The sequence below is a fragment of the Companilactobacillus allii genome (assembly GCF_001971585.1).
GTDB lineage: Bacteria > Bacillota > Bacilli > Lactobacillales > Lactobacillaceae > Companilactobacillus > Companilactobacillus allii.
Map to the genome: position 1 here is coordinate 1,901,207 of NZ_CP019323.1, position 57,671 is coordinate 1,958,877.

Annotated in this window: 57 protein-coding genes (2 of these 57 running past the window's edge); 47 read left to right on the top strand and 10 right to left on the bottom strand. The window is 33.7% G+C overall.

What is annotated here, in order from left to right:
• The 9 genes from BTM29_RS09410 to BTM29_RS09450 all read left to right on the top strand — a co-directional run.
• A protein-coding gene (locus tag BTM29_RS09410; protein ID WP_076616608.1) for a glycoside hydrolase family 13 protein crosses the window boundary here: on the top strand, positions 1 to 770 show its end. Its footprint begins 991 nt before the window's first position; the window shows 770 of its 1,761 coding nt (coding positions 992-1,761); its start codon lies beyond the left edge, outside the window; the stop codon is at positions 768 to 770.
• 27 nt (positions 771 to 797) lie between these two features.
• The gene (locus BTM29_RS09415) at positions 798 to 2,426 is read left to right on the top strand and encodes a glycoside hydrolase family 13 protein (RefSeq protein ID WP_076616612.1); all 1,629 of its coding nucleotides are present in this window, start codon (positions 798 to 800) and stop codon (positions 2,424 to 2,426) included.
• Positions 2,427 to 4,058, top strand: a complete 1,632-nt coding sequence (locus BTM29_RS09420; protein WP_076616616.1) for a glycoside hydrolase family 13 protein — start codon at positions 2,427 to 2,429, stop codon at positions 4,056 to 4,058.
• A gap of 325 nt (positions 4,059 to 4,383) precedes the next feature.
• Entirely contained in the window at positions 4,384 to 5,487 is a 1,104-nt protein-coding gene (locus tag BTM29_RS09425; protein ID WP_076616618.1) for an ABC transporter ATP-binding protein, read from the top strand.
• 33 nt (positions 5,488 to 5,520) lie between these two features.
• A complete protein-coding gene (locus BTM29_RS09430) occupies positions 5,521 to 7,767 on the top strand; it encodes a glycoside hydrolase family 65 protein (protein ID WP_076616621.1) in 2,247 nt (748 codons plus the stop codon).
• A 124-nt stretch (positions 7,768 to 7,891) separates the two neighbouring features.
• Positions 7,892 to 8,563 carry a beta-phosphoglucomutase gene (pgmB, locus tag BTM29_RS09435; RefSeq protein ID WP_076616624.1) on the top strand — a complete coding sequence of 224 codons (672 nt, stop codon included), beginning with the start codon at positions 7,892 to 7,894 and terminating at the stop codon, positions 8,561 to 8,563.
• Positions 8,564 to 8,579: 16 nt separating this feature from the next.
• Positions 8,580 to 9,578 (top strand): aldose epimerase family protein, encoded by a 999-nt coding sequence (locus BTM29_RS09440; RefSeq protein ID WP_076616627.1) that lies wholly within the window; start codon positions 8,580 to 8,582, stop codon positions 9,576 to 9,578.
• Between the two features lie 8 nt (positions 9,579 to 9,586).
• Positions 9,587 to 9,970, top strand: a complete 384-nt coding sequence (locus BTM29_RS09445; RefSeq protein ID WP_076616630.1) for a VOC family protein — start codon at positions 9,587 to 9,589, stop codon at positions 9,968 to 9,970.
• Positions 9,971 to 10,077: 107 nt separating this feature from the next.
• A complete protein-coding gene (locus tag BTM29_RS09450; protein WP_083685975.1) occupies positions 10,078 to 10,725 on the top strand; it encodes a hypothetical protein in 648 nt (215 codons plus the stop codon).
• A 119-nt stretch (positions 10,726 to 10,844) separates the two neighbouring features.
• Here the strand turns inward: BTM29_RS09450 and BTM29_RS09455 are convergent, their stop codons facing one another.
• Complete coding sequence (locus BTM29_RS09455) at positions 10,845 to 12,074, bottom strand: M20/M25/M40 family metallo-hydrolase (protein ID WP_076616633.1); 1,230 nt, start codon at positions 12,072 to 12,074, stop codon at positions 10,845 to 10,847.
• Positions 12,075 to 12,354: 280 nt separating this feature from the next.
• Here BTM29_RS09455 and BTM29_RS09460 point away from each other — a divergent pair, with 280 nt between their 5' ends.
• Positions 12,355 to 13,065 carry a hypothetical protein gene (locus BTM29_RS09460; RefSeq protein ID WP_076616637.1) on the top strand — a complete coding sequence of 237 codons (711 nt, stop codon included), beginning with the start codon at positions 12,355 to 12,357 and terminating at the stop codon, positions 13,063 to 13,065.
• Positions 13,066 to 13,236: 171 nt separating this feature from the next.
• Here BTM29_RS09460 and BTM29_RS09465 read toward each other — a convergent pair whose 3' ends face one another.
• Positions 13,237 to 13,419 carry a hypothetical protein gene (locus BTM29_RS09465; RefSeq protein WP_076616641.1) on the bottom strand — a complete coding sequence of 61 codons (183 nt, stop codon included), beginning with the start codon at positions 13,417 to 13,419 and terminating at the stop codon, positions 13,237 to 13,239.
• A 152-nt stretch (positions 13,420 to 13,571) separates the two neighbouring features.
• Here BTM29_RS09465 and BTM29_RS13090 point away from each other — a divergent pair, with 152 nt between their 5' ends.
• On the top strand, positions 13,572 to 13,700 hold the full coding sequence (locus BTM29_RS13090; RefSeq protein ID WP_257787688.1) for a hypothetical protein: 129 nt from the start codon (positions 13,572 to 13,574) through the stop codon (positions 13,698 to 13,700).
• 53 nt (positions 13,701 to 13,753) lie between these two features.
• On the opposite strand, the gene BTM29_RS09470 is transcribed toward BTM29_RS13090, so the two are convergent.
• Positions 13,754 to 14,266 (bottom strand): YbaK/EbsC family protein, encoded by a 513-nt coding sequence (locus BTM29_RS09470; RefSeq protein WP_076616644.1) that lies wholly within the window; start codon positions 14,264 to 14,266, stop codon positions 13,754 to 13,756.
• 145 nt (positions 14,267 to 14,411) lie between these two features.
• Here BTM29_RS09470 and BTM29_RS09475 point away from each other — a divergent pair, with 145 nt between their 5' ends.
• From BTM29_RS09475 to BTM29_RS09510, 8 genes are all read left to right on the top strand, one after another.
• A complete protein-coding gene (locus tag BTM29_RS09475; protein ID WP_076616647.1) occupies positions 14,412 to 14,591 on the top strand; it encodes a hypothetical protein in 180 nt (59 codons plus the stop codon).
• A gap of 115 nt (positions 14,592 to 14,706) precedes the next feature.
• Positions 14,707 to 15,111 carry a hypothetical protein gene (locus tag BTM29_RS09480; protein WP_076616650.1) on the top strand — a complete coding sequence of 135 codons (405 nt, stop codon included), beginning with the start codon at positions 14,707 to 14,709 and terminating at the stop codon, positions 15,109 to 15,111.
• 70 nt (positions 15,112 to 15,181) lie between these two features.
• A complete protein-coding gene (gene prmA / locus BTM29_RS09485; protein ID WP_076616654.1) occupies positions 15,182 to 16,099 on the top strand; it encodes a 50S ribosomal protein L11 methyltransferase in 918 nt (305 codons plus the stop codon).
• Positions 16,080 to 16,829 (top strand): RsmE family RNA methyltransferase, encoded by a 750-nt coding sequence (locus BTM29_RS09490; protein ID WP_076616658.1) that lies wholly within the window; start codon positions 16,080 to 16,082, stop codon positions 16,827 to 16,829. Before prmA ends, BTM29_RS09490 begins: the two co-directional genes overlap by 20 nt.
• Positions 16,830 to 16,838: 9 nt before the next feature.
• Positions 16,839 to 17,177 (top strand): hypothetical protein, encoded by a 339-nt coding sequence (locus BTM29_RS09495; protein ID WP_076616662.1) that lies wholly within the window; start codon positions 16,839 to 16,841, stop codon positions 17,175 to 17,177.
• A gap of 90 nt (positions 17,178 to 17,267) precedes the next feature.
• Entirely contained in the window at positions 17,268 to 19,496 is a 2,229-nt protein-coding gene (locus BTM29_RS09500) for a RelA/SpoT family protein (protein ID WP_076616665.1), read from the top strand.
• Position 19,497: 1 nt separating this feature from the next.
• Positions 19,498 to 19,935: a D-aminoacyl-tRNA deacylase gene (gene dtd, locus BTM29_RS09505; protein ID WP_076616668.1), complete on the top strand. Its 438-nt coding sequence runs from the start codon at positions 19,498 to 19,500 to the stop codon at positions 19,933 to 19,935.
• Between the two features lie 3 nt (positions 19,936 to 19,938).
• Positions 19,939 to 20,553, top strand: coding sequence for an HAD-IA family hydrolase (locus BTM29_RS09510; RefSeq protein WP_076616671.1), 615 nt, complete (start codon positions 19,939 to 19,941; stop codon positions 20,551 to 20,553).
• A 62-nt stretch (positions 20,554 to 20,615) separates the two neighbouring features.
• On the opposite strand, the gene BTM29_RS09515 is transcribed toward BTM29_RS09510, so the two are convergent.
• Entirely contained in the window at positions 20,616 to 21,917 is a 1,302-nt protein-coding gene (locus BTM29_RS09515) for an N-acetylmuramoyl-L-alanine amidase (protein ID WP_083685976.1), read from the bottom strand.
• A gap of 535 nt (positions 21,918 to 22,452) precedes the next feature.
• Here BTM29_RS09515 and hisS point away from each other — a divergent pair.
• The 6 genes from hisS to BTM29_RS09545 all read left to right on the top strand — a co-directional run bounded on the left by hisS (position 22,453) and on the right by BTM29_RS09545 (position 28,824).
• Entirely contained in the window at positions 22,453 to 23,724 is a 1,272-nt protein-coding gene (gene hisS / locus BTM29_RS09520; protein WP_076616674.1) for a histidine--tRNA ligase, read from the top strand.
• 2 nt (positions 23,725 to 23,726) lie between these two features.
• Entirely contained in the window at positions 23,727 to 25,490 is a 1,764-nt protein-coding gene (gene aspS / locus BTM29_RS09525; RefSeq protein ID WP_076616677.1) for an aspartate--tRNA ligase, read from the top strand.
• Positions 25,491 to 25,698: 208 nt separating this feature from the next.
• The gene (gene msrB / locus BTM29_RS09530) at positions 25,699 to 26,139 is read left to right on the top strand and encodes a peptide-methionine (R)-S-oxide reductase MsrB (RefSeq protein WP_076616680.1); all 441 of its coding nucleotides are present in this window, start codon (positions 25,699 to 25,701) and stop codon (positions 26,137 to 26,139) included.
• Positions 26,139 to 26,657 carry a peptide-methionine (S)-S-oxide reductase MsrA gene (msrA, locus tag BTM29_RS09535; RefSeq protein WP_076616683.1) on the top strand — a complete coding sequence of 173 codons (519 nt, stop codon included), beginning with the start codon at positions 26,139 to 26,141 and terminating at the stop codon, positions 26,655 to 26,657. Before msrB ends, msrA begins: the two co-directional genes overlap by 1 nt.
• 109 nt (positions 26,658 to 26,766) lie before the next feature.
• The gene (locus BTM29_RS09540; RefSeq protein ID WP_076616687.1) at positions 26,767 to 27,645 is read left to right on the top strand and encodes a YitT family protein; all 879 of its coding nucleotides are present in this window, start codon (positions 26,767 to 26,769) and stop codon (positions 27,643 to 27,645) included.
• Positions 27,646 to 27,924: 279 nt separating this feature from the next.
• Positions 27,925 to 28,824 (top strand): deoxyribonuclease IV, encoded by a 900-nt coding sequence (locus BTM29_RS09545; protein WP_076616692.1) that lies wholly within the window; start codon positions 27,925 to 27,927, stop codon positions 28,822 to 28,824.
• Between the two features lie 16 nt (positions 28,825 to 28,840).
• On the opposite strand, the gene BTM29_RS09550 is transcribed toward BTM29_RS09545, so the two are convergent.
• On the bottom strand, positions 28,841 to 29,662 hold the full coding sequence (locus tag BTM29_RS09550; RefSeq protein ID WP_076616695.1) for a pyruvate, water dikinase regulatory protein: 822 nt from the start codon (positions 29,660 to 29,662) through the stop codon (positions 28,841 to 28,843).
• 122 nt (positions 29,663 to 29,784) lie between these two features.
• Here BTM29_RS09550 and rpsU point away from each other — a divergent pair, with 122 nt between their 5' ends.
• From rpsU to BTM29_RS09645, 19 genes are all read left to right on the top strand, one after another.
• Complete coding sequence (gene rpsU, locus BTM29_RS09555) at positions 29,785 to 29,967, top strand: 30S ribosomal protein S21 (protein WP_025024478.1); 183 nt, start codon at positions 29,785 to 29,787, stop codon at positions 29,965 to 29,967.
• Between the two features lie 102 nt (positions 29,968 to 30,069).
• Complete coding sequence (locus tag BTM29_RS09560; protein ID WP_076616698.1) at positions 30,070 to 31,047, top strand: PhoH family protein; 978 nt, start codon at positions 30,070 to 30,072, stop codon at positions 31,045 to 31,047.
• An 11-nt stretch (positions 31,048 to 31,058) separates the two neighbouring features.
• Positions 31,059 to 31,529 carry an rRNA maturation RNase YbeY gene (ybeY, locus tag BTM29_RS09565; RefSeq protein WP_076616701.1) on the top strand — a complete coding sequence of 157 codons (471 nt, stop codon included), beginning with the start codon at positions 31,059 to 31,061 and terminating at the stop codon, positions 31,527 to 31,529.
• Positions 31,530 to 31,552: 23 nt separating this feature from the next.
• Positions 31,553 to 31,954 (top strand): cytidine deaminase, encoded by a 402-nt coding sequence (locus BTM29_RS09570; protein ID WP_211333760.1) that lies wholly within the window; start codon positions 31,553 to 31,555, stop codon positions 31,952 to 31,954.
• A 2-nt stretch (positions 31,955 to 31,956) separates the two neighbouring features.
• On the top strand, positions 31,957 to 32,868 hold the full coding sequence (gene era / locus BTM29_RS09575; protein WP_076616705.1) for a GTPase Era: 912 nt from the start codon (positions 31,957 to 31,959) through the stop codon (positions 32,866 to 32,868).
• Entirely contained in the window at positions 32,868 to 33,626 is a 759-nt protein-coding gene (gene recO / locus BTM29_RS09580) for a DNA repair protein RecO (RefSeq protein WP_076616708.1), read from the top strand. The genes era and recO overlap by 1 nt, the downstream gene beginning before the upstream one ends.
• Before the next feature lie 235 nt (positions 33,627 to 33,861).
• On the top strand, positions 33,862 to 34,773 hold the full coding sequence (gene glyQ / locus BTM29_RS09585) for a glycine--tRNA ligase subunit alpha (protein ID WP_076616711.1): 912 nt from the start codon (positions 33,862 to 33,864) through the stop codon (positions 34,771 to 34,773).
• Positions 34,766 to 36,835, top strand: a complete 2,070-nt coding sequence (gene glyS, locus BTM29_RS09590) for a glycine--tRNA ligase subunit beta (protein ID WP_076616714.1) — start codon at positions 34,766 to 34,768, stop codon at positions 36,833 to 36,835. The genes glyQ and glyS overlap by 8 nt, the downstream gene beginning before the upstream one ends.
• An 80-nt stretch (positions 36,836 to 36,915) precedes the next feature.
• A complete protein-coding gene (dnaG, locus tag BTM29_RS09595; protein ID WP_076616717.1) occupies positions 36,916 to 38,736 on the top strand; it encodes a DNA primase in 1,821 nt (606 codons plus the stop codon).
• Between the two features lie 20 nt (positions 38,737 to 38,756).
• Positions 38,757 to 39,878 (top strand): RNA polymerase sigma factor RpoD, encoded by a 1,122-nt coding sequence (gene rpoD, locus BTM29_RS09600; protein ID WP_076616721.1) that lies wholly within the window; start codon positions 38,757 to 38,759, stop codon positions 39,876 to 39,878.
• A gap of 150 nt (positions 39,879 to 40,028) precedes the next feature.
• On the top strand, positions 40,029 to 41,225 hold the full coding sequence (locus tag BTM29_RS09605; RefSeq protein ID WP_076616724.1) for an SAM-dependent methyltransferase: 1,197 nt from the start codon (positions 40,029 to 40,031) through the stop codon (positions 41,223 to 41,225).
• A gap of 8 nt (positions 41,226 to 41,233) precedes the next feature.
• A complete protein-coding gene (locus tag BTM29_RS09610; RefSeq protein WP_076616728.1) occupies positions 41,234 to 41,923 on the top strand; it encodes a tRNA (adenine(22)-N(1))-methyltransferase in 690 nt (229 codons plus the stop codon).
• On the top strand, positions 41,923 to 42,714 hold the full coding sequence (locus tag BTM29_RS09615) for a Nif3-like dinuclear metal center hexameric protein (protein ID WP_076616731.1): 792 nt from the start codon (positions 41,923 to 41,925) through the stop codon (positions 42,712 to 42,714). The genes BTM29_RS09610 and BTM29_RS09615 overlap by 1 nt, the downstream gene beginning before the upstream one ends.
• 13 nt (positions 42,715 to 42,727) lie before the next feature.
• On the top strand, positions 42,728 to 43,975 hold the full coding sequence (gene pepT, locus BTM29_RS09620; protein ID WP_076616735.1) for a peptidase T: 1,248 nt from the start codon (positions 42,728 to 42,730) through the stop codon (positions 43,973 to 43,975).
• A 288-nt stretch (positions 43,976 to 44,263) separates the two neighbouring features.
• Complete coding sequence (locus tag BTM29_RS09625) at positions 44,264 to 45,460, top strand: C39 family peptidase (RefSeq protein WP_076616738.1); 1,197 nt, start codon at positions 44,264 to 44,266, stop codon at positions 45,458 to 45,460.
• A 15-nt stretch (positions 45,461 to 45,475) separates the two neighbouring features.
• Positions 45,476 to 46,936, top strand: coding sequence for a C40 family peptidase (locus BTM29_RS09630; protein ID WP_076616742.1), 1,461 nt, complete (start codon positions 45,476 to 45,478; stop codon positions 46,934 to 46,936).
• 146 nt (positions 46,937 to 47,082) lie between these two features.
• Positions 47,083 to 47,268, top strand: coding sequence for a 2-hydroxymuconate tautomerase (locus BTM29_RS09635; RefSeq protein WP_076616746.1), 186 nt, complete (start codon positions 47,083 to 47,085; stop codon positions 47,266 to 47,268).
• A gap of 71 nt (positions 47,269 to 47,339) precedes the next feature.
• Positions 47,340 to 48,536, top strand: a complete 1,197-nt coding sequence (locus BTM29_RS09640; protein ID WP_076616750.1) for a DUF2075 domain-containing protein — start codon at positions 47,340 to 47,342, stop codon at positions 48,534 to 48,536.
• Positions 48,537 to 49,458: 922 nt separating this feature from the next.
• Positions 49,459 to 50,079, top strand: a complete 621-nt coding sequence (locus tag BTM29_RS09645; RefSeq protein ID WP_076616754.1) for a TetR/AcrR family transcriptional regulator — start codon at positions 49,459 to 49,461, stop codon at positions 50,077 to 50,079.
• Here the strand turns inward: BTM29_RS09645 and BTM29_RS09650 are convergent.
• From BTM29_RS09650 to lepB, 3 genes are all read right to left on the bottom strand, one after another.
• Complete coding sequence (locus BTM29_RS09650; RefSeq protein ID WP_076616758.1) at positions 50,069 to 50,953, bottom strand: helix-turn-helix domain-containing protein; 885 nt, start codon at positions 50,951 to 50,953, stop codon at positions 50,069 to 50,071. The genes BTM29_RS09645 and BTM29_RS09650 overlap by 11 nt on opposite strands.
• Before the next feature lie 300 nt (positions 50,954 to 51,253).
• Positions 51,254 to 51,439, bottom strand: coding sequence for an LBP_cg2779 family protein (locus BTM29_RS09655; RefSeq protein WP_076616762.1), 186 nt, complete (start codon positions 51,437 to 51,439; stop codon positions 51,254 to 51,256).
• 59 nt (positions 51,440 to 51,498) lie between these two features.
• Positions 51,499 to 52,161 carry a signal peptidase I gene (lepB, locus tag BTM29_RS09660; protein WP_076616765.1) on the bottom strand — a complete coding sequence of 221 codons (663 nt, stop codon included), beginning with the start codon at positions 52,159 to 52,161 and terminating at the stop codon, positions 51,499 to 51,501.
• A 229-nt stretch (positions 52,162 to 52,390) separates the two neighbouring features.
• On the opposite strand from lepB, the gene BTM29_RS09665 reads away from it, so the two are divergent.
• The 3 genes from BTM29_RS09665 (at position 52,391) to BTM29_RS09675 (ending at position 55,584) form a co-directional block, all read left to right on the top strand.
• Complete coding sequence (locus tag BTM29_RS09665) at positions 52,391 to 53,152, top strand: hypothetical protein (protein ID WP_076616769.1); 762 nt, start codon at positions 52,391 to 52,393, stop codon at positions 53,150 to 53,152.
• Between the two features lie 106 nt (positions 53,153 to 53,258).
• The gene (locus tag BTM29_RS09670; protein ID WP_076616773.1) at positions 53,259 to 54,230 is read left to right on the top strand and encodes a hypothetical protein; all 972 of its coding nucleotides are present in this window, start codon (positions 53,259 to 53,261) and stop codon (positions 54,228 to 54,230) included.
• A gap of 7 nt (positions 54,231 to 54,237) precedes the next feature.
• A complete protein-coding gene (locus BTM29_RS09675; RefSeq protein WP_076616777.1) occupies positions 54,238 to 55,584 on the top strand; it encodes an RsmF rRNA methyltransferase first C-terminal domain-containing protein in 1,347 nt (448 codons plus the stop codon).
• On the opposite strand, the gene fni is transcribed toward BTM29_RS09675, so the two are convergent.
• Together fni and BTM29_RS09685 are read right to left on the bottom strand one after the other, a co-directional pair.
• The gene (fni, locus tag BTM29_RS09680; protein WP_076616780.1) at positions 55,573 to 56,622 is read right to left on the bottom strand and encodes a type 2 isopentenyl-diphosphate Delta-isomerase; all 1,050 of its coding nucleotides are present in this window, start codon (positions 56,620 to 56,622) and stop codon (positions 55,573 to 55,575) included. The two genes, BTM29_RS09675 and fni, sit on opposite strands and share 12 nt — an antisense overlap.
• Positions 56,615 to 57,671 carry the 3' portion of a phosphomevalonate kinase gene (locus tag BTM29_RS09685; protein WP_076616783.1) on the bottom strand. 23 nt of this gene lie beyond the right edge of the window, so 1,057 of the gene's 1,080 nt are visible here — the last part of the coding sequence; the start codon falls outside the window, past its right edge; its stop codon occupies positions 56,615 to 56,617. Before BTM29_RS09685 ends, fni begins: the two co-directional genes overlap by 8 nt.

The window sequence follows — 57,671 nt, forward strand, 5'->3', positions numbered from 1 at the left end:
TTGATATTGATGCTTGGAGATTGGATGTAGCCAATGAGATCGATCATGAATTTTGGAAGGATTTTCGCCGAGTTTGTGATTCAACTAAGAAAGACTTTTATATATTAGGTGAAGTTTGGCACTCTTCACAAAGTTGGTTAAATGGTGATGAGTTCAGTGCTGTAATGAATTATGCCTATACTGATTTAATAAAGGACTTTTTCATTAAAAAAGAAATGGCTATTCCAAAGGTTGTCTCAGAAATTAATAATCAATTAATGTTGTATCGTAAACAAACTAATCAGATTCAATTTAACGTTTTGGATTCTCATGATACAGCTCGTTTATTGACAGTTGCAAATAATGATAAGGACTTGGAAAAACAAGTTCTAGGATTCACTTATTTACAGCCTGGTGTTCCATGCGTTTATTACGGTGATGAATACGGCATGACAGGTGGAGATGATCCAGATTGTCGTAAATGTATGGTTTGGGATCAAAAAGATCAAGATCATAAGATGTATGATTTCTTTAAAGATCTTATTTCATTCCGTAAAAATAATCATCAAGTAATGTCAGAAGGATCAATGGATTGGAACGTATCACAAACTGATAAAGGAATTTTGGAATTAACAAGAAATCTAGATGGTAAGACTATTACTGGTATTTTTAATACTGGAGAAAAGGCTCAAGTTGTTCTTGTTGATGGTGAATTATTATTAAGCAATTTGGCAGAGAACTTTGGTGATAATTTCACACTACAACCTAAAGGCTTCGTAATTTTGAAATAGTTATTAAGTATTCTTGGAGGATTTAAGATGGAAAAAAGACACTGGTGGCAAGAGATTGTCGTGTATCAAGTTTATCCACGTAGTTTTAAAGATTCAAATGGTGATGGTATCGGTGATTTAAAGGGAATTATTAGTAAGTTAGATTATTTACAAAAATTAGGTATCGGTGCTGTTTGGCTCTCTCCAGTATATAAGTCACCAAATGATGATAATGGATACGATATTGCTGATTATCGAGCAATAATGGATGAATTTGGAACTATGGCAGATATGGATGATCTTATTCGTGAAGCCAACAAGCGCAATATTAAAATAGTAATGGATTTGGTTGTAAATCATACATCAGATGAGAATAAATGGTTCATTGAAGCTAAGAAGGGTAAGGATAATCCTTATCGCGATTACTATATTTGGGCAGATCCAGTTAATGGTGGTGTTCCTAACGACTTGGAGTCGACATTTTCAGGTTCAGCATGGCAGTTTGATGAAGCAAGCAATCAATATTACTTACATCTATTCAGCAAGAAACAGCCAGATTTGAATTGGCAAAACAAAAAAGTTCGTCAAGAAGTTTATGACATGATGAATTATTGGATCGACAAGGGAATCGGCGGTTTCAGAATGGACGTTATTGACTTAATTGGTAAGATACCTGAGAAGAAGATCACTGGAAATGGACCACAGCTACATGAATTCCTTCAAGAGATGAATAAGAATACTTTTGGAGGCAAGGATTTATTGACGGTTGGTGAAACTTGGGGCGCAACTCCTGAAATCGCTAAATTGTATTCAAATCCAAAGCGCCATGAGTTAGGAATGGTCTTCCAATTTGAACATATTGGATTGGATGAGCAAGCTGGCAAATCAAAATGGGATTTAAAGGCACTGAATGTGGGAGATTTAAAGCGTGTCTTTTCTAAATGGCAAAATGAATTAGACAATGATGGTTGGAATTCATTATTTTGGAATAATCATGATTTGCCAAGAATTGTGTCTCGTTTTGGAAATGATAAGAAATATCGTGTTGAGAGCGCTAAAATGTTGGCAATTTTATTACATATGCTTAAAGGAACACCATATATCTTTCAAGGAGAAGAAATTGGAATGACCAATAGGACTATTTCCGATATCTCTGAAGTGTCCGATATTGAAAGTAGAAATATGTATAATGAGCGCATTAAAGATGGTTATAAAAAAGAAGATATTATCCATTCGATCAACGTCAAAGGGCGTGACAACGCTAGAACTCCGATGCAATGGAGTGAATCTATCAATGGTGGATTTACCACAGGTAAGCCTTGGATCAAAGTAAATCCAAATTATAAAGAAATTAACGTTGATGATGCATTAGCCGATAAAGATTCTATTTTTTATACATATCAAAAACTTATTCAGTTGAGAAAAGATAACCCTATTATTGTTTGGGGAGATTTTGAATTACTTAATACTGATAATGATATATTTGCATATAAACGTCTATATAAGGGTGAATCATGGTTAATCGTCAACAACTTTTCAAATGTTGAACATACATTGAATTTGCCTAATATCAAACCTGGTGAAGTTATTATTCAAAATTACAATGAAGAGATTAAATCTCTTAATGATTTGAAATTAAAACCATGGCAATCATTTGTCATTAAGGTGGTGGAATAGATGCAAGAACCTTGGTGGAAAAACGCAATTGGTTATCAGGTATACCCTCGTAGTTTCAAAGATTCAAATGGTGATGGTATTGGTGATATTAAAGGAATTATTGAAAAATTACCTTATTTGAAAAGTTTGGGAATTGATTTCATTTGGTTAAATCCAATATATAAATCACCAAATGTCGATAATGGATATGATATTTCTGACTATGAAGGTATTCAACCAGAATTTGGAACGATGAGTGATTTTGATGAGTTATTGAAGCAAGCTCATAGTAATGGTATTAAAATAATCCTTGATTTGGTTGTTAATCACACTAGTGATCAGCATCCTTGGTTTATTCAAAGTAAGAAATCTAAGGATAACCCATATCGAGATTATTATATGTGGGCAGATGCTACACCAGATAAAATGCCTAATGATTGGACTAGTTTCTCAGGTAATTCTACTTGGACTTATGATGAAACTACGAAACAAGCCTTTTTCCATGTTTTTGCCCCACAACAGCCAGATTTGAACTGGCGAAATCCCAAGATGCGCAAGGAAATTTACAAAATGATTCGTTGGTGGCTGGATTTGGGGATTGATGGTTTTAGAATGGATGCTATTAGCCATATTCAAAAAGAACCTTGGGATTATGATCCAAAGGATGATCCTTGGTCAGCTTTTATGAATGTTAAAGGAATCGATAACTATATGTCTGAAATGCGTGATATTTTTGATCAATACAATATTATGACAGTTGGTGAAGCTAGTGGCGTAACTAGTAAGCAAGCACCTGATTGGACTGATCCTAATAAAAAAGGTTACGTGAATATGATATTTGAGCTGGAGCACAATGTTAGGGCTGGTGAACCAGGAAAAGAGCGTATTGATGTATTAGGGATGAAGAAAGTCTTATCACGTTGGCAAAAGGATCAAGAAACTAGTGGTTGGAATGCTTTGTATTTTGAGAATCATGATAATCCACGAATTAATACGATTCTTGGAAATGAGACTACAAAGTCAGCCACTGCGATTGCAATGTCTTACTTCTTCTTGAAAGGCACACCTTTTATTTATCAAGGACAAGAATTAGGGATGACCAATTATCCGTTCACATCAATTGATCAAGTAGATGATGATGAATCTAAGTTAAGATATAATGATCTTCTTAAAAAAGGTAAAGACCCGATTCAAGTGTTGAATGAAATAACCCATTGGACAAGAGATCACTCACGGACTCCTATGCAATGGACAAACGACTCTAAGGCAGGATTCACTACCGGAAGTCCATGGATGAAAGTTAATCCTAATACTGCTACTATCAATGTCGCAGTAGAAGAAGATGATAAGGCTTCAGTCTTGAATTTTTATAGGAGAATGATTGAGTTCAGGAAATCTGAGTTAACATTTATAAATGGGAGTTATATTCCTATATTTGAAGATGACAAAGATGTTTTTGCATATATTAGAAAATATGGTCAAAAAGAGTTTGTTATTATAACCAATTTAAGCAAGAATGTTAGAAAGATGAAGTTACCAGATCAACTTTTGGACAAAAACTGGAATCTCAAATTATCTAATAATAAAATTTCAGAGCTTAAAGATGAGCTTGAATTAGCACCATTTGATGGAATGGTGTTTGAAAAAGAGTAATTAAAAAAATTCCTTTGTGGTTGTCAGATGAAACAGTATATTTCATCTAGCAAACATGGAGGAATTTTTTTGTGGAGTGAAAAAGTAAGTTTTATTACTTGTTCACGCTGTTATGAAAGTTGTTATCGGTAACATCGTGAAAGCGATTGCAACGTGTGGTGATTTGCATAATAATAAAAAGCGTAGTAAGAAACTGATACTTAAAAATTATCCAGCAATAATCGTTTTGGGGTCTTAGAAGTTATTGTAAGAACTTCTAATTAATTGTTCGATTATTAAGTCAGTACTTTTGACTTTGAGCTGAAAAATAAAGGGAGTACTTAAAATGTCAATTATAAATTTGGAACATATTTCTAAACGCTATCCTGGAAACAAAGATTACTCAGTTACTGATTTTAATTTGGATATTAAAGATGGTGAGTTTATTGTTTTCGTTGGTCCATCTGGATGTGGTAAATCAACAACTTTGAGGATGATTGCTGGATTGGAAGATATTACTGAAGGTGATTTCAAGATTGATGGTAAGGTCATGAATGAAGTTGCACCTAGAGATAGAGATATCGCGATGGTTTTCCAAAACTACGCTTTATATCCACATATGTCTGTTTACGATAATATGGCATTTGGTCTTAATATTCGTAAGCATGATAAAGAAGATACTAAAAAGAGAGTTGAAGATGCAGCCAAAATCTTGGGTCTAACAGATTTTCTAGAACGTAAGCCCAGTGCCTTGTCAGGTGGTCAAAGACAGCGTGTTGCCTTGGGACGTGCAATTGTGCGTGATGCCAACTTGTTCTTACTTGATGAACCACTATCAAACTTGGATGCTAAATTAAGAGTTCAAATGCGTACTGAAATTGCTCAATTGCATCAAAGATTAGGCCGTAATTTCATTTATGTTACCCATGATCAGGTTGAAGCTATGACTATGGCCGATAGAATCGTTATTATGAGTGACGGTAAAATACAACAAGTTGGAACACCAAAGGAACTATATAATGAACCAATTAATAAATTCGTTGCTGGATTCATTGGTTCACCTGCAACAAACTTCTTTGACGTTACATTAGATGGAGACAAGATTGTTGATGGTAATGATCTAGTTTTGACTGTTCCTGAAGGACATTTAAAAGAGTTGAGAGCTAAGGGATACGATGGTAAGAAACTTACATTTGGTATTCGTCCAGAAGATATTCATGCAGAAGAGATTGCACTTCAAACCTTTGGTGATGCAAAAATCACAGCAAAAGTAAAGGTTTCTGAATTACTTGGTGCTGAATCAATGCTCTATTCACAAGTTGGCCACTCAGAGTTTATTGCTAAAGTAAATTCTCGTGATCACCATGAACCTGGAACAGATATAGAAATGGCCCTTGAAATGACAAAGGGACACTACTTCGATAATGAAACTGGTAAAACAATTATTTAATTAATAAATGTATCTATAGGAGGAACATTTTAAATGAAGAGGATATTTGAAGTTGCCCCATGGAATATTGTGACAAACAAATTAGACAAAACTGATAAACGGCTTCAAGAGAGTATGACTAGTATTGGTAATGGCTATATGGGGATGCGTGGAAATTTTGAAGAGGACTATTCAGGAGATAGTTTACCTGGTTCTTACCTTGCCGGAGTTTGGTATCCAGATAAGACCCGTGTTGGCTGGTGGAAAAATGGATATCCTAAGTATTTTGGTAAGGTTATCAATGCAATCAACTTTATTAAAATAAACTTTGAAATCAACGGTGAAAAGCTAGACTTGTACAAGGATGAAATTTCTGACTTCAAACTAGACTTGAACATGAAAAATGCAGTCCTAACTAGATCATTTATCGTCACTAAAGGTGATTCAAAAGTAGAATTTATCTTTGAAAGATTCTTGAGTGTTGCACAAAAGCAATTGTCAGTTCAAAAGGTTAGTTTTAAGAATTTATCAAATAGTAACGTTGAAATAAAGGCTATTTCAGCAATTGATTCAAATGTTGAAAACGAAGATGCCAATTATGACGAACGTTTCTGGAATGTTTTGAATATTGATGAAGATAGTATTGTTGCAGAGACTAAGCCAAACGACTTTGGTACACCAAGATTCACTTCCGGAATGGAAATGAACCATGTAACAGTGATGGAAAGCATTGATAAAAAAATTGTTGATGGTAAGGAAACAAGTGAGACATTCAAGATCTCACTCGAACCTAATGAAATTGCTATTATTGAGAAACGTGTAATCGTAGTAACTTCAAGAGATTATGCTTCAACACAAGAATTATCTGATTCTATGCACAGTCTATCAAAAGAAATTTCTTCAAAATCATATGATGAATTATTGACTGCTCATGAGAATATCTGGGCACAACGTTGGAATCAATCAGATGTAAAGATTGATGGTGATGACGAATCTCAACAAGGTATGCGCTTTAATTTATTCGGATTATTCACGACATATTATGGTGAAGATGCAAGGCTAAACATTGGACCTAAAGGCTTTACTGGTGAGAAATATGGTGGTGCTACTTATTGGGATACTGAAGCATTCTGTGTTCCTGTGTATTTAGGAATTACTAAGCCAGAAGTTACACGTAACTTGTTAATGTATAGATACAAACAACTTGATGGTGCATTTATTAATGCTCAACAACAAGGTCTAAAAGGTGCCTTATACCCAATGGTGACATTTAATGGTATCGAGTGTCACAACGAATGGGAAATCACCTTTGAAGAGATCCATCGTAATGGTGATATTGCTTTTGCCATTTATAATTACACTAGATACACCGGTGATAAGTCATTTGTTCTTAATGAAGGTAGTGAGATGCTCACAGAAATCAGTCGTTTCTGGGCTGATCGTGTTCACTTTAGTAAACGTAATAATCAATATATGATTCATGGTGTAACTGGTCCAGATGAGTATGAGAATAACGTTGATAATAATTGGGACACAAACTTATTAGCCAGATGGACATTGAAATATACGCTTGAGATCCTTAAAGAAGTATCTGACAAGCAAGCTAAAAAATTGAATGTTTCTGATGAAGAATTAGCCAAGTGGCAAGATATCGTTAACAAGATGTATATGCCATATGACAAAGATTTGAACATTTTTGTTCAACACGATGGATTCTTGGATAAGGATCTTGAGCCAGTTAGTGCAATTCCAAAGGATCAATTGCCAATTAATCAACATTGGTCATGGGATAAAATTCTTCGTTCACCATATATTAAACAAGGTGATGTTTTACAAGGTATTTACGACTTTATTGATGATTTCACTGAAGAAGAAAAGAAGTCTAACTTTGATTTCTATGAACCAATGACAGTCCATGAATCAAGTCTTTCACCAGCAATTCACGCTGTTTTGGCTGCTGACTTGCATTATGATGAAAAAGCAGTTGAGATGTATGAGAGAACTGCTAGATTGGACTTAGATAATTATAATAACGATACTTCAGATGGTTTACATATCACTTCGATGACAGGTGGTTGGATCGCTATGGTGCAAGGATTTGCTGGAATGAGAGTTCATGACAACGGAGAACTTAGCTATAAGCCATTTTTGCCAAAGAAGTGGGATAGTTATTCATTTAGACAGGTCTTTAGAGGTCGAGTTATTGAAGTAAACGTTGATAGAAACGGTTCAAACATCAAGTTAATTTCAGGTGATCCACTTGATATTTTGGTTGATGATAAATCAGTAACATTAGACTAAACAAATTAAAGACTGAGACTAAATAGTCTCGGCCTTTTTATTAGAATTTGAAGTAAGCGCTTAATTTTTAATTAAATATTTTTTAAACGCTTTAAAAAATAGTTTTAAAGGGAGAATATATATTATGGTTAATTTTGAACAAATTAAGGGATTTGTATTTGATTTGGATGGTGTTATCGCTGATACATCAATCTATCATTCAAAGGCATGGCGTCAATTGGCAGAAGAATTAGGAGTTACATGGACCACGGAATTAAGTAACAACCTTAAAGGTGTCAGTCGTATGGATTCATTAAACCTAATTTTAAAAGCCGGGGGCAAAGAAAGCGCTTATACTGAAGAAGAAAAAGAGCACTATGCCACAGAAAAAAACACTAATTATCTGAATCTTTTAAAGGATATGGATGCTAGTGCAATCTTACCTGGAATCAATGATTTTATTGAGGATTTGAAACGACACGATTATAAACTTTCACTAGCTTCAGCATCTAAGAATTCACCTTTAGTATTAGAGCAATTGGGCTTGGCCAAATATTTTGAAAAACGTGTCGATCCAGCTACTTTGAAACATGGTAAACCAGATCCTGAGATTTTTGCTCGTGGTGCTGAGATTCTTGGATTGAAACCAGAAGAATGTGTTGGTATTGAAGATGCTACTGCTGGAATTAAGTCGATCAATGGAGCGTCAGAATTGTCGATTGGGATTGGAGATCCAAAGATTTTGAATGAGGCCGATATCAACTTTACAGATACCTCAAAATTAACATTAGAAAATATTAAACAAGCCTTAAAATAATTTGGAGTGTGAGTATATGTCAGTAACAGAGAAAAAAGTAGGTCAAGTTGATGGCGAGAATGCATATCAATATATTATTGAAAACAAAAATAAGACACGTATAACATTGTTGACCTATGCAGCCACTTGGCAAAATTTTGAAGTTTTAGAAAATGGGCAGTACCATTCTTTAATTGAACATTTGGATACGTTAGATGACTATGTTAAAGAAACATATAATATTGGAAAAAATGTTGGTCGTGTCGCTGGTCGTATTGGTGGAGCTAGTTTCATGTTAAATGGGAAAAAAGTTCAAATGAAACCAAACGAACAAACCCATTTACTGCATGGTGGTAATAATGGTATTCAAACCAAGAATTATAAAGGTGCTATAGATGATAAGAGTAATTCTGTTTGTCTATCGTTGGATATAAAATCAAGTGATGATGATTTTCCTGGTAATGTTAATTTAAAAATAACTTATTCATTGAACGATAATGATGAAGTGACAATCAAGTATGATGCAATTAGTGATGCAGACACCATCCTTAATCCAACTTGCCATGTATATTTCAATGTTACTAATTCGAATTCAATTGATTCACAAGAGTTACAAATCAACTCTGACAGGATTCTTGATGTAGATGATGAAAAGGTTCCTACTGGAAGAAAATTAGACGTCAGTGGAGCATACGACTTTAGGGAGCCTCAGGGTATCGGAGAAGCTTTAAAGACGTTGACTAATCAAAATGGAAAAGTTGAATTTGATGATATCTATGCTACAAATGGTGGTAAAGTTGCTACCATTCAAGCTGATGGCCGTGCAGTCGACTTATATTCTGATCGAAACGCCTTAGTTATTTTTACTGCTGATCCCGTTCATGAAGATAAGGAACAACAACATGAATATAGTAGCTTAGCAATGGAGCTTCAAACTCTACCAGATGCTATCAACCATAGTGATTTTGGAGATATTATATTGAGAGAGAACCAAGAGAAAACGTTTGTAAATAAATATCACTATAGAAAGTTGTAGGATTAAATATGCAAATTGAACATGTGGGATTGTTTGTTAAGGATTTAGAAAAGACAGTAAAGTTTTATGAAAAATATTTCGATGCTAAATCTTCAAATAAGTATCATAATCCAGTCTCAACTTTTTCATCAGTATTTTTGACATTTCCTGATGGACCCAGACTAGAGGTGGGTACAAGAGAAGATTTGAATACTGAGATATTAGATGGTTTCCCATTAGGATACATGCATATTGCTGTGTCACTAGGATCTAGAGAGGCTGTTGATGCGCTATCAAAACGTATCGAGAGTGATGGGTTTAAACATTTGAGCGGCCCTAGAGTAACAGGGGATGGTTATTACGAAAGTGTTGTTTGTGATCCTGAAGGTAATCAAATAGAGTTGACTGTGTAAATATGATTATTGATTGAAATTATATCTGGTAATATGGGTTATATCAATTTCGGCTTAGTTTTTAATATGGACTACAGTGATAATTTTAAAATGATTAGGAGATTTGTGTGTTAAGTAGATTAGTGAGAGCTTTAGGTAGTATTATCGTAAACGTGTTGAGTACAATAATTTCTAAATCTATTGCTGACAAAGATAATATAAAAAATGAAAAACAGAAGAAGATTCAAAGTGATTATAAAGAGAAAGGGAAGAAATTAACTGATGCATATGAATCTTTAGTCTCAGCTATTAATCTATATCCAATTGAATCTCCAAATGATATCATGGAGATTATTGAACTTGCTCCCAACTTTAGGTTACTAAATTATAAATCGGTACTTAAAACACTTGATATTAAGACAGAGTTCTATAAAAAAGAAATGGAAAGTTATTGCCTTGATTATGAACGAAAATCTGATATTGAGGATGAAATATATAATATAAAATTAATTAAAGGAAAAATTGAAGAAAATAAAAATAATTATTTTAGAGCAAAAAAAGCATATTCTTCTTTTGAAATTTTATATAAAAATATCTTTTGCATTTATGCCAGTCAGGATGTTAGAAACCGTCTTGTTGAATTTAAAGTTAATATTAGCAATACTTTTATTGCAGGACTTAGTGTTAACAATTTTGATGATTCAACAAAAAATATTATTGAGGTCTCCAAACGTGAATTGATTGATGCTATAAGAGATGATCTTGGTAACAATTGAAGTGAACTATTCATGGATTTTGAAAGTCATATTTAATTTTATATATACAATTTAAGTATAGTTTTCTAAATAAAAAGAGATTTAAGCAAGTTTTCAAACTTACTTAAATCTCTTTTTATTTATGCAAAATACTTCTTGGCAATTAATTTGTAAATATCAATGTATTTTAAGTAGTCATCTTCAAAGACAAATTCGTTAATCTGATGAGCACTTTCGTTACCAGGACCAGCAACGATAACTTCTAAGTCATTATTAGCTTCTACAAATTGTGATGCATCTGTACCACCTGGTGCACCAACAGCAAGAGCATCTTGTGTCCAAACTTCTTTGTAAGTATCACGAGCCATTTGTAAGAACTTAGAATTTAGATCTGTTTTAACTGGCCAATTACTACTTTCAAGGTCCATTTCTAGACTCATTTTTGGATCAGCATCGTTTAATTCTTTGATTAAGTCATTAAGTTCAGCGATGATCTTATCATTGTTGTATTCAGGAATAGTTCTGATTTTAACTTTCATTTCGGCATAGTCAGGGATGGTATTCTCTTGATCACCAGACTTGAATACTGTAACTGATGCTTTTGTTTTACCTAATACATCATCATCAGCAGAAGTTAATTTAGTGAAATATTCGTTTTGCTTATTATAGTAGGTAATCAAATTATCCAAGGCATTGATACCAACTTCAGGCATTGAGCTGTGAGCTGCTTTACCACGTGAAATAATCTTGTATGTAACAGAACCCTTATGAGCACAGAAAATTGAATGACGTCCATATTCTGAGGGATTAGGTTGTGTAATTCTAATTAAGCCACTACCAGCAAGTTTATCGGTCACTAACTTTGAAGTTGAATTACTTGGTTCACCAACAATTAAAGCTGACAAATCGTTTGCATATCCAGCATCAGATAATTGTTTTGCTCCTAATTCACCCATCTCTTCACCAACAGTAGCAATGAACTTAATATTTCCTTTGAATGAGTCATCCTCATTCAATTCTATCAAGGAAATAGCCATTCCGGCTAGTCCACCTTTCATATCAGATGTTCCACGGCCAAATATTTTGCCGTCAATATGTTTAGGGTTAAAGGCTGCGTTGTAATTCCACTTACTTTCATCAACTGGAGCCACAACATCTTCGTGACCGGTGAATCCGAGAATAGGACCATCGCTATTTTTAACAGTGGCGATTAAGTTTACACGACCCTTGTCATATTCCACCAATTCTGTTTGGATGTTATGTTTTTCAAAAAGGTCCTTCAAATAGTTAGCTACGACCTCTTCATTACCATTAACAGTATTCAGTTTGATTAAATCATCCAGGATCTCTAATCTTTCATTCTTTTCCATTTTCTAGTCCTCCACGTGTATATTATGTATAATAGTAGATAGTTCAATAGTAACATTATATTATTATTTTTTTGAAAAACGGTAACAAAAGAGGAAGAAAAATTGAATTTATTGATGAAAATTGACAGATATTTAGGAATCTTTCTGCTGATTGTTGCTCTATTAGGTTTTATCTTCAACTGGTTTACGAATAATTACCTTTGGTCAGCAGTTGGAGCAGGTTTATTATTAATAATTATTTCGTTTACGTCTGATAAAAATACCCCTAAGGAGAAATAGCATGGACGATAATAAGAATATGACATTTGAAGACTACTTAATGACTAATTCTATGAATTTTGCCAATAGATATGGAGAAGTTATTGAATGGGTTGAAAAAATTGAAGTGGCAGTTAATACTGAATTGAATCTAGTAGATGACGCCGATAGTAGAATGGAATTAATGTCATATAAGAATATTTCATATGATTGCACACAAATCCTCTATGATCTAAGTTATGAATTTGCTAGGTTCAATGGAAATATTACGAAAAAAGGTATTGGAGCCATTACTTTGGAACAAGCCATTTTATTCCAATCGACTAATGAAGAAGATGGCGTTAAGGCTGAGTTTGATGATTACAAGAAGTCTCATGTTAATGCCTATGACTCTCTTTTAGATATGATTGAGATCCTTAATAAATTGTCAGATCGTTATCCATGGGTTGAGTATGGTAACCCTGAGAGTAGCTTTAAGATTGATTTGATGGATTCCTTTATGATGATTGGTCAATTCTACTTCATGGGATTGGGTGAATACTCAGAATCAGATTCAGAATCATATATCGGTATGATCAATCCGATGATTGCACAATTAGACATAGAAGGCGAAATTGAAGGCGACGTACTAGAATTCGAAAATTCATACGTTACTGATGCAGAAGATGCCATCACAGAAGGACTTGATCGTTTGGCTGCTGATCAAGCTGGAGTCCCTTATATCCAAGAATAAGTTAAAAGTGTTGTGACAAACTTCGTTTTTACTCAAATTTGCAGTGAAAACGTGTGAAAATGCACAATTTTTTCCACTTAACAAAAATAATTCCGATATTCACTTTCGCGAATACCGAAATTATTTACGTTAATGTTTGGAAATTGCCCGTGCATTTTCACACTCTTTTTTTTAATTTACTTTTTTACGACCCTCAGGTGTATATTGATTTGCTTTATGTCTACGATATAGATAGTAAATCACACCGGCAATTGCCAAAATAACAATCATAGGAATTACTAGATGTATGATGAAAAATCCGGCTACTGCAATAATTACAACCCATTTCAAAATATTTAATAGTGTTTCGGCCATGAAAATCTCCTTCTTAATGTGTGCCTATATAATCTTACTTATGACACTTATTGTCAAGAATTTAAGAAAAAACTTGACTATGGTGTTTTTACCTAGTATAGTAACAGCTATCGCTACCTCTTGAAACGGAACAAAAAGGAGGCGTGAATAATATGAGATATAGAATTCTATTAGATTTAGATAATCAATTATTCACAGCAGTTGATATTAATAATAGCAATCGCTTTGGTAACGGTACAACCATTGAAAAAGCTATTGCAAATCTTAAACACGCTGCTTAAAAATAAAAAGATCGAGACAATTATGTCTCGATCTTTTTTGTATCCAAAATAAATTATGCTTCAGGTTCATCTACAGCAAATTTTCCAAAGGTTGCCTCAACTGATTTGGCTAAGTCATGTGGTTCAACTAAAAGAGATTGACCGAGCTTTCCAGCTGAAACTATGATCTTATCTGCTTTGTCAGCTTCTGTATCAAAATAAATAGGGTAGTTATGTAGTGAACGAATACCGACGGGGCTATTTGCACCATGTTCAAAGCCACTAGTCTTTACTAGATCTTTTAAAGGAACCATGCCTACTTTTTTGTTACCTGATAATTTGGCTAGCAATTTATAGCTGATGTGTTTATCCAAAGGTAACATCCCTACAAGTGGACCGGTTTTATTGCCCGTCAATACAAGAGTTTTGTAAATTTTATAACCATCTTTTTCGCTACCATCGTTGACGAGTTCTTGTGTATCACCGGATGCTTGGGTCGGGAAGGTCATAGGTTCGTATTCAACCTTTTTTTTATCAAGAATTTTTTCTACTAGTGTTTTTTGTATTTTGTTTTTTTTCTTACTCATATTTCCACCTGACTGTCTATATACCATCTATGATAACAAACTGATATATTTTTTAAAGTAAGGGATGCTGACAACTCAGAAATAATTAATAATTTTTAATTATTGTTATATAATGGTTAACGTTATAAATGAAGGAGCGATAATTATGAGTTTTTTTAGACACAAGCAAGAAATTGACCCTGCTGATAATGACTTTAGCAAAATATCACAAGAAATCAAAAAGAGTCCAGAAAAACTATCTGAGGCACAAAGACTTTTTAAGGATAATGAAGCTTTGAGAAAACAGGCGACTGGTATTAAAAATGTTAAGAACAATAAGGAATAAAGTATCGAATCTGATACTTTATTTTTTTCTAATACATATATAAGAATAAAATTATGCTTTGCATAATTAAATATTTATGATATTATATAAAAAAAGAAATTGAGGTGGAGAATTTATGAATTTCATTAATGCAGAGAACACACATATATTGGAAACAAATGTTTTTGTAGAAAGATTTTTAACTTATAGGGATGTATTCGTTGAATATTTTAAAACTATGAACCTCATTGAAAGAGGAGAGGCTTTGACTTATGAAACTTATTCTCGCCTAGCTGATAACTACGTGATAAATATCAAACGTTTTATTAAGTTGGGTAATTCATACATTTCAAAGTATCATTTAGAGGAAACAGAATTTTACGATAGTTTGAATAATTACTTCGTAGCTTTAATTGATGCCTTAAACTACCTAGACTATGAAAATAACATGGTAAATAAACCACAAGTAGCCAAGGCACGTGCAGTAATTCGTGATAGCGAGATAGACTTTATGAATGAAGTTCAATCATATATGGGATAAGACGCGAAAAACGTCTTTTTTTTATGTCCAAGTTCTAGTAATCTTATAGTTAACGAAGCGGAGGTAAATTATGATTTGGAAAAAGGTTAGTGTATTGATTCCTAGTACTTTAAATGAAGAGATTATTTCTGATACTTTTATAGGAATTGGTGCTAATGGTGTTGAGATAGTTGATGATGATAATGACGAAGTAAAAACAAAAGTAAATTCTTATTTTGATGAAGACAGCTATGATTCAGGATTAATTGAAAAATTACGTAGTGAGATCGATAAATTATCAAACTTTGGATTTAATGTTGATGGTGTTGAGATAAAAGAGAGCTCAGTTGATGAATCTTCTTGGGAGAATGAGTGGAAACAATATTATCACCCAGTTCATATCAGTCATTATTTGACAGTGGTACCAAACTGGGTTGACTATACGCCAGATAATAAAGATGAACATATTATTGTTATGGATCCAGGCAAGTCTTTTGGTACTGGAACACATCCCACAACATTTTCTTGTATGCAGGCACTAGAGATGATTCTTGGCAATGTTAATTCATTGTATGACGTTGGTACAGGTTCTGGAATACTTTCCATACAAGCACGTCAACTAGGTGTGAAAGATATAAAGGCATTTGATCTAGCTGCCGAAGCAGTAGAAGCAGCCAAAGAAAATATCAAATTAAACCCTGGTTGTGAAGATATAGAAGTATTTGAGAATTCTCTTTTGGATGGATTCGATGGTAAAGTTGACGTGATCGTAGCCAATATTTTGGCAGATGTTATTCAACAATTTATTCCAGATATTGAATCTCACTTAAATAGTAAAGGTTTTGTCATTTTATCTGGTATTATTAATGAAAAGGAAAAATTGATAACTGATCAAATGAATGAACATGGATTCTCTCCAATAGAAGTCCTGCATTTGAAAGGTTGGTCAACTATGATTTGTAAGAGAACAAAAGATATCGAGGAACAAGATGGAGCAATACTTCGTTAAAGAAACAATCAAACAAGGATTATTTGAGATTTCTGATAAAGAAATTTATAAACATGTAGCAACTGTGTTACGTCATAGAATAGGTGATGTGATTTATTTAGTAGATGAAAATAGTGAACTTTTTGAATCTACAATTAAGAACATCGATGCAGAAAATAAGCTTATTTCAGTTGAAACAGTTAAAAGTGACAAGCCTTCAACTGAGATGCCAATAGATGTAACAATAGCTTGCTCACTTTCTAAAAAAGATAAAGTTGAATGGATAACACAGAAATCAACTGAATTGGGAGCCAAGAGAATTGTTTTTTTCAATTCGAAATATTCAATCATGCACTGGAAGTCCAATGTAGTTGAAAAGAAAATGTTACGTTTACAAGAAATTGCAAAAAATGCGGCTCAACAATCAAAGAGACGTATCATACCTGAAGTGATTTACTTAAAAGATATTTCAGAGTTAAATAAATTTACTGAGGATTTGAAATTAATAGCTTATGAAGAGTCGGCTAAAGATGGTGAGAGCAGTATTCTTGCTCAATCACTGAATAAACCGCATAATTCAGTCGTTTGTGTATTTGGTCCTGAAGGTGGAATTTCCTCTGATGAGGTAACTGATTTGGAATCTAACGGATTTGTATCGATCGGATTGGGCCCAAGAATAATGCGGGCTGAAACAGCACCGATGTATTTCCTATCAGTGCTATCATATAGCTATGAACTTAATTCAAAATGAGGAATAAAAATGAAGAATCTTTGGAACAAAGTTGAAAAATCTAAATCTACTTATATTGCACTAATATCTATCGTCTTAGTATTTATCATGCCTATATTATTCAATTTATTTAATTTGGGTAGAACAAATAGAATTGTCTGGTTATTCTTTGTAATCAATGTGATTTTTTCCGGCTTTATTGGCTGGTTTACAAGAAAATATCAGTTGTCTTTTTTCAACTTGGCAATTTTCCCAGTAATATTTGTTATTAGCGTGTTTGTTAAATATGGACGTTATGGGTATTTTTTGGCAGGAATATACTTAGTATTAAGTATTTTATTATATTTTCTTTTTGATAATGAAAATTGATTGTTTTTTAAGTTCAAAGAAAGCATAATAATACGTAAAGAAAAGCACTCAAGTCAGAGTGCTTTTTATGTAATGAAGGGGTGAACAATAATGAAAAAAAATGAAGATTATACTCCTGATCAAGTTCTCGATATTTGTCGTGAATATATGAATGAAGAACACGTTGAATTCGTAAATAAGGCTTATAACTTTGCTGCTTATGTACATAAAGAACAAAAGAGAGCTACTGGTGAACCATATATCATTCACCCTACTCAAGTTGCACAGATCTTGGCATCACTAAGAATGGATCCATATACTGTTGCTGCTGGATATTTGCATGATGTGGTTGAAGATACCAATATCACATTAGGGGATGTCGAGGAGTTATTTGGTACTCAAGTTGCTACCATTGTTGATGGTGTAACAAAGATCAGTAAATACAAGTATCATTCACACCAAGAACTTCTTGCAGAGAATCACCGTAAGATGTTGTTAGCCACTGCTAAGGATTTGCGTGTCATCATGGTGAAATTAGCAGATAGATTGCATAATATGCGTACACTTAAAGCATTGCGTCCGGATAAACAACGCCGAATTGCCAATGAAACTCTAGAGATATATGCACCATTAGCTGATAGATTAGGTATCAGCAAGATTAAATGGGAGCTTGAGGATTTATCACTTCATTATATAAACCCACAACAATACTATAGAATTGTTCATCTGATGAATAGCAAGCGTGATCAACGTGAAGCTTATATTTCAGAGGCAATTGATTATATTAAAACTAGTGTTGACGCAATAGGTATTAAATATGATATTTATGGTCGTCCTAAACATATATATTCTATTTATAAAAAAATGCGTGATAAGCATAAGCAATTTTCCGAATTATACGATCTTCTAGCGATTCGTATTGTTGTAGATTCCGTTAAAGATTGTTATGCGGTTCTTGGTTCTATTCATTCTAAGTGGAAACCAATACCTGGTCGTTTCAAGGATTATATTGCTGTTCCCAAGGCTAATGGATACCAATCATTACATACAACGATCATTGGCCCCGGTGGTCAGCCTCTAGAAGTTCAGATAAGAACACATAAGATGCATGAAATTGCTGAATATGGTGTTGCAGCTCACTGGGCATATAAAGAAGGAAACTTTGAAGGCGTTAAGCTGGATGAAAACGAACAAAAGATAGACGTTTTCCGTGAAATATTGGAACTACAAGAGAACTCTGACAATGCAGCTGACTTTATGAAGTCTGTCAAAGGCGAGATCTTCAATGATAGAGTTTATATCTTCACTCCTCAAGGAGAGGTAAGAGAACTACCTAAAGGCTCTATACCGCTTGATTTTGCTTATCAAGTTCATACAGAGGTTGGAAGTCATTCAGTAGGAGCCAAAGTCAATGGCAGAATGGTTCCTTTGAATTATCAATTAAAAAACGGTGATATTGTTGAAATGTTGACCAATGATAATTCAACTCCAAGTCGTGATTGGGTTCAGATGGTTTATACATCTAGAGCTCGTAACAAAATCAAACGATACTTCAGGGTTAAGGATCGTCAAGAGAATATTAGAATAGGCCATGAATTACTTGAGACTGAATTAAAGAATCGTTCTTTATCGCCTAAAAAGTATCTTGATAAGAAGCATTTGGAATTAGCTACTGATATTTTTAACTTTACAGATTCTGAAGAATTATTTAATGCTGTCGGATATGGTGAATTATCACCAATTAATGTTATTCACAAGTTGTTAAGTGAGGATCCAGACAATAAAAAAGAAGCTGAGAAAAAGGAAAATGAAGAAAAGCTCATCACTAATACTGATGAACCAGCTCCAAAACCTACTGAAAGTGCTCAGCTTAAAAAAGAACAGACTAACGCTAATACTAGTGTGTCCGTACAAGGTATTGATAATCTATTGATCCGTTTGGCCAAATGTTGTAATCCGATTCCTGGAGATGAAATTGTTGGTTATATTACTAAGGGTCGTGGATTAACGATTCATCGTGCGGATTGTCCTAATGTTCAAAGTGAAGAAGCTAAGAAACGTTTTATCGAAGTTAGTTGGAATAATGTTACTAAAGAAAAGCGTTATACAGCTGAGCTTGATATTTATGCATTCAATAGAAATGGTTTATTAAATGAGTTATTACAGGTTATCAACTCTAATACCAATTCTTTAATTAATGTTAATGGACGTTTGGATAAGGAAAAAATGGCAATTATTCATGTGAGTGTCGGAGTTAATAACAAAGAACATTTGGATCAAATCATTTCTAAATTGAAAAATGTTCCTGACGTATATGAAATAAAAAGGACGGTTGAATAAAATGAAGGTAGTTATCCAACGTGTCTCTGAAGCCAAAGTTAGTGTAGAAGGCAAAGTCCTTGGTCAAATTGATCAAGGATTTTGTTTATTAGTAGCTTTTGCTGATGAAGATACTGATGAGACAATTGAATACATGGCTCGTAAAATTTCAAACATGAGAGTTTTTTCAGATAAAGATGATAAGATGAACTTGTCGATCAAGGATATTGATGGTCAAATTTTATCTATTTCACAATTCACCTTATATGCTGATACGAAGAAAGGGAACCGTCCAAGTTTTACTGGGGCAGGTAACTTTGGAACTTCAAAGCTCAAGTATAATCAGTTCAATGATGAATTAAGGAAATATGATTTACATGTAGAAACAGGAGAATTTGGTGCTGATATGCAAGTATCACTAACAAATGATGGTCCTGTAACGATAATAATGGAGCGATAATAAATGAGAAGTATAGTTTGGGATTTTGATGGAACTTTGGCTAATAGCTATCCAGGTATTGTTGTAGCGACACAAAAATCCCTCAAAGAAAATTTTGATATAAATATTTCTAAGGATACGATTTATAAAGAGGCACTAAAAACTTCAGTTAGAAAATTAGCTGGTGATTTGGTTAATGGGGATGAAGATAAAATAAAGTTGTTCTACAAATCTTATAAGTTGTATGAGAAGGCGTATCATGATCAAATCAAATTAATGCCACACGCAAAAATTGCCTTGGAATATTGTAAGGTTCAAGGATATCAACAGTTCATTGTGACACACCGTGATACCTCTATTTTTCAAATAGCTAAAAACTTAGAAATCAGTGATTACTTTACTGAAATAGTTAGTGCAGAAGATGGTCATGTTCGTAAGCCTGATCCTGAAATGCTTAACTATTTGATTTCTAAGTATTCAATTGATACTACTGACTTGTGGGTTATTGGTGATAGAAAGATCGATATAGATTTTGGTAATACCGTAAATGCAAAAACAATTTTAATAAACAATAGCGATATTGATTTTAAAGTTAATTATCAAATTGCTAATCTCAAAGAATTAAATAATCTAATTTAAGTATTGGCGCTAAAAAAAGAGGTCTTCACTTATGTGAAAACCTCTTTTTTTGTAGCAATGGTCTATTTAAAATATTCTTTTAAACCATTTGTTACAGCCTGTGCAACTTGAGATTTGTAAGAACTTGATTTAATGTAGCGATAATCTGAAGTTGAATTTATATAACCAAGTTCAATTAAGATTGAAGGTTGGCTATTGTAATGTAATACATACAAATCCTTTTTCTGAGTTCCTCTATTATTAATAGCAAGGTTCTTTAATTGGCTATTAATGTCAGTGGCTAAGGTACCGTCTTTGTTCTTACCATAATAGTAGGTCGTAATACCGGTACCAACATTATCATCTGCACTTGAGTCAAAATGAAGACTAATAAAGGCATCTGCCTCAATCTTACTTGAAAGACGGGCACGTTCTCCAAGGGATTTTGTATCATCACTTGATCTTGTTAGTACAACACGTGCTCCAGTTTTTTCAAGATCTGCCTTGATGGCTTTGGCATATGCAAGTGTGAAGTTCTTTTCGTAAGTATCCTTCTTTGACTCAGCACCTACGTCGTCACCACCATGGCCGGGGTCAATTACGATAGTAGCTTCAGAGATATTTGTGGCAGCAGATTTAACCGCACTCTTTGTACCAGAGATTGTTACAACATAACTAGCAACATATCCCACAGAACCATCACTATCTCTTACTTTGTACCAGTTGCCACTTTTACCTAAGTAATCAAACTTCTTACTAACATTTACAGTCTTTATTACTCGAGAACTATTATTTGGTTCAATTCTGAGTTTGGTATTAGATTGAGTGACGGTGACGGTCTTGATGTCACTGTTATTAGAATTAGAAGTACTACTTGATCCAGAAGTTTCGTTAGTACCTTGTATGAAGGAACTTTTGACCCATCCAGCGGTTCCTTTATAAAGAATTTGTGACCATTCTTGTTCTTGATACATAATAGTAACTTTTTGAGATTGTTCTATGGTTCCTAAAACGTCACTGTTAGAATTATCTTTTTGGAAGACGGTTGTATTTGGTACTTTAATTATTCCAATTTTATTTGTGGCAGAACTTACTTCGGTGTTATCAATCAGCCAACTGGCTACCCAGCCAATTTTGTCACCGGAAAGTCTAACCTGATACCATTTGTTTTTTTCAGCTAAAATAGCTAATTTGTCGCCTTTTTTTACTTGACCCATATTGGAGTATGATAAACCAGGACCAACACGGACATTGACTGAATCAGATTGGACAATAACGGAATTAGCATTTGCCAAAGCCACGGTTGACCAACTAGATAGGGCAATTAAAAAAACAATGGCAACAAATAGCTTGTTTTTAATTAAAAAAGTTATTATCTTTTTCATTTAAAGGATTCCTTTGTTGTCGCTATAATGATTATCTTATATGTACATCTTACTGAAAAAAAGTGGAACTTAAAAGTAGAAAGTGAAAAAATCACAGAAACTTAGCATTTTTAAGTAATAATTTCGATTAAAATGATAATAACCATAAGATTTTATAAATTATGTTAGAAATAAAAGCAAAATACTGAACTATTTTGGGATTCAATCAATAATATCGATTTTCACGAAGTGTATAATGATTTGTGAAGTATGGATTTTAACTACAAAATATACCTTTAAAAATGTCAATAGACTTGACAACAGCGGTATTTTTGATTAATTTATACATATGTTCTTAATCAAATAAGAATTACTCCACAGAGAACCTGGATGCTGAGATCAGGTAGTTAATTCATTTGAGTGACGTTTTATCAATCGTTTGGCAGGCGTTAACTGTAGCAAATAACTAGGTGGTACCGTGCAAATGCACCCTTTGTCTTATTTAGGCAAGGGTGTATTTTTTTATACATTTGTGTTCACCGCTAAGGAGGATTTTATGCGTTATCAAAAACCAAAGGGTACTGCAGATATATTACCCGGAGAATCAGAGAAGTGGCAATATGTAGAAAATGTTGCTAAAGATGTTTTTAATCGTTATCGTTTTTCAGAAATTAGAACACCGATCTTTGAATCATATGAAGTATTTCAAAGATCATCAGGTGATACATCTGACATTGTTTCTAAGGAAATGTATGATTTTAAAGATAAAGGTGACAGACACATTGCACTTAGACCTGAAGGAACGGCTGGTGTAGTTCGTGCTTATATCGAAAATAAGCTTTACGGACCAGAATACCAACGTCCATATAAAGTTTGGTACAAGGGACCTATGTTTAGATACGAGCGTCCTCAATCTGGTAGACAACGCCAATTTCATCAGATAGGACTAGAAGCTTTTGGTTCAGATTCTCCTGAGTTGGATGCTGAAGTTATTTCAGTTGGATTGAACTTTTTAAATGAACTTGGTATCGATAATCTAAAAGTTGCTATTAATACTTTAGGTGATCCACAATCTCGTACTGATTACCATAAAGCATTGGTGGATTACTTTACACCATTTAAGGATCAATTAAGCGAAGATTCTAAAACACGACTTGAAAAGAATCCTTTGAGAATTCTCGATAGTAAAGATGATTCTGATAAGAAGTTGGTTGAAAATGCTCCATCCATTTTGGATTATCTAAATGATGCTTCTAAAGCGCGATTTGAATATCTTAAGTCATTACTAGGAGATCTTGGTATTAATTATGTTGTGGATCCAACAATGGTACGTGGATTGGATTATTATAATCATACTATTTTTGAATTCATGGTTACTGATCCTGCATTTAATGATAAGGAAATCACTGTTTTAGCTGGTGGTCGTTACAATGGCTTAGTTGAAGAACTTGGTGGTAAACCAGAGCCTGGAATTGGTTTTGGGTTAGGTATGGAACGTTTGATGATGTTGCTTAAAGATGATGATATTAAAGTTGAAGATGATTTAGATGTCTATCTTGTAACAATTGGAGAAAAAGCAGAACGTGCTTCTGTTAAGATTTTATCAAATATAAGACGTGCAGGATTATCTGCGGATAAAGATTATCTACAAAGAAAAATCAAAGCACAATTTAAGACAGCTAATCATTTGAACGCTAGATATACTGTAACAATTGGTGATACAGAACTAGAAAATGATACTGCTAATGTTAAAAATATGTCGACTGGTGAGCAAGTCAGTGTTTCACTAACTAATTTGCCAGAAGAATTAAAAAAGATTGAGGGATAAAAATGGAAGAAAGAACAGATTATTGCGGTAGTATTACCGAAGAATATGTTGGCAAAAAAGTTTCTTTAGATGGATGGGTTCAAAAGAGACGTGATCTTGGTGGATTGATTTTTGTTGATTTAAGAGATTACAAGGGCTTTGTACAGTTAGTATTTAATACTGATCATAAAGATGCTTTGGCAGTCGCAGAAACACTACGTTCAGAATATGTTATAAATATTGTTGGAACCGTAAGACTTCGTGATGAAAAAGCAATCAATGAAAATATTAAAACTGGTAAAGTTGAAGTTGTCGTTGAAACTGTTGAATTATTGAACAAATCAATAACTCCACCATTTGAAATTGTTGACGATGTTGATGCTTCTGAAGAAACAAAATTGAAGTATCGTTATCTTGATTTGCGTAGACCTGAAATGCAAAGCGCAATTCGTACACGTGCCCAAATCAAGCATTCAGTTCATGAATACTTGTATGATAATGGATTTATTGACATTGAGACACCTAATTTAACACCTTCAACTCCTGAAGGCGCACGTGATTATTTAGTTCCATCACGTGTCTATCCGGGTCACTTCTTTGCATTACCACAATCACCACAACTATTTAAGCAACTACTTATGGTGGGTGGATTTGATCGTTATTATCAACTAGCTCATTGTTTCCGTGATGAAGATCTTCGTGGAGACCGTCAACCTGAATTTACACAGATTGATTTAGAGATGAGTTTCATGTCAGCTAAAGAAATTCAAACAGTTACAGAAGGACTCATTGCACGTGTTATGAAGGACGAAAAGGGTATTGATGTTAAACTACCATTCCTAAGAATCGATTGGGATGATTCCATGGCTCGTTTTGGCTCAGATAAGCCTGACATTCGTTTTGGTATGGAATTACAAGACTTGAATGATGTCTTCAAGAATACAGAATTTAAGGTCTTTAAGGGAACTATTGACAATGGCGGACAAGTCAAAGCTATTGTTGTTAAGGATAATGCCGATAAATATTCAAGAAAGAATATTGAAGCATATCAAGAATACATCAAACGTTTTGGTGCTAAGGGTCTTGCCTGGATCAAGTTTAATGATGGTAAGATCACTGGACCTGCTGCAAAATTCATTACAGCTCAAGAAGATGCACTTGTTGAAAGACTTGGTCTTGAAAACAACGACCTTGTATTATTTGTTGCTGATAAGAAGAAAATTGTTGCCGATGCTCTAGGTTACTTACGTGTTGATATTGCTAAGAATTTACACCTATATGATCCTAATGAATTTGCATTCACATGGGTAGTTAACTGGCCATTATTTGAATACGATGAAGGTATCAAGCGTTGGACTGCAGCTCATCATCCATTTACTATGCCTAATGAAGACGATGTTCATTACTTAGATGAGAATCCACATAAAGCATATGCACAAAGTTACGATATTGTTCTTAATGGTTATGAATTAGGTGGAGGCTCAATCCGTATTCATGATTACAAGATTCAAGAAAAGATGCTTAAAGCATTGGACTTTACTAAAGAAAAAGCTTACGAGCAATTTGGATTCCTATTAGATGCTTTACAATATGGTTGCCCACCACATGGTGGTTTGGCTATTGGTTTGGATAGATTTGCCATGTTATTAGCTGGAAAAGATAATATTCGTGACGTAATCGCATTCCCTAAAAATTCAAATGCAACAGAACCTATGACACATGCACCTAGAGAAGTTGCTGAAAATCAACTTGTCGATTTGGGTATTGAAGTTTCAGATAAAAAATAAGATTTTAACAAAAATAATCCTTTGCAAACAATTTTGCTAAGGATTATTTTTGTTTATTTCTAAATTTATTAATTATTAGAAATACATTGATTATTGTGGCGTATAGCTATTTTGTATACTAATAAATCTATAATAAACATGAGCATAATTCTAGAAATGGATTAGTATTTGCGTATACTTATAAGCATACACAAAGGAGTGGATTTTATTGGCAAATGAATATAAAAAGAATCTTGAAGGTCTTAGTGAAGAGGAGTTGCATGTAACTCAAGACAGAGGAACTGAAAGACCATTTAGTGGTAAATATGATGATTTCTATAAAAAAGGTATCTATGTAGATATCGCTAGTGGAGAACCTTTATTTTCATCAGCTCATAAGTATGATGCAGGTTGTGGTTGGCCATCATTTAGTCAACCTATTGCAAGTCTTAAAGAAAGTGACGATTTTAGAATAGGCCAAGTTCGTAATGAAGTTACTAGTAAGATTGCCGGATCTCACTTGGGTCACGTTTTTGATGATGGTCCTAAAGAATTTGGTGGATTAAGATATTGCATTAATTCAGCCGCATTGAATTTCATTCCTTACGAGGAAATGGACGAAAAAGGTTATTCTGATTACAAAAAATATGTTGAAGAGGGTGTAAAGTAATGAATGAAAAAAAAGCTGTGTTTGCCGGTGGTTGTTTTTGGTGTATGGTCAAGCCGTTTGATGAGCAACCTGGAATTATTTCTGTAGAATCAGGATTTACAGGTGGCCATGTTGCTAATCCAACTTATGAACAAGTAAGTACTGGAACAACAGGTCATACTGAAGCTGTTGAGATTACTTATGATTCTGATGTGATTTCATATAGACAACTTGTAGAGATATATTGGCAAGTTACAGATCCAACTGACGCTGGTGGTCAATTCCAAGACCGTGGAGATAATTATCGTCCAGTGATTTATTATGGAAACAATGATGAGAAAAAAGAAGCAGAAGAGTCAAAGAAAGCCTTGTCTGATGCGGAAAAGTTCACAGATCCAATCGTCACTGAAATACTTCCCGTTGAACCATTTTATCCTGCAGATGAATATCATCAGGAATTTTACAAGAAAAATCCGGCCCGTTATGAACTAGAAGAAAGTGGCGGAAGAGCAAGTTTTATTGAAAAACATTGGAAATAGGCTGAAAAAATATTCATTTGTGCTAAGATTGTTTAGGTTATATCTTATATTTTAGAGGGTACATAAATCATTAAATGATTTTTGGAACTCGTTTTAGGAGAAATTTTAGATGGATGAATTAGATAAGTTAATTGAAAGGCATCAAAACTTATCCAAAATATCAGTTGCATTTCTGTATTCAATTGCCGTGTCTATCGCGGTTAATATGTTTTGGACACCTGGAGGTATTTATGGTTCAGGTGTAACCGGTGCTGCTCAGTTAGTTTCTACTATAACTGAACGTTGGTTTCCGTTTCATATTTCGACCTCAATAATGTATTTTGCGTTTAACGCACCATTATTTGTTCTGGCCTGGAAGAAAATCGATCATAACTTTACTGTTTTTACAGCTATTGCCGTAGTTTTTGCATCAGTCATGATGCATATTTTCCCTGCTGCAAAGATAACCGCTGACCCACTGGTTTGTGCCATTTTTGGTGCTGTTGCTAATGGATTTGGTACAGGTATGGCGTTACGTAATGGTATTTCAACCGGTGGTATTGATATTGTTGGTATTATTTTAAGGAAAAAGACAGGTAAAAGTGTCGGAACGATAAATATCATGTTTAATGTATTTATTGTTTTCTGTGCCGGTTTACTGTTTGGTTGGGTGCATGCTTTGTACAGTGCGGTCAGTATTTTTATAAATGGCCAAGTCATTGATATGATTTATAATAAGGATCAGAAACTTCAAGTTATGGTCGTTACTGCAAAGCCCAAAAATGTTATTAAGCAGATTCAAACTGAAATGAGACGTGGTATTACCATTGTTCATGATGTTGAAGGTGCATATAAGCATGAAGAAAAAACTATTTTATTTACAGTTATTTCACGATCAGAATTACATGACCTTGAAACTGCTATGAGTCTCTCAGATCCTCATGCGTTTGTTAGTGTTACTGACACTGTCAAAATTTTGGGTAGATTTTATCAAAAGCACATTTATTAATCAGAGTGTGAAAATGCACGGGTAATTTCCGAGCATTAACGTAAATAATTCCGATATTCGCAAAAGTGAATATCGGAATTATTTTTGTTAAGCGGAAGAAATTGTGCATTTTCACACGTTTTCGCTGCGGAGTAGAAAAAACTTGTCACAGTTCCTTTTTACGATTAGCCAAGAGTATATTAGGGGGGTATGAAACAGTGGTTCTGTTAGCTTAAGTAGTACAATTATGTATAATAGGTAATTAGTTAGTTCAGTTTTTTAATTGAGGAGGAAATGAAAATGATAATTGGATCACATGTAGCCATGAAAGCACCTGATATGTTGGCTGGTTCTGCTAAGGAAGCTCATAGTTATGGAGCGAATGCTATGATGATTTTTACTGGAGCACCTCAAAACACACGACGTAAAGATATTTCAGAGATGAATATTGAAGAGGGTAAAAGATTACTTGAGCTATATGGAATTGATCACGTTATCGGTCATGCTCCTTATATTATTAATTTGGGAAATACCGTTAAGCCTGAAAAGTTACCTTTTGGAATATCTTTTATGCAGGACGAATTGAAACGTGCCGATGCTCTAGGAATTGAGGCAATAAGCTTTCATCCAGGTGCTCATTTAAAGCAGGGTCCAGAAAAGGCTTTATTGCAGATAGCGCAGTCATTGGATAAAGTGATCTCACCGAATCAAAAAGTTAGTATTGCAATAGAAACTATGGCTGGCAAGGGTACTGAAGTAGGAATTAATTTTGAACAATTGGCTTATATTTTTGATCATTGCCAAAATAACAATAAACTTTCCGTTACCATGGATACTTGCCATATGAGTGATGCAGGCTATGACATCAAGAATGACTTTGATGGTGTTTTGAATGAATTTGATCATGTGGTAGGGCTAGATAGGTTATCAGTTATTCATTTGAATGATTCTAAAAATGAACGTGGATCTCACAAAGATAGACATGATGATATAGGATTTGGAACTATTGGGTTTGATGCATTGAACTACGTCGCTCATCACCCACAACTAGAACTTGTTCCTAAAATAATGGAAACTCCATATGTTAAAAAAGATGAGAATGATAAAAAAGGTATTGCTCCATTTAAAGAAGAAATAGATATGTTACGTGAGCAGAAGTTTGATCCTGATATGAAAGCTAAATTAATTAAGGAAAACTAAAAGGCTAGTCATTTGACTAGCCTTTCTTATATCCGTTTATTTGTAAGTTTTCCATGATCAATGCTGCGGTTTCTTCAATTGATCTATCTGCTGTATTGATTACAGGGCAACCAAGTTTTTTATAAATATCATTTGAGTAATCTAATTCTTTTTGGATCTCGTTTTCATCTGAGTAAGTTGTATCTGGATCTAATCCATAAGCAATCATTCTTTGACGACGAATTTTCATAAGTACGTTCATGTCATTTGTAAGACCGACGATTTTAGTCTTATCAACTTGCCAGAGTTCATCTGGTAATTGTGTTTTAGGACCGATTGGTAAATTAGCAACACGAATGTTCCTGTTAGCTAAGTATAATGATAAAGGAGTTTTCGAAGTCCTAGAAATACCTAATAAAACAAGGTCAGCTTCTAAAAGCCCTTTAGGATTTCTACCATCATCATTTGAAACGGTAAATTCCATTGCTGAAATCATGTCAAAGTATTCATCATCTAGATTATGTATTAATCCCTTTTTACGAATAGGTTCTTCATTAACGATTTGGCCGAATGTTCCTATGATTGGATTTAATATGTCATAATAAGTTATACCGTTATTTTGACAATATGAATTGATAATGTCACATAATTCCTTTGAAACGATAGTATGTAATATTATTGCATTTGCATCATTTGCCATCGAAAGTATCTCTTTTAGATGATTATCGTTCTTTACAAAGGGATATTTTGTGTAGACAGTATCAAACATAGGAAATTGTGCAAAAGCTGCCTTAGCGACTCGTACAGCAGTCTCTCCAGCGGAATCTGAAAGTACAAAAACGCTTAATTTTCGGCTCATAAAAATTCCTCCTAAAAAAAATATAGAAAAATGTTTGAACAATGGGTTCTTTTTGTTATAATAACATATGAGCTGTGAAAGAAAAATAGCAGTTACGTACAAGTTGGAAGGAGGGATATCATATGTCAAAAACTGTCGTTCATGAAAATGAGTCGCTGGATGATGCTCTTCGTCGCTTCAAACGTTCTGTCTCAAAAAGTGGTACACTTCAAGAATATAGAAAACGCGAGTTTTACGAAAAGCCTAGTGTTAAGAAAAAGTTAAAATCAGAGGCCGCTCGTAAGCGTAACAAGAAACGTCGTTAATATGACTTAAAGGTTAAAACATTTTATGTTTTAACCTTTTTTTTACGAAAAATTTACATACGTGTGCTATCATTCAAGTAATAATAGGAGGAGTTGTATTTATTGGCAGAAAACAAAGATCAATTTAAAAAGAGTATTCAAATCAAGAATCCACAAGACGCAGTTAGTCTATTTGGAGTCAATGATAGCAACTTGAAATTAATTGAAGAAGGTATGAATGTAAAAATTCATGCTTTTGGTGAACAACTAGATATTACTGGTGATCATGATAATGTGAGCAAAGCGTATACACTAGTTGTGAAATTAGTTAAGTTAATTGAGAGTGGTATTGGATTAGGATCAGCAGATATTGTCAGTGGCATGAAGATGGTTGAACGTGGAACTCTAGATTACTTTGAGGATTTGTATAAAACCGAACTGATTAGAGACTTCAGTGGGAAACCAGTTAGAGTTAGAAACTTTGGTCAGAGACAATACATTAATGCTATTAATCACAATGATATTACATTTGGAATTGGACCAGCTGGTACTGGTAAAACTTACCTTGCCGTTGTAATGGCCGTTGCTGCTCTTAAAAAGGGAACAGTTAAACGTATCGTCCTTACTAGACCTGCTGTTGAAGCGGGTGAAAGTTTGGGATTTTTGCCGGGCGACTTAAAGGAAAAGGTCGATCCGTACTTGCGTCCCATTTATGACGCATTATACGCAATTATGGGAGCAGATCACACAGGTCGCCTATTGGAACGTGGAGTTATTGAAATCGCCCCTCTAGCTTATATGAGAGGGCGTACGTTGGATGAATCATTTGTTATACTAGATGAGGCTCAAAATACCACTAGAGAACAAATGAAGATGTTTTTAACACGTTTAGGATTTGATTCCAAGATGATAGTGAATGGTGATATTTCTCAGATTGATCTACCACGTAATTCTCGTAGCGGATTAATTCAAGCTCAGAAAATATTGCAAAATTTACCACACGTACAATTTGTTGATTTCACTTCCGCTGATGTTGTTAGACATCCAGTAGTAGCCGAGATTATTGATGCGTATGATGATTCTGATAAAATTGAAAAATAACGGGGATAAGTATGGATTTAGAAATTTATAATGATGATAAGTTAATCGATCAATCACGTGTTGATTGGGTCAATGATATTGTGAAGTTTACTTTTGACAAATTAGAATTAAAAGATGACACTCAATTATCAATTCATTTTGTTACAAAAGATAAAATTCATGAAATTAATAAAGAATATCGTGATACCGATAGAGCAACTGACGTAATTAGTTTTGCCATTAATGATGGAGAGGATTCATTGAATTATTTGGAAGAGCAAATTCCTGATTTGCCATTGGATCTTGGAGACTTATTTATAAGTGTTGAAATCGTTGATGAACATGCTAAAGATTACGAGCATTCATTTGATCGTGAATTAGGATATACGATTGTGCATGGGATTCTTCATTTAAACGGTTATGATCACATAAAACCAGAAGATGAAAAGGTCATGATTGGTTTACAAGAAGAAATTCTTAGTGCGTATGGATTACAAAAATAGCAATTAAATAGGAGACTGGGTCAGTGGAAATTAACGAACAAGAATTATTTGATATAGCATATAAAGCCATGGATCATGCGTATGCACCGTATTCAAATTATACAGTCGGTGCAGCTATTCTATGTGATGATGGAAAAATTTATTCTGGTGTTAATATAGAAAATGCTTCATATGGATTGACCAATTGTGCTGAAAGAACAGCTATATTCAAGGCTGTATCTGTTGGTGCTAAGGAAATAAAAGCTATTGCAATCGTTAATGGAACTTCAGATATGTCTAAACCTTGTGGTGCATGTAGACAAGTTATGAGTGAATTTATGAAATCAGATGCACCAGTATTCTTAGCGAATAACGTTAACGAGTATAAAGAGTTTAAATTTAGAGAAATTTTACCACTGGCATTCAGTGATGAGGATATGGATTAATTATGGATAATAAAAATTTTCGTTCAGGATTTGTAGCAATTGTAGGACGCCCCAATGTTGGTAAATCAACATTTATGAACCGTATTATTAAAGAACAAATTGCAATTACTTCACCTAAAGCACAGACAACTAGAAATAAGATACAAGGTATTTTTACGGATGAAAAACGTCAAATAATCTTTTTGGATACACCCGGAATCCATAAGCCACACAATGGTTTGGATCAATATATGGATTCAGCAGCTACTTCTGCATTAAAAGAAGTTGATGCAGTATTATTTATGACAGAGGCTGGACAATCAGCTGGACCTGGAGACAAGTTCATTATTGAAGAATTGAAGAAAGTTAAGGCACCAGTATTCTTGATTCTGAATAAAATTGATATGATCAACCCAGATGATATGGCTCCACAAATTAGTGAATATTCACAATTAATGGACTTCTCTGAAGTTGTACCAATCAGTGCAACAAATGGTAATAATGTCGATGAATTGATTGATTCCTTAACGAAGGTATTACCAGTCGGACCACAATATTATGATGATGACCAAATCACTGATCATCCAGAATACTTTATCGTTGGTGAGCTTATTCGTGAGAAGATACTTGAGGATACACGTGATGAGATTCCTCATACTGTTGCTGTAATTGTTGAATCAATGAATCAACGTACGGCGGCTGGTAAACTTCAAGTTGAAGCAAGTATTTATGTTGAAAGAGAAAGCCAAAAGCCAATTATTATTGGTAAAGGTGGTAGTATGCTTAAAAATATTGGTATTGGTTCACGTATTAAAATCGAGCACTTATTAGGTGAAAAAATCAATTTGAAGCTTTGGGTAAGAGTTAAGAAAAATTGGCGTGATGATCCATTATTCTTGAATCAGGCTGGATATTCGGTTAAGGATCTTAAGTAATGCATCAAAATGAAACAAACTTTTTTGGTATTGTTGTTCGTAGACAAAGGTATAGGGAAAAAGATGCGCTAGTCACGATTCTTACTAAGGAATATGGTTTTAGAACTTTTTTAGTTCGAGGAACACAAGGATCAAAGTCTAAGATTTCTGGCTCAGTTATTACATTTTCATATGGTGATTATACTGGAGTGGTTAGAGACGAAGGTCTATCTTATTTGAATTCTGCTAGTAATATTAAACAGTTTGATGAGATAATTCAGGATATCGAATTAAATGCGTATGCCACCTTTCTTTTTGACTTATTGCACAGTGCATTTATAGACTCACCGTTAACAGATGAGTGGTATAGGGATACGTTCAAGGCACTATTGTATATTGAGAATGGATTCGATCCACAAATAGTTATTGATATTATGCAAATGCATTTATTGCAGGTGTTTGGTGTACAACCCAATATGGATTCTTGTGTTGTTGGTGGTGAGACAGAGGGAAGATTCGACTTTTCAGTTGTTTTAGGTGGAATTATTTGTTCAAAGCATTTTGACACAGATATTCATCGATTGCATGTACCTGAACGAATCGTTTACTTTTTAAGATTATTTAGTAAAATCGGTCTTGATCAAATTGGTAAGATTGAAATCAAGAATAACAATAAAGATATGATTCAAGGTGCTATCGATTCTATTTATCTTGGTTCAGTGGGATATTATCCTAAAAGTAAGAAATTTATTGATGATATGAAAACGTGGCGTATTTGATACGTTTGTATAATTGACAATATTTTTAAAATTGCTATAATTAATTCTATGAAAACAGCGATGCGGGATGGTGAAAGCCGCTACAGTTTCAATGGCTAATGGTTATTTAATTTTTTAATAAAAGAGCAGGACTAAAGTCCTGAATTAGGGTGGAACCGCGAAATTATTCGTCCCTTGCTAGGTAGACAACTATACCTTGCAAGGGATTTTTTGTGCTTACCCGAAGGGAGACAGTATGGCAAAAGAATTAAATGTACAAAATATGATATTGACACTTCAAAAATTTTGGGGTGATAAAGGTTGCATGTTGATGCAAGCTTATGATACAGAAAAAGGTGCCGGAACTATGAGTCCTTATACGTTCTTGCGTGCAATTGGACCAGAGCCATGGAATGCAGCTTATGTAGAACCTTCAAGACGACCAGCAGATGGTAGATATGGTGAAAACCCTAATCGTTTGTACCAACATCATCAATTTCAAGTTGTTATGAAACCAGCTCCTGAGAATATTCAAGAATATTATCTAGATTCACTACGTGCACTAGGCATTGAACCTTTGGAACATGATATTCGTTTCGTTGAAGATAACTGGGAGAACCCATCAATGGGTTGTGCCGGTGTTGGTTGGGAAGTTTGGCTTGATGGTATGGAAGTTTCACAATTTACATACTTCCAACAAGTCGGCGGTCTAGCATGTCACCCTGTAACAAGTGAAATCACATATGGTGTTGAACGTTTAGCTTCATACATTCAAAATGTTAATTCAGTTTATGATCTTGAATGGGGTGATGGAGTACTTTATGGTGATATTTTCAAAGAACCAGAGTATGAGCATTCAAAGTATTCATTTGAGGAAAGCAATCAAGATATGTTGTTTAAATTCTTTGATGAATATGAAAAAGAAGCAAATCGTTTAATGGACTTAGGACTAGTTCACCCAGCTTACGATTATATTTTGAAATGTAGTCACACATTTAATTTGTTGGATGCCCGTGGAGCTGTCTCTGTTACTGAAAGAGCAGCATTCTTATCACGTATTAGAAAAATGGCACATAAAGTTGCAAAGGCATTTGTTGAAGAACGTAAGAAGCGTGGTTTCCCATTATTGGCAAATAGCGATGCAGTAAAGGAGAATGAAAATGACTAAAAATTACTTATTAGAAATCGGTTTGGAAGAAATGCCTGCCCATGTTGTAACTAACAGTGTTAATCAGTTGGCACAAAAGGCCGCAAAATTCTTAAAAGAAAACCGTATTTCATTCTCAAACATCGAAAAATACTCAACACCAAGACGTTTGGCAATTATTGTTAAGGATATTGCTGAAAAACAAACAGATATTGATATTAAGGCAAAAGGACCATCAAAGAAAATTGCACAAGATGCCGATGGTAATTGGACAAAGGCAGCTCAAGGATTTGCTCGTGGTCAAGGAATGACTACTGATGATATTTTCTTTGAAGAATTAAAAGGGGTCGAATATGTTTATATCCAAAAGCATGAAGCCGGTAAGAATGTTGAAGATGTCTTATCTGAAATTACTGATGTAATCAAGTCACTAACATTCCCAACTAGAATGCACTGGGGTTCATATGATTTTGAATATATTCGACCAATTCACTGGTTAGTTTCGTTATTGAATACTGAAGAAGTTCCTTTACAAATTTTGGATGTTAAGTCTGGTCGTATGACACGTGGACATCGCTTCTTGGGTGAGGATATCGAAATAGATGATGCTATGAACTATGTTGAAAAACTACGATCACAATTTGTTATTGCTGATGCCAAAGAACGTAAGGATATTATTTCAAATCAAATTAAGACGATTGCAAATGATAACGACTGGGTTGTAGATATAGATGCTAATTTGCTTGAAGAAGTAAATAATTTGGTTGAATTCCCAACAACCTTCCATGGATCATTTGATAAGAAATATTTGGAGATTCCAGAAGAAGTTTTGATCACTTCAATGAAAGATAATCAAAGATATTTCTATGTTAGAAATCATCAAGGAAGTTTGGAACCATACTTTATTTCAGTTAGAAATGGTAATTCTGAACATATTGAAAATGTTATCAAAGGTAACGAAAAGGTTCTTGTTGCTAGATTGGAAGATGCTGATTTCTTCTATAAAGAAGATCAAAAGAAGACCATTGCTGATTACGTTGAAAAGTTAAAGACAGTTAATTTCCACGTTAAGATCGGTACGATGTTTGAGAAGATGGAGCGTGTACATCAAATTTCAAATCATTTGGCTGAATTATTTGGATTGTCAGCTGAAGAAACAAAAGACGTTTTACGTGCTAGTGACATTTACAAGTTTGATCTTGTCACAAATATGGTTGATGAATTCCCAGAATTACAAGGTGTCATGGGTGAAAAATATGCCAGCTTGATGGGGGAAGATGACGCTGTAGCGAAGGCTGTAAGAGAACACTATATGCCAATTTCAGCTGAGGGTGGCTTACCTGCAACTAAAGTTGGAGCAACATTGGCCATTGCCGATAAAATTGATTCACTTATAACATTTTATGCTGTTGATTTGATACCTAGTGGTTCAAACGACCCATACGCATTACGTCGTCAAGCCTACGGTATTGTTAGAATTTTGAATCAATATCAATGGTCATTAAATCTTGATGATTTACAAAGTTATTTAAAGAGTAATTTAACAGTTCCAGAGAAACTAGACTTGAGTGCACATACTAAGGATATTGATAAGTTTATGATTGATCGTGTACGTCAATTACTTGGTAATACAGATGTTAGAAATGATATCGTCGATGCTGTTATTAACGGCTCAGATGTTGATCCTATTATTATGATCAATACAGCCAAAGTATTGCAAAAACACGTTTCTGACGATGATTTCAAGGAAGTAGTTGAAGCACTTGGACGTGTGGTAAATCTATCTAAGAAAGCTAAGTTTGATTATAGTGATGATTTAGCTCTTAATGAATCGTTATTCGAGAATCCGTCAGAATCAGCATTGAATAATCAGGTTCAAGAGATTATCAAAGCAGGTAATTTTGATGCTGAAGCACTATACGAAAAACTCGCATCACTGAAGCCAGTTATTGACAGTTACTTTGATGAGAATATGATTATGGCGAAAGACGCTGAAGTTAAAAATAATCGTCTTACACAATTAGTTATTGCAAACCATTTAATTGCAAAATTGGGAGATTTGTCTAAAATTGTAGTTAAGTAAGCAAATAATTGTAATTGCGCTAACAATGTGATATATTATAGTTCACTGTTTTTATATGTATATTTGAGGAGGTGACGGCCATGGCAACTCGGATTCCACAGGAATTTATTGATGAAGTTACCTCAAAAACCAACATTGTTGATGTAATTAGTAAATATGTACAGTTAAAGAAATCAGGTAAAAACCTATTTGGATTGTGTCCTTTTCATGAGGAAAGAACACCATCTTTTTCAGTTGCTGAAGATAAACAGATATTCCATTGTTTTAGTTGCGGTCGTGGTGGAAATGTCTTCAAATTTATTATGGAAATTGAAAGTAAGAGCTTCCCTGAGTCTGTAATAGAAGTTGCCCAGATGGGTAACATATCTGTACCAGATCAATATCAAGTTAGTGATAATAATTATCAAAGTTCCGATAGTCAAACTTTAATAAAAATGTATGAGGAAGCAGCAAAGTTATATAGTCATATTTTGTTAAAGACAGAGAATGGAACACCAGCTTTAAAGTATTTAAATGGCCGTGATCTAGATGATAAGCTTATTGAAACCTTTAATCTGGGTTATGCACCGAATAATTCAAATCTCTTGCTCCAATTCTTCAAAAATCGTAAGATTGATGACTCAGTATTAAGAAAATCTGGATTATTTGCTGAAAATCAAGAAGGTGAATTGTTTGATCGGTTTAGAGACCGTGTAATGGTTCCAATTACGGATGAGTCAGGTAATATCATTGCTTTTTCAGGAAGAATTTTGAATAAAGCCGATGGTGTTGCCAAGTATATGAACAGTCCGGAAACGTCTATTTTTAATAAGAGTAAGGCACTGTTTAATCTCAATAATGCTAAAAAGACGATTCGAGATAATAAAAATGTAATTTTATTTGAAGGATTCATGGATGTAATTAGTGCTTATAAATCTGGAGTTACAAATGGTGTTGCCTCAATGGGAACTAGTTTGACTGATCAACAACTTTATACTTTAAGTCGATTGACCGACCAAATCAATATTTGTTATGACGGAGATGATCCTGGTGTAGAGGCTACTTATCGTGCGGTTACGCAATTAAACGATGATCGTTTTTCTTACGGAGTCATAAGTGTTCCGAATAAAAAAGATCCAGATGAGTATATTCGTAGTGAGGGTGGCGAGGCGTTTAAGAACTTAGTTAATAACGGAGTGCAAACTCCAATGAGTTTTTTACTTAATTACTTCAAGAGAAACTATAATCTCAGCAATGAACACGATCAAATTGAGTTCCTTAATCGTTCATTGAATGAAATAGTTAAGTTACAATCGCCAGTCGAAGTTGATATGTACGTTGGTAGAATTGCGGATGAAATGAATGTTTCAAAGGAATCTATCAATAAAGAACTTGATACACTTAGACGTAGAATGGCAATTAAACGCCCGGCTAATAATAATAGAAATGCAGAAAAAGCAGTACTTGAAAAAGTGACTGCGACTGTGCATTCCAATTATGATCGAATTGAAAAATCTGAACGTTGTTTGTTGTATTGGGCAATTAATTTTCCAGAGATTAGAATCAACCTCAAGGGGAATGGTTTCAACTTTGTCCATGTTAATTATCAAAGCCTTTTTAACTCACTGCTTTCATATGGGGAACAAAATGATGCAGAAGAAATCAATATTTCTGATTTTATGAATGTTCTCGATAACGATGAGAAGAATCTTTTAGCAGAATTGGAGATGATGCCAATGCCCGCCGAGTATAGTGATCAAGAGATTAATGATTATGTTAATAATATTAATAATTCGGATTTAGAGACAAAGGTTTCCGATATTAATCATCAATTGAAACAGGCTGCAATGGTAGGTGACAATAAATTACAATTAGAACTGACGAAGCAACTGATTGATGTTAGAAGATTGTTAAGTAATTAAAGCATACTGGAGGAATATACATGGCAACTAAAAAAACAACAGTATCAAAAGAACTAAAAACTGCTACAAAGAAGCTAGTTAAAGATCTTAAGAAAACTGGTTCCATTACAGAAGATGATCTACAAGAAAAGATTATCAAGCCTTACAAACTTAAAGGTGAAGCTTTAACTAATTTTATAAGTGAACTTGAGGACCAAGGTATTGGTGTTGTTGATAAAAAGGGTAATCCAAGTAAACTTTCTCTTTTGAAAGAAAAAAAGGAAGCAGAAAAGAGTCCTAAAAAGAAAAATGATACTACTGCCCCAACTGATATTAAGGTTAATGATCCAGTTCGTATGTATTTGAAGGAAATTGGCCGTGTTCCGTTGCTTAATGCCCAACAAGAAGTTGATCTTGCTTTGAAAATCGAACAAGGGGATGAGGAGGCTAAACAAAGTTTAGCCGAAGCCAACCTTCGTTTAGTTGTTTCCATTGCCAAGAGATATGTAGGCCGTGGTATGCAATTTCTTGATTTGATTCAAGAAGGTAACATGGGTCTAATGAAGGCCGTTGAAAAATTCGATTATCGCTTAGGATTTAAGTTTTCTACATATGCAACATGGTGGATCAGACAGGCTATTACGCGTGCTATTGCTGATCAAGCCCGTACAATTCGTATTCCAGTACATATGGTCGAGACAATCAATAAGTTGATTCGTATTCAACGTCAATTACTTCAAGATTTAGGTCGTGAACCTTTACCAGAAGAAATTGGTGCAGAAATGGATATGCCAACTGGAAAAGTTCGTGATATTCTAAAGATTGCACAAGAACCAGTATCATTGGAAACACCTATTGGTGAAGAGGATGATTCTCATTTAGGTGATTTCATTGAAGATTCTGATGCAACAAGTCCTGAAGATCATGCATCATATGAATTATTAAAAGAGCAATTAGAGAATGTTTTAGATACTTTAACTGATCGTGAAGAAAATGTCCTTCGTTTACGTTTTGGTCTAGATGATGGTAGGACTAGAACTTTGGAAGAGGTTGGTAAAGTCTTTGGCGTTACACGTGAAAGAATTAGACAAATTGAGGCCAAAGCTCTTAGAAAATTACGTCATCCATCAAGATCTAAACAATTAAAGGATTTCTTGGAATAACAATTAGCGTTTCTTTTCAAAAGAACAGCGAATTCATTGCTGTTCTTTTTTATTGTTATTTTTTCTGAAATTTTTATACTAATTAGTTATGAATTTTCATGAATTGCGTTAACATGTAATATATATACTTTTTTGGAGGATTTAAATTTTATGTTAGATAAAAAAATGTACGATGAAATATTTTCCCATTCATTTACTATGCCTATTAAGGTTATTTATTGGGATGGAAAAGAAAAGAACTATGGTTCAGAAGGCAAATCTGACATAACGATTAGATTTAATACAAAGGTTCCGATTTCTGAAGTTGTTAAACACGCAACGCTTACATTAGGTGAAGCATATATGAATAAGGATATTGAAATTGAAGGATCAATTCAAAAACTTATTATGAATGCCTATAAGCAATCAGAGAGTTTTATGTCAAATGTTAAACTAAAGAAAATTGTTCCCAAGTTTAGTCACAGTGAAGAAAGTAATAAAAAAGAGATACAAGAACATTATGATATTGGTAATGACTTTTATAAATTATGGCTTGATGAAACAATGACTTACTCATGTGCATATTTCCGTACACCGGAATATACTCTTGAACAAGCACAAATGAATAAAGTTCATCATATTTTGAATAAGTTAAATACTAAACCTGGTGAAACTATTCTTGATGTTGGTTGTGGTTGGGGAACAATGATGTTTACTGCAGCTAAAGAATATGGTTTGAATGCCAAGGGTGTAACACTTAGTCAAGAACAATATGATTATGTTAATAACAAAATTCAAGAAGAAAATTTGACTGATCAAATGGAAGTTATACTAGAAGATTATCGTGAAATTGATGAGAAATTTGACCACGTTGTTTCTGTTGGTATGTTTGAGCATGTTGGTGAGACTCACCTTGAAAACTACTTTAAGCAGATCAAGAATTTGTTGAAGCCAAATGGTACTGCCCTTATTCATGGTATTACTGGCCAACATCCTGGTTTGGGTGTTGATCCATGGCTTGTAAAATATATTTTTCCAGGTGGCTATATTCCTGATATTAAGGAAAATGTTGGTCATATTATGGATGCTAAGTTACAAATCGATGATTTAGAGCCATTAAGACGTCACTATCAAAAGACAGTTGAGATTTGGCACCACAATTTCTTAAAAGTTGAAGATAAAGTTAATGAAATGTATGGAGAAAAGTTCGTACGTATGTGGGACTTATATCTTCAAGCTTGTGCTGCTTCATTCCAAAGTGGTAATATCGATGTAATTCAATACTTACTTACAAATGGTCCTAGTGGAACTACATTACCAATGACTCGTGAATATATGACAGACTTGGATAAAAAGACTGCAGAATAGAGGATAAAGTGACTTTATTATCGAATAGATTACAAGCCGTTTATCAAATGGTAGAAGCTGGAGCAAGAGTTGCCGATATTGGTTCCGATCATGCTTATTTACCAGTTGAATTAGTTGAAACAAAAGTTGTTGACTACGCTATTGCCGGTGAAGTCGCAATTGGACCAATGTCTAGATCAAAAGAAGATGTTGAAAAATTTGGTTTAAGCAAAAAAATTGATATTAGACTCGGTGATGGATTAGCCGTTATTAATCGAGAAGATAAGATTGATACAGTGGTAATTGCCGGGATGGGTGGTATTTTGATTTGTGATATTTTATCACGATCAACAATGGAACAACTGTCGAATGTCAATACATTGATTTTGCAGCCTAATATTGGTGAACCTTTAGTAAGACATTGGTTAATTGAACATGATTTTGAAATTATAGATGAAGACATTCTTTCTGAGGATCATCACGATTATGAAATTATTAAGGCACGTAAAAAAGCTTCAGTTGCAGGATTAACTGAGGCACAATATTTAATGGGTCCAATTCTAATGACAAAAAAATCCGATGCCTTTATAAATAAATGGCAACGAAAATTGAATGGATACCGTAAGGCCGTTGATAATATGCATAATGCAAAAAAAATTGATGAGACCAAGATAAATAGAATGAAACAATATATTAAATATGTTGAGGAGATTTTATAATGGTTAAAGTTCAAGATGTTATTGATCAGGTTGAAGAATATGCTCCATTATCAATTAAAATGGATGGAGATCCAACTGGATTTCAAATTGGTGATAGGACTCGTGAAGTTAATCGAGTAATGACCACTTTGGATGTCAGACCAGAGGTCGTTCAAGAAGCTATCGATAAAAAAGTCGATTTGATCTTGGCACATCATCCCATTATGTTTAGAGCCGCAAAAAATTTGGATTTATCATCGGCTCAAAATAAAATGTATAGTGATTTGTTAAAACACGATATTTCTGTTAATGCTTCTCATACTAATATGGATAAGGCACATGGTGGAATGAATGATTGGCTAATAGAAGAACTGAAATTGGAAAATATCAGTTATCTTGATCCAGATGATGAGTACTCGATTGGAAGAGTTGGTGAATTAGCTGAGCCAATGGACTTATTAGATTTTGCTAAAAAAGTTCGTGACACTTATAATCTACCTAATTTAAGATATGTTAAATCACAGTTTGGTCAACAAGTTAAAAAGGTCGCTATAATCGGTGGAGATGCCGGTAAGTTTTACCCTGAAGTAAAAGAGGTTGGTGCTGATACATTTATTACTGGAGATGTTTATTATCATACTGCCCACGATATGATGGCTAGCGGATTAAATGTTATTGATCCAGGACATCATATTGAAGCAATTTTTATTAAGAAAATGGCAGAATTGCTCAATAGTTGGAAAAAAGCTAATCATTGGGATATAGATATAGTACAATCAGAAGTAAGTACAGAACCATATAATTTTATTTAGGGAGTGTGTGGAAATGGCAATAAAATACGAAAAGTTAGTACCACGTTTCTTGGGTTATGTAAAACAAAATACTCGTTCTGATGAGAATTCAGATACAATTCCTTCAACAAAGAGACAAACGGTCTTTTTGAATAAATTAGCTGATGAATTAAAAGGAATTGGTTTGAGTGATGTGAAAATCAATCCAGTTAATTCATACTTAACTGCTGAACTTCCATCAAATTTGAATTACGATGTCCCAGTTCTTGGACTAATTTCTCATGTCGATACTGCTGACTTTAATTCAGAAGATATTAAACCCAAAATCGTAGAGAATTATGATGGAAAGAGTGTTATTAAACTTGATGAAGAGGGTAAGTATACCCTTGATCCTAAAGTCTTTCCTTCATTAAAAAATTATGGTGGTCAAACGCTTATTACAACTAGTGGTGATACATTATTAGGCTCAGATGATAAGTCCGGTGTTACAGAGATTATTACAGCAATGGAATATTTGATTAATCATCCTGAAACAAAACATGGAAAAGTCAAAATAGGATTGGGTCCTGATGAAGAAATCGGAACTGGTTCATTAAAATTTGACGTTGATGATTTTGGTGCAGACTTTGCATATACTGTCGATGGTGGACCTGTTGGACAACTAGAATATGAAACATTTAGTGCAGCAAGTTTAAAGGTTTATATTACTGGTAAAGACGTTCACCCGGGTTCCGCCAAAGATATTATGATTAATGCAGTTAACATTGCTACTGAATTCCAAACAGCATTACCTGATGATGAAGTTCCTGAAAAGACTGATGGTCGTCAAGGATTCAATCATTTATTGGAAATCAAAGGTACTGTAGATAGTGCATATATGGATTATATCTTACGTGACTTTGACCGTGATGGATTGGAAGCTAGGAAGAACTTAGCAACCAAAATTGCCAAATCACTGAATGATAAGTATGGTGAAGGGGTCGTTAGACTTGATATGCATGATGAATATTATAATATGATCGATGTTATCAAGGACCATATGGATGTTGTCAAGGTTGCCGAAAAGGCATTGAATAATCTTGGCATAACACCCGATGAAGAACCTGTACGTGGTGGTACTGATGGTTCCACAATTTCATTTATGGGTCTACCAACACCAAACCTATTTGCTGGTGGTGAGAATATGCATGGACGCTTTGAATATGTAGCTGAAGAATCTATGGAAAAAGCAGTTGATGTAATTCTTGAAATCATTAAAATCAATAAAGATAATAAAAAATAATTAGTTTTATATTTAAGTAGAAGACACCTTTTGGATAAATTCCAAAGGGTGTTTTTTTACATCCTAAGTAGCCATAATGGCAAAAATGAATAATTTACTAGAATTTTTAGTAAAAGGTGCTTCATTTGTCCAATAAGCTGATTTATACTGTATATATGAAGATAATAGTATTTACTGCTGTTTATGGATATTTTCGACACAATAAAAAGCGTTGATGCTACTGAATAGAATTCAGTAATATCAACGCTTTTTGTGGATTATTTTTTGATTTATTAGGGGGGGGGAAGTATGAGATACAGAAGAAAACTACTTTATGCCACATTATTTACATCTAGTTGTCTATTTTCAACAAATATTGTTAAAGCAGATGATGTTGAACCATTAGGAGAAAGTGTAGCTGTTAGTCAGAGTGCACCAAAAGAACCAACAACTAATGATCAAAGTTCAGCGTCTACTACGGAAGCTAATATAGATACAACTAGTGTAGATAAAACGACTGATAATAATACATCAGTTCAGACTCAAGATACACAAGTAAATCAAGCCACTAAACAAGTACAATACAAAGAAAACTTGGATGGTGTCTATTCTACTAATGATCAGATTACTTATCTATATAAACAGGATGGTACGCAGGTTAAAAATCGTGCTTTGTCAGCAAATACATCTTGGTACACAGATAAACGCCAAACTATGAACGATGGATCTATTTATTATCATGTTGCTACTAATGAATTTGCTAACGGTAATGATGGTACTTATAAACCTTATGTTCAAGCATTTTCTGGTAATGCCACCGTTGTTTATAAGGATGGATCCGATATTCATGATTTTGAAGGTTACGGCAATAAAGCTACTTATGTTGGCAATAATTTACAAACAGGAAGCAGTTGGAAAATAAGTAATCACGCCAAAATTGGTAATAAAGAATGGTATCAGATTGGTAGTAATACTTGGGTACCTCAAGATTACATCGTGGTTAATGATGGTCAATATGAGGATGCTGATTGGATATCAGGTGTACCACTTATTTCTCAGCGTCCAGAATTACCAAATGGTTGTGAGATTACGGCTGTAACAATGATGTTGCAATATGCAGGTGCCAATGTTGACAAGATGCAGATGGCTAGGGAGATGCCAAGAAGTAGTAATTCGGATTACGGGTATATTGGTCAACCTTGGAATGGAACAGGTATTACTATTTTCCCACCAGCTCTTATGAACTTAGTAGAAAAATATACAGGTACTGCTAAGAACTTAACAGGTCAGGGGTTTGATGCTATCAAGTATCAAATCAATATTGGTCATCCAGTGGTGACTTGGAATACACTACATGGTTTTCCTTATCATGCTTTGGTTGTTACTGGTTATGATTCAAAGTACGTTTATTACAACGATTGTTGGACTGATCAGACAACACAAATGGGAATTAATCAATTTATCAATAATTGGGATACACAAAAAAGACGAGCAATTAGTTATTAAGAGGGAAATTTATAAATGAAGAATAGAGCTAAATTAGTAATGATTTGTGGTTTTGCATTAACAACCTTTCTAGCAGTTCAACAAAATGTAAAGGCCGATACAATCGATTCACAGCAAATTGAAAACGTAAATGTTAATGGTGTACCGAACGATAATACTCAGGTGGCACAATCTACAGTGCAAGATTCAGATACGATTCAAAATTCAAGTAATAATGATAACGCATCGTCAAATGATACTACTAAAGACGCATCTGTGAATACAGAAATACCTCAAACTTCAAGTAGCGATACACAAGGTAATTCAGCTTCCACACAGGCCGATTCGAATGCGACAAATGTTACACAGATTGATGGAGTAGTTCAAACTAATAAAGTAACTTATTTATATACGCAAGACGGATCTCAAGTTAAGAATCGTGCTTTAGGGGCTAATACTCCTTGGATAACTGACCGTATGTTGAATCTAAATGGTTCAAAGTATTATCGGGTTGCTACCAATGAATACACAAATAGTAATGATGTAACTATTCAATACGGTGAATCAAATGCTGGTGTAGTTCGTGTTAAGCAAGATGGGGGAGCTAATTACAAACAAGTAGATAGTGGCTTTATTAGAAATGGTCAGCCTAACCAAGCTCCTAGTTCAGTTTGGAAGTATAACAAGACAGATAATTCTAATGGATTGACATACTATCAAATTGCTAATAATGATTGGTTGGACAGTGATGATGCCACAATTGCTCCAGCATATCAAAATCCCAATAGTTGGCTACAGATTCAAAATACTCAAATTCAACCATCCGGTGGTTCAGTAGGTTATGACTTATACAACGGTGTTGAAGGAATTAAGACTTATTTAGTTAGAAAGTATTTTGGTTATTCTAATTCACACACAATATATGATAGTTCAGTTGCTTCATCAGTTAGAAATTTTCAATCGCGTAATGGACTAGCTGTTACAGGTATCGTTAACTTAGATACTTGGAAGGCTATGGGTTACTCAGAGGCTGATTGGTATGGTATTGATTCATACGTAGCTCCTCTTCAAACAAGTATTACAAGTACTCGCTCTGATCACATTGAAGCAATGATTAAATATATGGGCAAATCTTGGGTTTCTGGTGCTGCCTCAATGCCAGCTTATGGTGTTGATTGTTCTGGATTAGTTACTCAAGCACTGTATGCTACGGGTATTGATTCAGCTCCAATTTCAAATATTCAACATGCACAACCAGGACATGAATGGAATAGTCGTGATTATTGGGCAGATAATAGACTTCCTCGTGTCAATTTCAATAGTCGTCAACGGGGAGACTTGATCTTTTTTGCAGACCCATCAACAGGCGTCGTATGGCATGTCGGTATTTTGTTGAATGCAGATACAATGATTGAATCATGGCCATTTGCTGTTCAAGAACATTCAATCTATTCTTCACGTGGAACTATTGTTGGGGTCAAACGTGTCTTTTCTTAATCAGTAAATATAACAAATAGTAGGTTTAAAAAGCATTTAGATTATGAGATAATTTAGGTGCTTTTTATTTTGTATAAGTTTAGGTTTGAAGTCAATATGAAGTAAAAATTAGACGTTTAATCGTCGGATGAATAAGGAGAAAAATTATGCCATTAGTACATATCGAACTTATTGAAGGTCGCAGTCAAGATCAACTTAAGACATTAGTTAAGGATGTGACAGATGCTATCGTTAAAGATACTGGTGCACCTGCAGAACATGTTCACGTTATTTTAAATGAAATGAAAAAAGACCGTTACGCAGTTGGCGGAGTTTTAAAAAGTGATGAGTAATTCTTAGTTTCTAAATTAGGCCTGTATTTGCTAAGAGCAAGTATGGGCTTTTTATTTTGTTAGGAGATATTATGTTAGACTCAGTTTTACCAAATAAACATCTTACTGATGAGCAGCAAGATGTTTTTAAGAAGATATTGGCATTTTGTAAAAGTAACTCTGCTAACCAGGTGAAGGGACTATTTCAATTAAATGGGGATGCAGGAACCGGCAAAAGTGTAATATTGACACAATTGTTTTTGACAATTGAACAAAATGCCAAAAAAGATGGATCAGATAATTATTTTTTGGTTAATCATCCTGAGTTATTGAAAGTATATCAAGATAATGCTACTGAATTTTCTGTATTACGAAAAAATAGATTCTTGCGGCCAACTAGTTTTATTAATACTATGAATAAGAATAATAAAACGGCAGATATTGTTGTTATTGATGAAGCTCATTTGTTATTAAGTGAAACGGATAAATATAATAATTTTGAACAAAATAATCAACTTGAAGAGATTATAAAATTAGCAAGGACAGTAATTATTGTTTATGATGAGAATCAAGTTTTGAAATTAAAAAGTTATTGGTCACAGGAAGTGATTGATAATTTGGTAAAACGTTTTGAATTACAATACGAGATGAGTACATTACGTAATCAAATGCGTATGCTGGCACCAGATTCAGTCATAAATTGGATTAATGATTTGACTAGGAACTTAAAAATAAATCCAATTTATTCGAATAATACAGAATATATCGACGGATCTACTAAAAACTATAAATTTAGGATTTACAATGATGCGGAAAAAATGTATCAGCAGATATGTCGCGATAATGATAATTATAAAAGATCTAGGATAGTAGCGACTGCAGATTATCCTTCAACGTTGGATGGTAATAAACATTACGTTAACGAGGGGAATTTCCATCTTCCTTGGGATCAGTATAATTACGATAAAATAACTTGGGCACAAAAGGATTCAACTATTAATGAAATTGGTTCAATTTATACGGTGCAAGGTTTTGACTTGAATTACGTTGGTGTAATAATGGGGCCATCGATTGAATACGCCGGGGATGGTAAGATACGTATCAATATTGATGCATACGAAGATCAAGAGGCGTTTAAAAAACGTCATAATAATGATTTGGTAGATATTTATGATGCAAAAGAAGCGATAATTCTTAATTCGATGAATGTATTACTTAAACGTGGAGTTAAAGGAGTGTATATTTACTTTCATGATTCACGCATATATGATTTTTTGGAGAAAAGCTAAGGCTTTTCTTTTTTTGTGGCATAGAGGTTACATAATTTAAGTTATACGAAGCCGTATTCTAAGAGTACAATTCAATTTTGCTTTTGTCTTAAAGTTGATCGTTGAAGAGTAGTAATGAGAATTACGCAATACATGTACATCTTAACTTTCGCTTTAAAATTCTAATGAGTACTAAAGAAGATGTTGATATTATTAGCAAGGTCAAATTGTTTAATCCATTCAAATTTATAGTAGATAACATTCTTATATTGCTATTACAATTTTGGTGAGAAAATTCAGTGATCCATTTTTTTGAGTAACTTGAATATTAGATTATTATAGCCAATTAATTGTAGTAGGGGAGTTTGATTTAAATGTGAATTTGGAATCAATCATGTATTTATTTTGGTGATGCTATTCTTACATATGACAGAAAATTTTTAACAATTTTATGAGCTAGTTTGATAATCAAGAATCTAGTAGTTCATTGCATAAGCATAAAAGTATACTTTCTAAGTATTGCTTTACTATCACAACATAATGTTGCGTAAAGCAGAATGAATTAATTGTTGATTATTGATTCACCATATTAATACAACACATTGTATTTGGACAATTAACCATCTATCTTTGATATTATTCATATTACTGATTCAACTTTATAGTACTGCTGAATTAGAAAACAATTCGGATAAAGCTTGTGATAACAAGTGGTTGTTGTTGGAGTTAATAGGGTATTTAAGATTCTTTGACAGTTGATTTACCTTAATAGTTGAAATTTATATTGCTATATTGTAGGACTTTGCAGTATGTTTCACTTCAATGGATGATGTGGTATAATCTATTTAAACATACATGGTGTTGCTTAGAGAATGTAATAGATTATCACGAATATAGCAGCACTTTACAATATACGACGTAACGTTGGATTAGTGAGGATATTATGCAAAGATTAACTAAAACAGATGAGAATATAAAAAAATCCTTCATCGATTTGATGAAGGATAAAGGTTTTGAACATTTAACTATTAGTGATATTACTGCTAAAGCGAAAATTAATCGTAGTACTTTTTATGCTCATTATGAGGATAAGTATGCTTTGGAAAAACATTTTGAAGACCTTATTTTAAACGAGCTTAGTGAACAATTAAATAATAATTTGGATTCAACTGTGAAATATCAGGATATAAAAAATGGTGTTGAAGTATATCCTGTGATGAATACAATTATAGATTACATTGAATCTGAGTTTGATTTGATCAAGGTATTGATGAGTAGTAGTGGAACAACACTTGAAAGTCGCATGAAAGACGTTTTATATCAAATTGTTGATCAGGGATTATACTTGGCCAAAGGGAACGATGAGATGGTTGATAAAATTCCTAATGATTATGCATACGAAATTGTTGTGTCAGGAATATTAAATACAATAAAATTTTGGCTGTTTAAAGACAAACCAGAGGATAAAGAGACAATAGTGGATATCATTATGAAAACACGTTATTTGAGTCCATATGATCTGTTGGGAGTCGATAATCAGTTTGGCAAGACAATTAAGGTTTGATTTTTAATTCGTTGATGTTATGTTCACTCATCAAATTCTTTATATCCTTTAGCAAGGCCTGGTTACTATTGTATTCAGCAAAGGCTATTGAGGTGGTCAAGGAGTGACTTAGTCGATTGTAATCAATTGGTAAGGTGTTAAGAGTATTTTTAGCAGCAAGAAAATAGAGCGTATCAGTGAATTCACCAGTAAAAAACTCGTTGAATTTGTGTAAGCCAAGTTGAATCAAGGTATTACTCCGTATAAAGTCCTTGTTGTTTGTATAGCGAGTAGCCATTTGTGTGATCATTAATCGATAATAGTAAAACTCGGTACTGGATTTTATAGTCAGATTTTCTATATTTGAGAATGCTAAATCATAGTAGTAATCAGTTTTAGTGATTTGGTTCTTATTCATATAAATCAAGCCTAATTCTGCGTATATAATTGTTCCCCAAAATGTTTTGTGGTTTTGTAGAAGTTCTAGAGAATAGTTCAATTGAAAGATAGCCTCATCATTATTTTGCTCATCTTTTGCAATTAATGCCGATATAAAATGGAGATGTGCTTTTTCCAAAGAGGGTAGAGGATCTTCTTTTATTGTGGAAATTGTTGATTTTACGATTTCCATTTTTTTGTTTTGAATGGCATTATCCATTACTTGAAATTTGTCTAAAAATAGATTACTGGATGGCAAAGATGAGAACTCTGAAAAAACGTTATCAAGTGTTAAGTTTAATTTTTGACAGATGGAAATAAGAACTGATATTGATGGAGATATATTTTGATTCTCTATTTTACTTATGATGGCTTGGGTACAAATACCATCAGCTAATTCGGTTTGACTAAGATTCAATTTCTTACGTTGTGTTTGAATGACTTTTCCTAAAAGCATAAAAGCTCCTTATAATATTAATTTGAGTAATATATTGTAGGACATATTTTACCAAATATTACATATAATAATATTATATGCTATTTTTGAATAAATAACTGATATTTGTAATAGATTCAAATTGATTATTTAAATAGATAATTATATGTTTAATGGCCACTTTTAACATGATCACTGAATATTTAATGGCTTAAATACATTGGTGAAAGATCTTTATAATCTGTTAAAAATGATTGCAAATACAAATTGAGACAAAAAAATAGTGAGTCCTAAGACTCACTATTTCAAATCAGTGTAATTTTATTGATGTAGTTTAAGGTATTCTAAGATGATTTTTAACTCATCAGCAGTTGGTTCATAATCACCTGATTTTAGGTTATGAATTCTCTCGACTGAAAGGTGACTTTCAAATGCAAATTGAGCATCATTCATATTTTTATCACGTTCAAATTGAATAATTGTTTCAGCTATACTTGGTTTCTCCATAAATAAATAACCTCCGATAAGTCCATCATATCATTAAGACTTAATTAATTGAGTATTTTTTAAAATGTTGACCATCTAGTGATTGGCCAGTAACGCAACTTAACCTCACCAACAACTGCTTTTTTATTGATAAAGCCAATAATACGACTATCCTTTGAAACGGTTCTGTGATCTCCCATAACGAAGTATGATCCAGCAGGAACTTTATTTGTCTTTTCGATAGTTTTTAAAGTTGAACTACTGTATCTTTGTTGCCACTCAGGAGCGGTTTTTGCTAGTTGACTCAAAGTAAAATTGTATGTGTAATTGTAAGCTTTGCCAGCATAGATGCTTGTATCAGGCTCTTTTTTCTTTGAACCAGCATCTAAGAAACTTTCATCAAATTTCTTACCATTAATGTACATTTTATTGTTCTTTGAAACAACAGTGTCACCAGGTAATCCAATAATTCTCTTGATGTAAAATGAACCAGGTTCATCAGGAGCCTTTAAAACTATGACATCCCCACGCTGCAAACTAGTATGTCTAACAGCAATTAATTTCTCGCCATTTTCAAAAGTAGGCTGCATGGATGGTCCTGAAACTTTATCGTTTGAAAATACAAACTGCATAAGCAAGAAGAACACGGCATAAATTGCGGCCGTCAAAGCAATGGTCTGTAGCCAAAACTTCCAGCCGGTTTCTTCTTTATCCGGCCTTCGTTTTGTATTATTTCTATTCATAATTCACCTCATACATGTACTACTTAGAATATTACACTTTTTCAGAATTATTGGAAATAATTGTGTAGTTTTCAGTCGCTTTTTTGTCAAAACGTAAACAAAACTTATTGTATAATGAAAAAAGTTATAATTTAGGAATGAATTTGAGATATCAAATCTTTCACATTGTTTCCTGAATGGTAGTAAGATGTCACTTAAAAAGATTACAAATTATATTGGAGGAAATTGAATGACTTATATTGAGAATTTAAGATCGGATGCTGACAAGTTGCCAAATGGCAAAGTGTTTAGTGCAAGAATTAATTTTATGGAACATATATGTGAAGCCTTAAGCAATAATGAATTGCCTAAGTATCATTTTCCACAGTTTCAATTTACGAAAAAAGAGATAACTTATTATATGGAACATAATATTAGTCTCGATGAAATTGAATTCCAATCAATGTCGGCTGATTTGAATAATTTTGATCATGATTTGGGTGAGTTCAGGACGTATCTTCAAACACGTTTTGGTTATTGGGCAACTATTACAAAAGATTTTATGAAAGTCTGGTCCGATAGTTTTGGAGATGCAAAATATCTTGAAGTTATGGCTGGAAATGGCTATATTTCAAAGGAATTGCAGGAATTAGGTAAAACATCTATTTGTACGGATAATAAAAGTTGGGCTAAACAAAGCAAAACGGGTCATGATTCTTTAATAGATGTCGAAAGACTAGATGCACTGTCAGCAATAGACAAGTATCATGACCAAGTTGACTATGTAATATTAGCTTGGAGTCCGGATCGTGATGAAGTGGACTGCGATATTCTTAAAAAAATCCGTGAATATGGATTAATGCTGATAGTAATAGGTGAGAAGTATGGTGCTACTAATAGTAAAAAGTTTTGGGATAATGCAGAATTCGTTGATTACGAAGCAATTGATGAATTGAATAAAATATACTCACGCTATGACTTGGTACATGATGAGGTATATTTAGTTAAATGATCTATATTAAAAGAAACACTCGTTTCAATATTGAATCGAGTGTTTCTTTAATTATTAGTGTAAAATAAGATATTATATGAGTTTTAAGTATAGGTGAGTATTAAAAATGAAAAAAATTATTTCTAGTATTATTATTTTGATTGCAGTGCTTTTAACAGGGGTTTCAATTTCAAAAAGTGATTCGATCAAATACAACAATACAATGAATCGATTGGGTATGAGTGACAAGGCCCTAGTGCTACATACGAAATCAAAAAAGAACTTGATTTCAGTAGTTAAGGAATTAGATAATAAGAAGCTATCTGGTTATCAAATTATCTTCTTTGAAAAAGATAATAGTGATATGGGTTTTATTTACAGTCATAAGAAAGTCAATAAATTACCAGTTACATCAGGTAGATATTTTTCACAGAGTGATTTTTCTTCACAGATACCATTTGCGGTTCAAGGCAAAAGTTCTGATATAAAAAATTACAAGCCACAAAGTCAAGAATATATAAAAGTTGGCAAAAACTATGTTTCTGCAATCGGGAATATTGGTTTTAATGGTGCAGATACGTTGAACAGTCAGACTTTGATCTCACTATCACCCAATCAGCCTAAAATGAAAGAAAAATTAAATGATGTGATTGCTGTATTGGATGGTAATGCAATATCTTCTAAAGAGAGCTATGCATCGATAAAAAAGGTATTACATGTAACTGGTACACACAGATATAGTCCTCAAAGTGATGATTTTAATAACGTAGAATCTGATAACAATGGCGAGTTGTATATGGTCGGGATTGTTTTATTATTTGCTTTAGCTATTGCTATGGAGTTTTATATATTGATTCCATTACGTTTTGATTTAAATAAGTCCAATTTAACTGGTGATTTAAAAAATAATTATCGTAATGGATTATTATTAAGGTACTTAATCTATACATTGGTACCGTATGTTTTAGGATATATATTTGTTAGTTGGAGGATCGTCATCATTAGCCATTCTGTGTTTAATATATTTATGGTTAGTTCAGCAGGTATCTCTATTTTAATAGGTATTTACCAAATATTCTTTGTAAAAAAGGTGGATTAATAGTTTTATGAACGTTGATTTAAGTAATGATTTCAAAACAAAATATAAAAAATTAATGGGAGATAGGGCGGATAGTCTTTTTGCGGCAATTGAAACAAAAAGCCGTAATTCATTTCGAATAAACCCATTGAAACCCAATTATAAAAATGTTGCCGTCGATTTAAGTGAACCGATTCCATATAGTAATGTTGGATATTTTGGTGATATAGACGGAAAATCCATCGATCATTTGGCTGGTTACTTATATAGTCAAGAGCCAAGTGCTATGTATGTTGCTGAAGTATTGGATCCTGTTGGCAAAGTGTTAGATCTATGTGCTGCTCCAGGTAGTAAATCGACATATATTGCTACAGAAATGGATAATCAAGGCCTTTTGGTGACTAATGAAATAAATAATAAGCGTTCTAGAGTTTTGTCGTCTAATATTGAACGAATGGGAATTCAAAACGCAATTGTGACTAATAATTCACCTAAAGATTTTGAAAACAAGTTTGAGGGATATTTTGATCGAATCTTAGTAGATGCGCCTTGTTCTGGTGAAGGGATGTTTCGAAAGGATCCAGAGTCAGTTAAATATTGGTCTTTAGATTACGTTGAACAGTGTGCAAATCGTCAACGTCATATTCTAGATTCAGCTTTTAAACTTCTTAAGCCTGGTGGGATTTTAGTTTATTCAACATGTACTTTTTCACCTGAAGAAAATGAAGAGAATATTGATTACTTTTTGAATCAATATCCAGAGATGCAAATGGCTGAAATTAAAAAATATGCTGGTATGGAAGACGGTATACCAAGTTGGGGTAATGATAACCAAGAACTTAAAAAAGCTCTTAGAATGTTTCCTGATAGGTTTGACGGTGAAGGACACTTTATTTGTAAGATGGTTAAAGCAGGTGAAGTTACTAAGTCACATGAAAAAAATATTTCAAATGGTATCGGTAAAGATGAAGTAAATTTAGTCGAGAAGTTTTCTAAGGCAAATTTAAACACGTTATCGCAAAATAATTGGTTCAAAGTTAGTGATTTTTTGTATCAGGCAGCCAGTTTAGACAATCGATTTAAGTCAATACATGTGTTACGTAACGGTTTAAAACTTGGTGAATTCAAAAAAAATAGGTTCGAGCCTGATATCGCATGGATATTGGCAATCGAACCTAATGTTTTGAAATCTATATTTGAATTAAATGATGATCAGTTTGAAACATATATGCATGGTGAATCTATTATTTTGAAAACAGACAGTAATATCGGCAACAAATGGTTAGGTCTAAGTTATCAAGGTAAACTATTCAGTTGGGGAAGATACAGCAACAATCAGATAAAGAATGTTTATCCCAAAGGATTAAGACGGTAAGTCGATTTTTCTTTGTTTTGAATAATTCGTTAAGTTCTCATCAAAAATGATGGGAACTTTTTTGATATCATCGATGTTTTTTGCGCCTATGACAGCCATAATGATCTGGATTTGTTTGGCAAAACTTTCGAAGAATAAGGTAGCTTCTTCTAGTGAATACTTTTGAAGATGATGTAAGACAAGTCCAGATATACCTACACCACTAGCACCCATTCTTATTGCTTTAACAACGTCCATTGGAGTACGAATTCCACCAGAAGCAAAAATAGTAACCCTTTTAAGCTCTGGTTGTGCTTCGATCAATGATTCAACAGTAGACAATGAGAACTGGTCTAAATAGGTTAAATCGATTTCATGATTTCTAGCACTCTCGATTTGAGCAAAATCAGTTCCACCAAAGCCTGATATATCAATATATTTAACACCTATATTGATCAACTTATTGATTGAATCATTTGACATACCAAATCCAACTTCTTTAACGATGACTGGAATTTTAACTTCTTCGACAATTTTTTTGATATTATCTAACCAGAAAAATTTTCTGTCACCTTCAGGCATGGCCATTTCTTGAATTAAGTTAAGGTGAATCTGCAAAGCGTTCGCGTTTAGAAGATCGATAGCACTCTTCGCTTGTTTGGGTGTGACCTTGGCAGAAACATTAGCCATAACAAAGCCGTCAGGATTGTTTTCTCGTAGTGGGGTGAATGTATCCGCAGTATCAGGGATACGAAGGTACACGCCCATAGAGCCACTAGAAACAGGTATTCCCAATGTTGATGCCAGTTTAGACAATTCCATATTAAAACGGGCGGATTGTTTGGATCCGCCTGTGATTGCATTGAAATAAAATGGGAGATTAGATTCATAACCAAGAATATTAGTCGTTAAATCTATATTACGATAGTTTAATTCTGGTAAGGCATCATGTAAGAGTCTAATGCCATCAAAATCAGTGAATGATTCTTCTGTAAAATACTTTTCAGCTAGAAATAAATGTTCAACTTTACGTTGAATTTGTTCATCCTGTTTAGGCATGTGCAATTATTTCTCCAATTTTTAGAGTAAGGGGAGTGATTCCAACCTTTTTCCATTCTTCTTTAAGTTGATCAATTTCAATTTGACGATTGCTGATGACAATACCACAATCACCACCACCTGCTCCTGAAGTTTTAGCTGCTCCACCAAATTTTTCGGCGATGTCACATAATTGAGCTAACATTTCAGTTTCAATATGAACATCACTAAAGTCTGCCAAATCAGCCAAAAGACTACGATATTTACTTATCATATCTTTGATCAATTCGGAATTATTACTTCTAAAGCCATCAATCAAATGTTCAACATTTGCTCGACTTGATTTTAGAAAATGTTGATATTTTTCAACTTTTTGAGCCTTTGAAAGTGCAATACGATCAACTAGGATTGATGTTGATGCTGGACTACCAGTCCAACCGACGGTTAGTTCCAAATTTTCAGGTAACTTTAAAGTTTCAATTTTAAGTTCTGGCCAATGAAGTTCAAGAAGCTTAGTTAGACTGTGATTGCGTACCATATTAAAGACCCAGTTTCGGTCAGGGGATTTATAAGCAACAATACCACCGAATGCACTAGCTGCAATATCACCTAAACTACCATTTCCTTGAACTGAAAGGTGAGAGATTGCGGATAACTTGTAGACATCCATAGCCGTTAGATTCAAGTGATAGAAATCACCGAGTGTCTTGACTACAGCAACTGTAACAGCCGCTGATGAACCAAGCCCATATTTTTTACCATCTTTAGAATCAAGTTCACTGGTTACTAATAAATCGTAGTAGTCTAATTTTGCGTTCTTTTCTAAAGCGTATTTCTCGACAAAATTAATGGCCGACAGGATGTATTGAAGTTGACTTTCAGTATCGTCAAAAACAAGTTCTGTTCCTTGTCGGTCCCAGTGTATAAGCTCTTTATTAAGATTTTTAGATTGAATGGTACCGCCATTCTCTGATTTGGTTATGTGAGCAGTCACATATTGGTTTACTGATGCGATTACAGCAGGGAAGCCGGTTTCAACAACCGCATATTCTCCTGCTAAATATAATTTT

Coding starts and splice junctions, on each gene's coding strand:
- BTM29_RS09415 (WP_076616612.1), top strand. CDS start 798: ATGGAAAAAAGACACTGGTGGCAAGAGATTGTCGTGTATCAAGTTTAT.
- BTM29_RS09420 (WP_076616616.1), top strand. CDS start 2,427: ATGCAAGAACCTTGGTGGAAAAACGCAATTGGTTATCAGGTATACCCT.
- BTM29_RS09425 (WP_076616618.1), top strand. CDS start 4,384: ATGTCAATTATAAATTTGGAACATATTTCTAAACGCTATCCTGGAAAC.
- BTM29_RS09430 (WP_076616621.1), top strand. CDS start 5,521: ATGAAGAGGATATTTGAAGTTGCCCCATGGAATATTGTGACAAACAAA.
- pgmB (WP_076616624.1), top strand. CDS start 7,892: ATGGTTAATTTTGAACAAATTAAGGGATTTGTATTTGATTTGGATGGT.
- BTM29_RS09440 (WP_076616627.1), top strand. CDS start 8,580: ATGTCAGTAACAGAGAAAAAAGTAGGTCAAGTTGATGGCGAGAATGCA.
- BTM29_RS09445 (WP_076616630.1), top strand. CDS start 9,587: ATGCAAATTGAACATGTGGGATTGTTTGTTAAGGATTTAGAAAAGACA.
- BTM29_RS09455 (WP_076616633.1), bottom strand. CDS start 12,074: ATGGAAAAGAATGAAAGATTAGAGATCCTGGATGATTTAATCAAACTG.
- BTM29_RS09460 (WP_076616637.1), top strand. CDS start 12,355: ATGGACGATAATAAGAATATGACATTTGAAGACTACTTAATGACTAAT.
- BTM29_RS09465 (WP_076616641.1), bottom strand. CDS start 13,419: ATGGCCGAAACACTATTAAATATTTTGAAATGGGTTGTAATTATTGCA.
- BTM29_RS13090 (WP_257787688.1), top strand. CDS start 13,572: ATGAGATATAGAATTCTATTAGATTTAGATAATCAATTATTCACAGCA.
- BTM29_RS09470 (WP_076616644.1), bottom strand. CDS start 14,266: ATGAGTAAGAAAAAAAACAAAATACAAAAAACACTAGTAGAAAAAATT.
- BTM29_RS09475 (WP_076616647.1), top strand. CDS start 14,412: ATGAGTTTTTTTAGACACAAGCAAGAAATTGACCCTGCTGATAATGAC.
- BTM29_RS09480 (WP_076616650.1), top strand. CDS start 14,707: ATGAATTTCATTAATGCAGAGAACACACATATATTGGAAACAAATGTT.
- prmA (WP_076616654.1), top strand. CDS start 15,182: ATGATTTGGAAAAAGGTTAGTGTATTGATTCCTAGTACTTTAAATGAA.
- BTM29_RS09490 (WP_076616658.1), top strand. CDS start 16,080: ATGGAGCAATACTTCGTTAAAGAAACAATCAAACAAGGATTATTTGAG.
- BTM29_RS09495 (WP_076616662.1), top strand. CDS start 16,839: ATGAAGAATCTTTGGAACAAAGTTGAAAAATCTAAATCTACTTATATT.
- BTM29_RS09500 (WP_076616665.1), top strand. CDS start 17,268: ATGAAAAAAAATGAAGATTATACTCCTGATCAAGTTCTCGATATTTGT.
- dtd (WP_076616668.1), top strand. CDS start 19,498: ATGAAGGTAGTTATCCAACGTGTCTCTGAAGCCAAAGTTAGTGTAGAA.
- BTM29_RS09510 (WP_076616671.1), top strand. CDS start 19,939: ATGAGAAGTATAGTTTGGGATTTTGATGGAACTTTGGCTAATAGCTAT.
- BTM29_RS09515 (WP_083685976.1), bottom strand. CDS start 21,917: ATGAAAAAGATAATAACTTTTTTAATTAAAAACAAGCTATTTGTTGCC.
- hisS (WP_076616674.1), top strand. CDS start 22,453: ATGCGTTATCAAAAACCAAAGGGTACTGCAGATATATTACCCGGAGAA.
- aspS (WP_076616677.1), top strand. CDS start 23,727: ATGGAAGAAAGAACAGATTATTGCGGTAGTATTACCGAAGAATATGTT.
- msrA (WP_076616683.1), top strand. CDS start 26,139: ATGAATGAAAAAAAAGCTGTGTTTGCCGGTGGTTGTTTTTGGTGTATG.
- BTM29_RS09540 (WP_076616687.1), top strand. CDS start 26,767: ATGGATGAATTAGATAAGTTAATTGAAAGGCATCAAAACTTATCCAAA.
- BTM29_RS09545 (WP_076616692.1), top strand. CDS start 27,925: ATGATAATTGGATCACATGTAGCCATGAAAGCACCTGATATGTTGGCT.
- BTM29_RS09550 (WP_076616695.1), bottom strand. CDS start 29,662: ATGAGCCGAAAATTAAGCGTTTTTGTACTTTCAGATTCCGCTGGAGAG.
- rpsU (WP_025024478.1), top strand. CDS start 29,785: ATGTCAAAAACTGTCGTTCATGAAAATGAGTCGCTGGATGATGCTCTT.
- ybeY (WP_076616701.1), top strand. CDS start 31,059: ATGGATTTAGAAATTTATAATGATGATAAGTTAATCGATCAATCACGT.
- era (WP_076616705.1), top strand. CDS start 31,957: ATGGATAATAAAAATTTTCGTTCAGGATTTGTAGCAATTGTAGGACGC.
- recO (WP_076616708.1), top strand. CDS start 32,868: ATGCATCAAAATGAAACAAACTTTTTTGGTATTGTTGTTCGTAGACAA.
- glyQ (WP_076616711.1), top strand. CDS start 33,862: ATGGCAAAAGAATTAAATGTACAAAATATGATATTGACACTTCAAAAA.
- glyS (WP_076616714.1), top strand. CDS start 34,766: ATGACTAAAAATTACTTATTAGAAATCGGTTTGGAAGAAATGCCTGCC.
- dnaG (WP_076616717.1), top strand. CDS start 36,916: ATGGCAACTCGGATTCCACAGGAATTTATTGATGAAGTTACCTCAAAA.
- rpoD (WP_076616721.1), top strand. CDS start 38,757: ATGGCAACTAAAAAAACAACAGTATCAAAAGAACTAAAAACTGCTACA.
- BTM29_RS09605 (WP_076616724.1), top strand. CDS start 40,029: ATGTTAGATAAAAAAATGTACGATGAAATATTTTCCCATTCATTTACT.
- BTM29_RS09615 (WP_076616731.1), top strand. CDS start 41,923: ATGGTTAAAGTTCAAGATGTTATTGATCAGGTTGAAGAATATGCTCCA.
- pepT (WP_076616735.1), top strand. CDS start 42,728: ATGGCAATAAAATACGAAAAGTTAGTACCACGTTTCTTGGGTTATGTA.
- BTM29_RS09625 (WP_076616738.1), top strand. CDS start 44,264: ATGAGATACAGAAGAAAACTACTTTATGCCACATTATTTACATCTAGT.
- BTM29_RS09630 (WP_076616742.1), top strand. CDS start 45,476: ATGAAGAATAGAGCTAAATTAGTAATGATTTGTGGTTTTGCATTAACA.
- BTM29_RS09635 (WP_076616746.1), top strand. CDS start 47,083: ATGCCATTAGTACATATCGAACTTATTGAAGGTCGCAGTCAAGATCAA.
- BTM29_RS09640 (WP_076616750.1), top strand. CDS start 47,340: ATGTTAGACTCAGTTTTACCAAATAAACATCTTACTGATGAGCAGCAA.
- BTM29_RS09645 (WP_076616754.1), top strand. CDS start 49,459: ATGCAAAGATTAACTAAAACAGATGAGAATATAAAAAAATCCTTCATC.
- BTM29_RS09650 (WP_076616758.1), bottom strand. CDS start 50,953: ATGCTTTTAGGAAAAGTCATTCAAACACAACGTAAGAAATTGAATCTT.
- BTM29_RS09655 (WP_076616762.1), bottom strand. CDS start 51,439: ATGGAGAAACCAAGTATAGCTGAAACAATTATTCAATTTGAACGTGAT.
- lepB (WP_076616765.1), bottom strand. CDS start 52,161: ATGAATAGAAATAATACAAAACGAAGGCCGGATAAAGAAGAAACCGGC.
- BTM29_RS09665 (WP_076616769.1), top strand. CDS start 52,391: ATGACTTATATTGAGAATTTAAGATCGGATGCTGACAAGTTGCCAAAT.
- BTM29_RS09670 (WP_076616773.1), top strand. CDS start 53,259: ATGAAAAAAATTATTTCTAGTATTATTATTTTGATTGCAGTGCTTTTA.
- BTM29_RS09675 (WP_076616777.1), top strand. CDS start 54,238: ATGAACGTTGATTTAAGTAATGATTTCAAAACAAAATATAAAAAATTA.
- fni (WP_076616780.1), bottom strand. CDS start 56,622: ATGCCTAAACAGGATGAACAAATTCAACGTAAAGTTGAACATTTATTT.